This is a genomic window from Cereibacter johrii (assembly GCF_001720585.1).
Taxonomy (GTDB): Bacteria; Pseudomonadota; Alphaproteobacteria; order Rhodobacterales; family Rhodobacteraceae; genus Cereibacter_A; species Cereibacter_A johrii.
Genome location: NZ_MABH01000134.1, coordinates 1 through 49,819, shown reverse-complemented (window position 1 = coordinate 49,819; position 49,819 = coordinate 1). Strand labels below are relative to the sequence as shown.

Sequence of the window (49,819 nt, the reverse complement as noted above, 5' to 3'; positions counted from 1 at the left end):
GGCGGCCGGCGCGGTGCGGCTGGACGATGGCACGGTGCTCGCGGCCAAGGGCCGGCAGCATGTGCCCCCGGAGCGGCGGCTGGTGCTGGAGCTGCCGGGCGGCGGCGGCTACGGGCCGGTGGCGGAGCGCAGCGCCGAGGCTCGGGAAGAGGATCGGCACTACGGCTACTGACCCGCCGTTCCCCTCTCCGGAGCGGGGCACGGGCCGGCCGCTCCGGGGAGGCAGTTGCCGCCCGCCGTTCCCCCCTGTACATGCGGGCTCATCAGTCGTCTGATGACCGCGCAATACAGGGGACCTTCATGAGAAAACGCCGTGACAGCCTGGCATCCGTCGTCGCCCGGGATCTGGCCGAGCGCATCGAGCGTGGCGACTATGCCGTGGGCGACAAGATCCCCATCGAGGCGCAGCTGTGCGAGATGTACAACGTGAGCCGGACGGTGGTGCGCGAGGCCATCGCGACCCTGCGCTCCGAGGGGCTGGTGACATCGCGCCACGGCGTCGGCGTGTTCGTCGAGGAGCGCGGCAACCCGGCGCTGTCGATCACCAAGGAGGCGGCGGGCGAGCTCTCGGAGGTGCTCGAACTGCTCGAGCTCCGGCTCGGGGTCGAGGTCGAGGCCGCGGGTCTTGCGGCCCGGAGGGCCACCGCGGAAGACCTGCGCCAGATCCGCGAGGTTCTCGAGAAGACGAGCGATCTCGACGCCTTCGGCGAGCACCGGCGCGAGCTGGACTATGCCTTCCATCTGGCGATCGCGCGGGCGAGCGGGAACAGCTGGATGCCCAAGTTCATGGATTTCATAGGCCCCGTCATCATTCCCCGCAGCCAGCTTCTGCACGATCCGCAGTCCGGAATCACCCGCGACTACCTGCGCCAGATGGTCGAGGAACACCGGCAGATCGTCGAGGCCATCGCCGCGGGCGACGCGGCCGCGGCGCAGGAGGCGATGCGGATGCACCTGTCCACCTCGCTGGAGCGCTACCGGCGCCGGCTGACGGACGCTTAACTCATAATTCAACAGTCATCATTTGACAGACATCATACAATTGGCTATCGAAGGTCTCAGGGAGGTTGCCGCGTCGAGTTTGCGCGCAGATCCCGGACAGACGTCGGGCTAGGGCACTCAGCACCGAAGCCCGGGCGTCTTCCGGGCACCAAGCCTCTTTGCAACGAGAACGGTGAGCCGGGCACCGACCGCGTTCACACTCAACAGGGGGCTCTATGTCTTACCTAAGGGAAGTCTACCTGCGCGGCCTGCGCGGGGCAGTGGTCCTGTGCCTTGGCGGCATCCTGGCCATGGTCTTTCTCAATGTCGTGCTGCGCTACCTCTTCAACAGCGGCATCTTCCTGACCGAGGGCCTGTCCGGCCTGCTCTTCGTCTGGATGACCTTCGCGGGCGCGCTGCTCGTGCTCTACGACGGCGGTCACATCGGGGTCGATGCGCTGGTGCGGCGGGTGCCCATCGCGGCGCAGCGGGGGCTGTTCCTGCTGGCGCATGCGGTGATGCTCTATGTCACCTATCAGATGCTGCTGGGCAGCTGGCAGCAGATGGTGATCAATCTGAAGGTGATCGCGCCGGCGACCCGACTGCCGGTGGCCCTGCTCTATGCGGCCGGGGTCTTCTTCGCGGCGATGAGCGGCCTTTTCCTTCTGCATCAACTGTTTCTCCTTCTGACCGGGCGCCTGCCGCAGAGCGCGTTGCGCCCCGGCACCTCCGAGGAGGAAAGCGATGTCGAGCGCCATGTGGGCGCGCTGGCGTCGGAGGGCCGGAAATGACCATCGGGCTCTTTCTCGGAACCCTGATCGCCATGATCGGCATCGGCGCCCCCATCGCCTATGCCCTGATCGTGACCGGCGCGGCGCTGATGTGGCAGATGGGGCTCTTCGACGGGCAGATCATCGCGCAGAACCTGCTGAACGCGGTCGACAGCTTCCCGATGGTGGCGATCCCGCTCTTCATCCTGGCCGGAGAGGTGATGAACGCGGGCGGCCTGTCGCGCCGCATCGTCGATCTGGCGCGGGCGCTCGTCGGCCACCATCGTGGCGGCCTCGGCTATGTGACCATCTTTGCCGGTGTCCTGCTCTCGAGTCTCTCGGGCTCGGCCCTTGCGGATGCGGCCTCGCTCTCGGCGCTGCTGCTGCCGATGATGGTGGCCGCGGGCCATGCGCGCGAACGCTCGGGCGGTCTCATCGCCGCCTCGGCGATCATCGGCCCGATCATTCCGCCGAGCATCGGCTTCATCGTCTTCGGCGTGGCCACGAACCTCTCGATCAGCAAGCTCTTCATGGCCGGCATCGCGCCGGGCCTGATGATCGGTCTCGCGCTCTGCATCGCCTGGTTCTTCGTCTCGCGCCGGGACGATGTGGCGACCGCGCCCAAGGTCGACATGCGCGAGCGGCTGCGGGCCTTCGGGCGCAGCCTCTGGGCGCTGATGCTGCCGGTGATCATCATCGTCGGGCTGCGCTTCGGCATCGTGACCCCGACCGAGGCTGCCGCCGTCGCCGCCGTCTATGCGCTCTTCGTGGCGCTGGTCGTCTACCGCGAGCTGAACTGGCGCGACCTGCCGGACCTCGTGCTCGACGCCGGCAAGACCGCGGCGGGCGTGATGTTCCTCGTGGCCGCGGCCGCGATCCCGGCCTGGATGATCTCGGTGGCCGACATTCCGGGCCAGCTCGTCGACCTGATCGAGCCGCTGATGGGCAACCAGACGCTGCTGATCCTGGTGCTGATGCTGCTGATCCTGATGGTGGGGACGGCGATGGATCTCACGCCGACGATCCTCCTGCTCGGCCCCATTCTGGTGCCGGTGGTGATCGAGGCGGGCATCGATCCGATCTATTTCGGCGTGCTCTTCATGATCAACTGCTCGATCGGCCTCATCACGCCGCCGGTGGGCACGGTGCTGAACGTGGTCTGCGCCGTGGGCCGTCTCGATTACGAGGCGCTGGTGCGCGGGACGCTGCCCTTCCTCCTCGCGCAGGTGGCCGTGCTCTTCCTGCTGATCCTCTTCCCCGCCCTCGTGACCCAGCCGCTGCAGTGGTTGCTGCACTGACATTCCACAGGAGCCCCAGAAGCTCCGGAATATCCCGACCAACCGAAACTCCAACAAGGACAGACCCATGAAACTGATCCACGGCCTTCTGGCCGCCGCCCTTCTGGCGACCGGCGCACAGGCGCAGGACTACAGCAGCCGCACCATCAAGTTCGCCGCCACCGGTCAGGAAGGCACGCCGCCGGTGCAGGGCATGCATATCTTCGCGCAGAAGCTCGAGGAGCAGAGCGGCGGCAAGCTGAAGGCTCGCGTCTTCGCCAATGGCGTGCTGGGCGGCGATGTGCAGGTGCTGTCGTCGCTGCAGGGCGGCGTGGTCGAGATGATGGTCTGGAACGCCGGCAACATGATGACGCAGGCGCAGGATTTCGGCATCCTCGATCTGCCCTTCATCTATCAGGACGAAGAGGTGATGGACGCGCTGCTCGACGGCGAGGTCGGCAGGAGGCTCACCGATCAGCTGCCCGAACATGGCGTGATCGGCCTGTCCTTCTGGGAACAGGGCTTCCGCCAGCTGACCAACAACAGCCGCGAGGTGCACAGGCTCGAGGATATCGCAGGCCTGAAGGTCCGCGTGCAGCAGAACCCGCTGCTGGTCGACATGTGGCGGGCGCTCGGCGCCAATCCCACGCCAATGGCGGTGACCGAACTCTACACCGCGCTCGAGACCGGCGCCGTGGACGGGCAGGAATGCACGGCGCCCTTCGCTCTCACCGCGAAATATACCGAGGTGCAGAAATATCTCTCGGTCACCCGCCACAACTACAACCCGCAGATCGTGCTGATCGGCAAGCCCTTCTGGGACAAGCTCAACGACGATGAAAAGGCCCTGATCCAGAAGGTCGCGCAGGAGACCGCGGTCGAGCAGCGCCGCATTTCGCGCGCGGCGCAGGACAGCGCGCTGGAAGAGATCCGCGCCGCGGGCAATGTCGTGACCGAGATCGCCCCCGAAGAGCTTGCCCGCATGCAGGAGGCCGTGGCCCCGGTCATCCGCACCTATGCGCAGACCTTCGATCCCGAGCTCGTGCGCACCGTCTTCGACGCGGTGGGCTTCTCGCTGGATTGAGCCCCGGCCGGGACCCGCGCCGCGGGTCCCGCTCCCGCAGAATGGAGTGGACATGAAAATCGCATTCGCCCAGCTGTCGCCCGTGCATGGCGACACCCCTGCCACCATCGCGCTCGTTGCCGAGGCCGCCCGCGCCGCGGCGACCGACGGGGCACGGCTCATCGTCTTTCCCGAGTGCTTCCTCACCGGCGGCGCCTTCGAAGATCGCGCCGCGCTGCTGCAGGCGGCCGTCGACATCGAGCGGGGCGATCTCGCGCCCGTTCTTCTGGCGGCGCGCGAGGCGGACATCCATGTCGTCGTGGGTTTCTACCAGAAGTCCGGCCCGCAGGCCCTGAACACGGCGGCCCTGATCGGGCCCGAGGGCATCATCGGCCTGCATCACAAGATGCACCTGCCGTTCATGATCGGCGACCGTTTCGCCGATATCCCCCAGATCGAGGGCCCCTCGGTCTTCGACACGGCGATCGGCCGCATCGGCCTCGCGATCTGCTACGAGATCCGCTTCCCCGAGGTGATCCGCACGCTGGCGCTCGAAGGCGCCGAGCTCGTGGTGCTGCCCGCCGCCTGGCCCGAGGCCGCCCGCATCCTGCCCGACCTCTTCAGCCGCGTGCGCGCCGCCGAGAACTTCGTCTATTTCCTGTCCTCGAACCGCATCGACGTCGATGACGGCATGGCCTTCATGGGCAGCAGCCACGTCATCGGCCCGGACGGCAACGAGATCTTCAACGCCGGCATGGAGGAAGGCATCTTCACCGTCGATGTCGACCTGTCGCGTGCGCGCACCAAGTCGATCATCCGCGATCCCGGCGTCTACGAGGTGCATCCCTTCCGCGACCGCCGCCCGCAGGATTACCGCATCTGCGCCGCCCCCGCCGCACTCGGGCTCGAGGCATGAGCCGCGGGTGGCGCGACAGGCTCGCGTCGGGCGGGCCGGTCTTCGGCATGAACGTCTATTCGGGCAGTCCCGCCGCGGTCGAGATCGCGGGCGCCTGGGGGCTCGACTTCGTGTTCATCGACGCCGAACACAGCGTGCTGGGCCTCGATCTGCCGATGGAGCGCATGATCCTCGCCGCGCGGCTGGCCGGGGTGGCGCCGCTCTTGCGGGTGCCTGACAGCGCGCCCACCGGACTGCGCAAGGCGCTCGAGCTCGGCGCGGCGGGCGTGATCGTGCCGCAGGTGCATGATGCGGGCCAGATGCGCGCGATCATCGCGGCCACGAAGTTCCCGCCCTTGGGACGGCGCGGCGGGGACAGCTCGGTCCGCTCGGCCGGCTGGGCGGGGCCGGGGTTCGACTGGGCGGACTATGCCCGGCGCAGCAACCGCGACACGTTCATCGTCCCGATGGCCGAAAGCCCGGAGTTTTTCGAGAACATCGACGAGATCCTCGCCGTGCCTGGCATCGATGCCGTGCATTTCGGCCCGGCGGACTTCGCCCTCTCGAGCGGCCTCGACGTGGATTATTCCATGCGCGAGCCGACGGTCCGCCGGGCCATGCGGCTGCTCGTCGCGAAATGCCGCGAGAAGGGCATCCACGTCATGCTCCCCTGCGCGCCCGCAACGCCCGAACAGGCCGCGGACCTGCTTGCGGAGGGCGGCGACATGCTGCTGGTCGGCAATGACATCGGCTTCCTGAACCAAGGCTGCCGCACGGCGGCAGGGATCGCCGCGGCCCTGCGGGAGCCCCGCGCATGATCCGGCATCCTCGACGGCCCGCGGCCGCGCTCGAGCCCGGCCTGATCGAGCGGTTGCGGGCGCTGCAGCCCGCCTCGCTCGGGCACCATCTGACGGCGGGGTTCCTCTCGCCGCAGATCCGCGCGCTGGTGCCGGGGCGCATGCTCGGCCGGGCGATCACCGTGCGCCAGCCGCTGCCCGATGCGGAACCAGTGCACCGCGTGCTCGAGGCAATCCGGCCGGGGCATGTGCTGGTCATCGACCGGTGCGGAGACGACCGGATCGCCTGCGTCGGCGAGATGGTGGCGCTGGCCGCGCGGACCGCGGGCGCGGCCGGGATCGTGGTGGATGGCATGGTGACCGATATAGCCGAGATCGCGGCCCTGCGCCTTCCGCTCTTCGCGCGCGGCACGAGTGTCGTCACCACGCGTCCGCTGCGGGTGCCGGGGGGCGAGCTCTTCGGCACCGTCTGTCCCGGCGGCGTTCCGGTGCGGGATGGCGACCTGATCTTCGGAGACGAGAACGGCCTGCTCTGTCTCGATCCGGGTCGCCCGGATCTTGCGGCGCTGATCGCGCGCGCCGAGGCGGACGAGGCGCGCGAGATAGACTGGCGCCGGCGCCTCGCCGCCGGCGAAAGCCTGGCCGTGCTCAACGGCTATGACACCCAGACCTGACCGCCAGCGGTCGGACGACATCTCAGACACGGGAGGCCTTCATGCTCGACACATCCGTCTTCACCCCGCACGGCAAGCACCTGATCGCGGGCGAATGGGTGGCTGGCGAGACCAGCTTCATCTCCGATCCCGCCCACGGGCCGAGCCACGCCTTCTCGGTCGGCACGCCCGAGCTTGTCGATCGCGCCTGCCGGGCCGCCGAGGACGCCTTCTGGACCTACGGCCAGACGAGCCGCGAGAGCCGCGCCGCCTTCCTCCGGGCCATCGCCGACGAGATCGAGGCCCGCGCCGAGGCGATCACCGAGATCGGCAGTCAGGAGACCGGCCTGCCCGAGGCGCGGCTGCAGGGCGAGCGCGGCCGCACCACCGGCCAGTTGCGGCTCTTCGCCGAGCACATCCTCGAGGGCGATCATCTCGACCGCCGCCACGACGTGGCGCTGCCCGAGCGCCAGCCGCTGCCGCGCCCCGACATCAGGCTGGTGATGCGCCCCGTAGGCCCGGTCGCGGTCTTCGGCGCCTCGAACTTCCCGCTCGCCTTCTCGACCGCCGGCGGCGACACCGCCGCTGCGCTGGCCGCGGGCTGTCCCGTGGTGGTCAAGGGCCATGGCGCGCACCCGGGCACCGCCGAGATCGTCGCCGAGGCGATCCTCGCCGCGATCAGGAAGACCGCCATGCCGGACGGCGTCTTCTCTCTGGTTCAGGGCGGCAGGCGCGACGTGGGTCAGGCGCTGGTGCAGCATCCGCTGATCGCCGCGGTGGGCTTCACCGGCTCGCTCGGCGGCGGGCGGGCGCTCTTCGACCTCTGCGCGCAGCGCGAGGTGCCGATCCCCTTCTTCGGCGAACTGGGCTCGGTCAATCCGATGTTCCTGCTGCCCGCGGCCGTGAAGGCGCGCGGCGCCGCCATCGGTGCCGGCTGGGCGGCCTCGCTGACCATGGGCGCGGGCCAGTTCTGCACCAACCCGGGCATTGCCGTGGTCGAGACCGGCCCCGAGGGCGACGCCTTCGTCGCCGCCGCAGCCGAGGCGCTGAGGGGCGTGCCTGCCCAATGCATGCTCACCCGGGACATCGCACAGGCCTACAGGAAGGGCAGATCCCGCTTCGACGGGCGCGCCCACGTGCGGCCGGTGCTCACCGCCGACAGCGAAGGCCGCAATGCCCTGCCCAACCTCTTCGAGACCGATGCGGCGAGCTACCTGCGGGATCCTGCGCTTGGCGAAGAGGTCTTCGGCCCCCTCGGCCTCGTGGTGCGCGTCTCGGGCGCGGAGGAGATGGACGCGCTCGCCCGCGACCTCGAGGGCCAGCTCACGGCCACCATCCACATGGACGAGGGCGACACGGCGCTTGCGCAGCGCCTGATGCCGGTGCTCGAGCGCAAGGCCGGCAGGCTGCTTGTCAACGGCTTCCCGACGGGTGTCGAGGTTTCTCACGCCATGGTGCATGGCGGGCCTTACCCCGCTTCGACCAACTTCGGCGCGACCTCGGTCGGGACGCTCTCGATCCGCCGCTTCCTGCGCCCGGTGAGCTATCAGAACCTGCCCCATGCGCTGCTGCCGAGCGATCTGACCTGAGCCAAGCCGCCCGGCCCCGAGGGCGTTGTCGCCGGCGGCGCGCGCCTTCGGGCAAGCAGCCTGTTCCGCATGGCCGCAACCCTGCCCAACCCTCTCTGCACCTATCGAAAGGACATTCTCATGGACCCGCAACAGATCAAGGCGGCCCTCGGCTCCGGCCTGCTCTCCTTCCCCGTCACGCCGTTCGACGCCGACAACAGGTTCGCCGCCGGCCCGTACCAGAAGCACGTCGAGTGGCTGTCGGGCTTCGACGCGCCGGTGCTCTTTGCCGCGGGCGGCACCGGAGAGTTCTTCTCGCTGACCCCCGACGAGATCCCCGCCATCGTCAGGGCCGCCAAGGAGAGTGCCGGCAAGACCGCCATCGTCTCGGGCTGCGGCTACGGGACCGAGATCGCCCGGGGCATCGCGTGCTCGGTCGAGGCGGCGGGCGGCGACGGCATCCTGCTGCTGCCGCACTACCTGATCGACGCGCCGCAGGAGGGGCTCTACGCCCATGTCAAGGCGGTCTGCCAAGCCACCGGCATGGGCGTCATGGTCTACAACCGCGACAATGCCGTGCTGCAGGCCGACACGCTGGCGCGGCTCTGTGACGACTGCCCGAACCTCGTGGGCTTCAAGGACGGCACCGGCGACATCGGCCTCGTGCGCCAGATCACCGCGAAGATGGGTGACCGGCTGACCTATCTCGGCGGCATGCCGACGGCGGAACTCTTTGCCGAGGCCTATCTCGGGGCGCGCTTCACCACCTACAGCTCGGCGGTGTTCAACTTCGTCCCGGCGCTGGCCAGCAAGTTCTATGCCGCGCTGCGGGCCGGCGATCGCGCCACCTGCGAGAGCATCCTCAACAGTTTCTTCTACCCATTCATGGAACTCCGCTCGCGGCGCAAGGGCTACGCGGTCGCGGCGGTCAAGGCGGGCGTGCGTCTGGTGGGCTTCGACGCGGGCCCGGTGCGGGCGCCGCTCTCGGATCTGACCGGCGAGGAGGAAGAGATCCTCAAGGCCCTGATCGACGCGCATCGGGAATGAGACCCAAGGTGGGCCCCGCGTCCGCGGGGCTCACCGACCGCGTGACAATCACCGGCGGCGGCGGGGACGTGGGTCCCGTCTCCGCGGGGCTCACCGCCTTGAGGCGGTGCTGCCTCGCCTCGGCTGTCGTCCACCCCGCCAGCGGGCTCTTCCATCTCCGGGGGCCTGCCGGGCGCGAAGATGGGGGACAGCTGCAAGTGGAAGGACGGGGCCCCGGTAGAGCCCGCCTCCTGCGCCCTCGCCGGACGGGCAAGACCGTCCACAGGTTTGTTCCAGCGTCCGCTTCGGCCGGGTCGCGAACAGCGCCTGTTACGGGGTAATGTCCCCCGGGCGCTCGTCGTGGACGGACAGCAGGTCTCGTCGGGCGAGGTGCTGACGGAGGAGGAGGTCGCCAGGCTGCTTCGCGCGACGCCCGCCGATCCTGCCAGCGCGACATCGGCAGCCTGGCCGGCCGTCACAAAAGCTTCGCTTGACGCGCGGCCAGATGATTCCATAAATCGAGAACTATGGAACATGAAGCCGCCGTCCGCCATTTCGCCGCCCTTGGCCACCCGGGTCGCCTCGCCGTCGTCCGGCTGCTGACGCGGCACGCGCCACAGGGGGTGCGGCCGACGGAGATCGCGGCGTCGCTCGGGATGAAGCCGAACACACTCTCGCACCATCTGGCCGAGCTGGAGGGGGTGGGCCTGATCGGTTCGGCACGCGAGGGACGCTCGCTCTTCTACAGTGTGCGGCTGCCCGCGCTGGCAGCCCTCATCTGCTACCTCGGTCACGACTGCGGCCGGGGACGCCCCGACCTCTTGCCCACGTTTCCACCGGAGATCGACATGGACCGCCCCTTCAACGTGCTTTTCATCTGCTCGGGCAATTCCGCCCGCTCGATCTTTGCCGAGGCAATCCTGCGCAGCCTCAGCGACACCCGCTTCCGCGCCTTTTCGGCCGGGACGCGGCCGAACAGTGCGCTCAACCCCTTCGCGCTCGAGGTGCTGGAGCGCAACGGTCTCGACACGTCGGGCCTGCGCTCGAAGCATGTCGCCGAGTTCGAGGGGCCAGAGGCGCCGCGGATGGATTTCGTCTTCACCGTCTGCGACCAGGCGGCGTCGGACGAATGTGCGCCCTGGCCGGGCCAGCCCCTGACCGCGCATTGGGGGATGCCGGACCCGGCGAAGGCCGAGGGGACGGATGCCGAAAAGGGCCTCGCCTTCGCCAAGGCCTTCGGCGAGCTTCATCGCCGGATCTCGGCCTTCACCCAGCTGCCCTTCGACCAGCTGGAGCGGCTTGCCCTTCAGCAGCATCTCGACCGGCTGGGAGAGTCCTGATGGCGCGGATCGCGATCAACGGCCTCGGCCGGATGGGCAAACTGCTGCTGCGCGAGCTGATCGACCGCGGCATGGGCGGCGGGATCGTGCTTTTGAACGACGCCGAGGGCGATCCGGCACAGCACGCGCTGCTGATGGAGTTCGACAGCGTCCACGGCCGCTGGTCGACCCCGGTCGCCCATGATGGCGAGAGCCTGACGCTCGGCGGCCACCGCATGCCGCTGATGCGCGAACGGCGGATCGAGGATTTGCCGCTGCGCGATCTGGGCGTCGATCTGGTGGTTGACTGCACCGGGGTCTTCAAGACCGCCGCGAAGCTCGCGCCCTATTTCGAAGCGGTGGGCAAGGTGGTGGTCTCGGCCCCGGTGAAGGATGGCGGGGCGCTGAACCTCGTCTACGGCATCAACCACCAGCTCTATGATGGCAGCCAGCGGCTGGTGACGGCGGCCTCCTGCACGACGAACTGCCTTGCACCGATGGTGAAGGTGATCCACGAGGGGCTGGGCATCCGGCACGGGTCGATCACCACGATCCATGACGTGACCAATACGCAGACCATCGTGGACCGCCCGGCAAAGGACATGCGCCGCGCTCGCTCGGCGCTGGCGAACCTGATCCCGACCTCGACCGGCTCGGCCACCGCGATCGGGCTGATCTACCCGGAGCTGAAGGGGCGGCTGAACGGCCATGCCGTGCGGGTGCCGCTGCTGAACGCCTCGCTGACCGATTGCGTCTTCGAGGTCGAGCGCCCGACCACGGCCGAGGAGGTCAACGCCCTCTTCGCCGAAGCCGCGCGCGGGCCGCTGAAGGGCATCCTCGGCTATGAGGAGCGGCCGCTGGTCTCGTCGGATTTCCTGAACGATCCCCGGTCGGCGGTGCTGGATGCGGCCTCGACGATGGTCGTGGGCGGCACGCAGGTGAAGCTCTACGCCTGGTACGACAACGAATGGGGCTATGTCTGCCGGCTGGCCGACATCACCCGGATGGTGGCGGAGAGCGTGGCATGAGCACCTTCCCCATCAGAGGCACCGCCACGGGCGCCGAACCGGCCGGTCGGCCCATCATGCCGGCAGCTGAATCATGAGCCTCGCCGCCACCTCGGGCCTGCGCGCCTATGCCGCCGTCACCGCCGCCTACTGGGCCTTCATGCTCAGCGACGGCGCGCTGCGGATGCTGGTGCTGCTGCATTTCAACGGGCTGGGCTTTTCGCCGGTGCAGCTCGCATGGCTTTTCCTGCTCTACGAGCTGGCGGGTATCGTGACCAACCTCTCGGCCGGCTGGCTCGCCGCGCGCTTCGGGCTCACCTCGACGCTGTACGCAGGCCTCGGGTTGCAGATCGGGGCGCTGGGCGCGCTGGCGTTGCTGGACCCGGCGTGGAGCATCCCGGCCTCGGTCGCCTTCGTCATGGCGGTGCAGGGCGTCTCGGGCGTGGCCAAGGATCTGGCGAAAATGTCCTCGAAGAGCGCGGTGAAGATCCTCGCGCCCGGGGGCGACGGCCTCTTCCGCTGGGTGGCGCTGCTCACCGGGTCGAAGAATGCGGTGAAGGGGGCGGGCTTCTTCCTCGGTGCGGCGCTTCTCGCGCTGGCGGGGTTTCAGGCCGCGGTGCTGGGGATGGCCGCGGTGCTGGTGGCGATCCTGCTCGCGGTGGTGCTCTGGATGCCCGAGGGCCTGCCGCGCGGAGTGAAGGGCACGAGGATCGCGGGCGTCTGGTCGCGCGACCCGAGCATCAACCGGCTGTCGCTGGCGCGGATGTTCCTGTTCGGGGCGCGGGACGTGTGGTTCGTGGTGGGCCTCCCGGTCTATTTCCAGTCGGTCCTGTCGGACGGCACCGCCGAGGGCCGGCGCGAGGCCTTCTTCCTCATCGGCGGCTTCATGGCGCTCTGGATCATCGGCTACGGCGCGGTTCAGGGCATGGCGCCCCGGCTGATCCGCGGAGATGCCGCAGCCCAGGCTCGCCGCTGGGCCGGGTTCCTGACGCCCATCCCCTTCGCGCTGGCGGCGCTGGCACTGGCGGCAGGGGAGCCGGCGACGTGGCTGACGCTGACGCTGGTGGCGGGGCTTCTGCTCTTCGGCTTCGTCTTCGCGGTGAACTCGTCGCTGCATTCCTACCTGATCCTCGCCTTCTCCAAGGCCGAGCGGGTGACGATGGACGTGGGCTTCTATTACATGGCGAATGCCGCGGGGCGCCTGCTCGGCACGCTGCTTTCGGGCCTCAGCTACCAGTGGGGCGGCCTGCCGCTCTGCCTCGCCACCGCGGGCGCCATGGCCGCCGCAAGCTGGCTCGCGGCGCGACGGATCGGGGGGATGGGCGCCGCCTGACCGTTTCCCCTCCGCCTCCCGGCGGCAGAGCGTCACGGGCTGCGCATCTGGGCGGACCCTTCGCTCGCGGGGAGGCGGAGAATGGTCGTGAAGGATTTGTCGGGTCGTTCAAGGCCTCGACGATCCGATGGAACGGCGGACGGGCCAGGAGAAGCTCCGGATCGTGATGGAGAGCTCTGTGGCGGGGAAGCAAGATCCGCTGCCTCCTGTCCTTCCGCGAGCCCATCGCCGCGACAGACCCTGAACGCCAGCCCGCCGAATTCCACATCCGCGTCCCCCTCAGGAACCGCTTCACCGTCTTCGGCACCGCCGGGATCGTCCGCGTCGCCGGACCCCTGAGGGTCGGGGCCGAGGCCGCCTTTCTGCACCAACGCCCATCCGGGAGAACCCCTGCCCGGGGAGCGAACCACCGGACGTCGCTTCGGCCTCGGACTGCTGAACATCGCTCAGGTTCGGTTCGGCCAGACCCGTGCCTGCGGCACTCTTCTCGCACCATGCGGCCTCGGGGCCGACCCGTCCTTCACCCCTTGAGAGATTCTCCCGTCCGATCGTTTCCGCCCGGTCCGAGCCGCCCCGCGGTGCGCCTGCATGCGCGATCTGAGCGGTTTGTTGCCACCGGCCCCGCCCGGGGCGGATGGCGCAGATCGGCCGCTGCCGCCCTCCAACTGCTTTCACTCAAAAGGATAAAGAATGGCGGAGGGGGACGCAATCCTGGCGCGAACGGCTAGTGCCAATACACCCTGAGGTAATTATTTTGCTTGAACTCTAGGCGATCATCGAAGAGGCACGCGCCGCCGCTGCCGCGGAACCAGCCGTCTGATCTAGGCACCGACAACGGAGATCCCACTCGCCATGCCACTGCCCAGAGTCTTCATATCCACCGACCTCAGGCTCTCCGCCGAGGAGAAGGACGACTCCCAGTCGCTCATCCACGCGCTGCTCTACCAGGACAAGATGAACATCGTGGGCATCGCCGCCACGCCGTCCAAGTGGAACGCCCAGGACGGCCTCGTGGGCGACATCGACCGCATCATCGACACCTATGGCCTCGACTACGCCAAGCTCGCCGCGCGCAGCGGCGCCTTCAAGACCGCCGAGCAGCTGAAGGCCGTCAGCTGGCAAGGCGCGCTCGACACCGCGCCGAGCCAGGGCTGGTCGAGCCCCACCGACTCCTCCCGGGCCATCATCGTCGAAGCCAAGAAGGCCGCGGCCGCAGGGGAGGTGCTCAACGTGCTGACCTGGGGTGGCGAGACCGACCTCGCGCAGGCCCTCCACGACGACCCCTCCATCGCGCCGCACATCCGCTTCTTCAGCATCGACGATCAGGACGAGGCCGCCTACGCCTACATCAAGGCGAACTTCAAGGGCGCCTTCGACATGTGGGTCGACAACCTGTCGACCTTCAGGGGCACCTACGCCAGCCCGGCCGGGGGCGAATGGACGCAGGACATCATCAAGGGCTGGCACGAGACGAACGCGCGCGACCATGGCGCGCTCGGAGACCTCTTCGCGCAGCTGTCGGGCGACATCTTCAACGTCTCGGGCGTGAAGATGGGCGACAGCCCCACGGTGTTCCGCTTCCTCAATGGCGATCAGAACGACCCCACGAAGGAAAGCTGGGGCGGCGAGTTCGTCCAGCAGCCATCGGGCGGCCCGGGGCGCTACTACACCGACAACCCCGATGACGCGCTCGACTTCAACCGGCCCGACACCGACGGCGCCATGACGGTCTACGAGGACCGCTCGGCCTGGCTGGCGGACTTCGCCGCGCGCCTGGACTGGCTGAAGGGCGACGCGCCCGCGCCGACGCCGACCCCCACGCCGACTCCGACCCCCACGCCCACGCCGACCCCAACGCCCACCCCCAAGCCGACGCCCACGCCCACCCCCACGCCGCCGGCAGGCGGCAACCTCCTGAAGGACGCGTCCTTCGAGGGGCCGTCGGTCGCGACCGGGCAGTGGGCCGAGCTCGGCTCGACCGCCGGCTGGAAGGCCATCGCGGGCGGGCGCATCGAGGTGTGGGATGCCCACCGCGGCGTGACCGCCACGGACGGCTCGCAGTTCGTCGAGCTCGACTTCCATGGCGCGCGCGACGGCTTCTTTCAGGACGTCGACGCCGCCGCGGGCGAGGCCTACACTCTGAGCTTCGACCTGCGCGCGCGTCCCGGCGCGCCCGTCTCGAGCCAGGGCGTCGAGGTGGTCTGGAACGACCGTGTCGTGGCCACGGCCACGCCCGGGGCGGATTGGGGGACCTTCACGACCACCGTCACCGGCGCGGCCGGGACGGACCGGCTCATCATCCGCGAAGTGGCCTCGCAGGGCGGCGACGGCCTCGGCGCCCTCGTGGACGACTTCGTGCTCGTCCGGTCCGACGCCCCGACGGGCGGCACCGCCCCCGATGCGGAGGACACGCCCGCTCCCACGCCCGCGCCCAAGCCCACGCCGCCGGCAGGCGGCAACCTCCTGAAGGACGCGTCCTTCGAGGAGCCTTCGGTCGCGACCGGGCAATGGGCCGAGCTCGGCTCCACCGCCGGCTGGAAGGCCATCGCGGGCGGGCGCATCGAGGTGTGGGATGCCCACCGCGGCGTGACCGCCACGGACGGCTCGCAGTTCGTCGAGCTCGATTTCCACGGCGCGCGCGACGGCTTCTTCCAAGACGTCGACGCCGCCACGGGCGAGGCCCATACGCTGAGCTTCGACCTGCGCGCGCGCCCCGGCGCGCCCGTCTCGAGCCAGGGCGTCGAGGTGGTGTGGAACGACCGCGTCGTGGCCACGGCCACGCCCGGGGCGGATTGGGGCACCTTCACGACCACCGTCACCGGCGCGGCCGGCACGGACCGGCTCATCATCCGCGAAGTGGCCTCGCAGGGCGGCGACGGCCTCGGCGCCCTCGTGGACGACTTCGTGCTCGTCCGGTCCGAAGCCCCGACGGACGCCACCGCCCCCGACACCCTGTCGGTCCGGGTGAGCGGCGACGCGTGGCAGGGCGATCCTGCGTTCGCCCTCCTCGTCAACGGCGTGATGGTCGCCCCGTCGACGGTCGTCACGGCGGACCGCGCGGCGGGGGAGTGGCAGACGCTCACCTTCACGGGCGACTGGGACCTCGACGGCAGCGACCAGGTCAGCGTCAGGTTCCTCGAGGACAGCTATGCCGGCCCCGGCCGCGACCGCAACCTGTATGTGGACGAGGTCAGGCTGAACGGCGAGGTCAACGGCGCGGACAGGACGTTCCTCCAGACCGGGACCGAGACCTGGGATTTCTGACGCGCCGTTCACAAGCGACAGTCCGGGGAGCGGCGGCCCGGTGCAGCTCCTCTCCTTGAGCCGGATCGGGCAGGCTCAAGGACCGTCGCACGGGGGTCCGCATTCGGCGGACCCTCATCGGATCAGTGCAGCCGTCAGGCCCGGATCATGCGTCGGCACGCCCGCGCGTGGTCCGGGCGCATGGTCGTGGCGCGGACAAGAAGCCTCGCGCGGCACGGGGCGCGGTCCGAGCGTCGGAAGAAGATCGGCGCAAGCCGTGCGCGTGCCTTCCCTTCGGCACGGCCGCTCCAGCATGAAACGGACCGGGTCAACTTGATCCATCTCAGGTCGGAATGCGCCATACGTCGCCATACTTCGCGAAACCCACTTTCCCGAGGTGACAGTGTCGTGCCGCATGAGCAGTATCAGACCGTCCGCGAAGTCGCCGACCGGCTGAAGGTCGCCGAGGCCACAGTGCGTCACTGGATCAGGGCGCGCGACCTGCGCGCCATCGACATCGGCAAGGGCTGGCGCATCGCAGACACGGATCTGGAAGCCTTCCTGATGCGCCACGAGACGGCGCCGCGCATGCCGGAAGCGGACACGGCGAGCCTCCGATGACGGGCGAGACCTCCTTCGCCGAGGTCGCGCCGCTTCTGGTGATGGCGGCTGGCCTTGAGCTTCCGCAAGCGCTGCTGCGTCAGCCGGGGATCGTCAGCTTCATCGCCCGAGGAGCCGGGCCGTCGGCGCAAGACGCCGGCGCCGCCGCCCTCGAGCCGTTCGAGGACGTGGCCGACCGCGCCGTCAAGATCCTCGGCGGGGCTGCCGCCCAACGCATCGGGATCCCCGAGATAGCCACGGAGGGTCATCCGGCCGCCTGATCGGGCGGCCCCACTGTTAACCGTCAAGGAGTACGATCATGGACCGCTTGTATGGAAAGACCGTCATCGTGACCGGAGGCGCCGTCGGCATCGGTCGCGCCTGTGTCGAGCGCATGGCCGGCGAGGGCGCGAAAGTCGCCATCTTCGACCTGCTGGAGCCCGAGGGCCGGGCGCTGGCAGACGAGCTGGCGGCCAGCGGGCGCGAGGTCGCCTTCTGGCGTGTCGATGTGGCCGACGAGGCTGCGATGCGCACAGCCATCGAGGCCGCCGCGGATCGCTTCGGCGGGCTGCATGTCATGATCAACAACGCCGGCATCTCGGGCTCTCCCAAGGCGACCGACGCGGTCAGCGAAGAGGAATGGGACCGCGTTCAGGCGGTCAACGTCAAGGGCGTCCTCTTCGGCACCAAGCACGCGATCCCGCATCTGCGCGCGGCGGGGGGCGGGTCGATCGTCAACCTGTCCTCCATCGCGGGGCTGGTCGGCGTGGGCGGTCTCGCCGCCTACCACGCCTCGAAGGGTGCGGTGCGGCTGATGACGAAGAACGACGCGATCACCTATGCGCCCGAGCGGATCCGCGTGAACTCGATCCACCCCGGCTACATCTGGACGCCGATGGTCGAGAAGCACCTCGCCGCCAGCTCGGACGATCCCGTGGCCGCAAGGGCCGCCGCGGGGGCGGTCCATCCGCTGGGACATATGGGCGAACCCGACGACATTGCTTGGGCTGCGGTCTATCTCGCCTCGGACGAGGCGAAGTTCGTGACCGGGGCCGAACTGGTCGTGGACGGCGGCTACACCGCGCGATGAGCCGGCCGATGTTCCTGACGGACCCGCACAGCCGCCCCGCCGAAGCCTGCCTCACGGCCCTCGACGCCCGCCCCGAAGGCCTGACCGACGCCGAGGCCGCCGCCCGACTGGCACGCCACGGGCCGAACCGCCTGCCCGAGGCGCGCACGCGCGGCCCGATCCGGCGCTTCCTCGCGCAGTTCAACAATGTGCTGATCTATGTGTTGCTCGTGGCCTCGGTCGTGACGGCGGCGCTGCAGCACTGGATCGACACCGGCGTGATCCTGGCGGTCGTTCTGGCCAATGCGGTCATCGGCTTCATCCAGGAGGGCAAGGCGGAATCCGCCATGGCGGCAATCCGCGGGATGCTGGCCCCCCGCGCCGCCGTCCTGCGCAACGGACGGCGCGTCTCGATCGACGGCGCTCATCTCGTGCCCGGCGACATCGTCCTGCTGGAGGCCGGCGACAAGGTCCCGGCCGACCTGCGCCTGATCGAGGCGCGCGGCCTCGCGGCGCAGGAGGCGATCCTGACGGGCGAGTCCGTCCCGGTCGAGAAGGCGACATCGCCCGTCGCGGCCGATGCCGCGCTGGGCGACCGCCGCTCGATGCTCTGGTCGGGCACGCTGGTGACGCAAGGCGCGGCCCGCGGGGTCGTCACCGCCACTGGCCCTGCGACCGAGATCGGGCGCATCGGCAGCCTCCTGGCGGGGGTGGAGCAGCTGACCACTCCGCTGGTCGCGCAGATGGACCATTTCGCGCGCTGGCTGTCCTTCCTCATCCTGCTCGTTGCGGCGCTCCTCCTGCTCTGGGGCTATTTCGTCGGCCACATGGTGTTCGTCGACCTGTTCATGACGGTCGTGGCCATAGCCGTGGCCGCCATCCCCGAGGGTCTGCCGGCGGTGATGACGATCACGCTGGCGATTGGCGTTCAGGCCATGGCACGGCGCAACGCCATCGTGCGCCGCTTGCCGGCGATCGAATCCATCGGCTCGGTCTCTGTCATCTGCACCGACAAGACCGGCACGCTCACGCGCAACGAGATGGTGGTGGTCGCCGCGGAAACGCCCGATGGCGCCTTCCGCATCGGCGGCGAGGGCTATGCCCCGACCGGCGAGATCACCCCTCCGGGCGACCTGACGCGGCTGGCCCGCGCGGCCGCGCTGTGCAACGACGCGGCCCTGCACGACCGGAGCGGCGTCTGGTCGGCCGAGGGCGACCCGATGGAAGGTGCGCTGCTGGCCTTCGCGGGCAAGGCCGCCGGCGGCCTTGCCGCGACCCGGTTGGATGCCATTCCTTTCGACAGCCGCCATCGCTTCATGGCGGTGCTGACGGAAGGCCCCGAGGGCCGGATGATCCATGTGAAAGGCGCGCCCGAACGTGTCCTGAGCATGTGCGGCGATGCCGACCGGGCCCGTTGGCACGACCGGGCCGAGGCGATGGCGCGGCGCGGCCTGCGTGTGCTGGCGCTGGCGGAGAAGCCCGAGACGAGCGCCCGCATCGACGCGGCCGCGCTGGAAACCGGCCTCTCCTTTCTCGGTCTCGTCGGGCTGATCGACCCTCCGCGCCCCGAGGCGGTGGCCGCCGTGGCCGAGTGCCGCGCCGCCGGCATCCGGGTCAAGATGATCACGGGCGACCATGCGGGGACCGCCGCTGCCATCGCCGCGCAGATCGGGCTGGAGAACCCGCAGCGCGTGCTGACCGGGGCCGACCTCGACCGGCTGGACGAGGCGCAACTGGCGCTGGAGGTGCAGGGCGTCGACGTCTTTGCCCGCACCAGCCCCGAGGACAAGCTGCGCCTCGTCACCGCGCTGCAGGCAAACGGCCTGTCGGTCGCCATGACCGGCGACGGGGTGAACGACGCGCCCGCCCTGAAACGCGCCGATGCCGGCATTGCCATGGGCCTCAAGGGATCCGAGGCAGCGAAGGAGGCGGCCGACCTGGTGCTGGCCGACGACAACTTCGCCACCATCGCGGCAGCGGTGCGCGAGGGGCGCACCGTCTACGACAACCTCAAGAAGGTCATCAGCTGGACCCTTCCCACGAATGCGGGCGAGGCGCTGGTGGTGATCACGGCGCTGGTGGCGGGCATGGCCCTGCCCATGTCCGCGGTGCAGATCCTCTGGATCAACCTGATCACCGGCATCACCCTGGGCCTTGCCCTTGCGTTCGAGCCGACCGAGAGGGGCACCATGGCCCGCCCGCCCCGCCCACGCGAGGCGCCGATCCTCTCGGGCGAGCTGGTGTGGCATGTGGTTCTGGTGGCGCTGCTGTTCCTCGCCGCGGTCTTCGGCATGTTCACCTACGCGCTGGACAGGGGCTATCCGCTTCCGCTCGCCCAGACCATCGCGTTGAACACGCTGGTTGTGCTGGAGATCTGCCACCTCTTCTTCATCCGCAACATTCACGGCACCTCGCTGACCTGGGCCGCCGTGCGGGGGACGAAGGTGGTCTGGATCGTGGTGATCGCCATCACCTCGGCGCAGTTCGCGGTCACCTATGTGCCGTTCCTGCAGCGCATTCTCGGGACCGAGGCGGTTCCGGTGGCGGACGGCCTGATTGTCGTTGCCGTGGGCGCGATCTTTCTGGCCATCGTCGAGATCGAGAAGCAGATCCGGCTCGGTCTCAGGCGGAGGGCAGGAACGCAGGGATGATATCGCCACAGGGTCGATCGCCCGGGCACGCCGAACCGCGCGCAGAGCTTGGTCAGCGGCACCGTGATCCTTGAAGGCTGCGCTGCATGGCTTGCCGCGCTGGCAGATCGTGAGTCACAAATCCGTCTGGTCGGTCGCAGAGGTCCGGCGTCTCTTGTTTCTGTCCGCGCGAAGGTGGAGAAAGCGGCGCGAAGACAGTAGCTCTTGGAACGGACGATGCCTCTCGACACAGCCAACCCGGACCTGCCGCGCATCGTGTTGATCACTGACGACAGGATGCTGAAGCCCACGCTGTTCACGGCCTGGACCATGCTGCGCCGTTTCAGGGGCAATGCCGAACTGCACTTCTGGGGAAACGCGCTAGACGACTGGCACTGGAGCATGGTTGAGCAGGTAGCTTCCTGCAATGCCAATGTCGTCCTGCGCCCGCTAAGACTGGAGGGGGCAGACCTCGCAGGAGCCAAGCCCGTGGGAACCTATATCTCCGAGGCCACGATGGGGCGGCTTCTCATTCCTAAAAAGCTCACCGGCCGCGTTCTCTATCTGGATGGGGACGTGCGAGTAGTGGATGATTTATCGCCACTCTTCTCGCTCGATATGCAAGGATTTCCCTTGGCGGGAGTGCGGGACTATGTGGTTTCGAAAAGGCTGGCAAGGGGTACGCCTGCTAACGATCGAAATCGTGCGCGACTCGAAGAGGAGGCGAGGTGTATGTCAGGCGCGGACGCGTCGACATATTTCAATGCCGGTGTACTCCTGCTTGACGCCAGTGCCATCGCGGCAGATCACAGTCTGTGCTCGGCCATGCAGGATCTGGATCGCGCGTCCAAATGGACCTTGGGAGATCAAGACCATTTGAATAACGTGTTTGCAGGGCGCGTCCGACTTATCGATCCAGCCTATAATTCGTCCTGGTCGCGCACGTCCCGCCAGAGGCGCTATGCCGAGAAGCTCGGCCCTGCACCTGCAGAGCTGACATATGCTCGCGACGCGATCATTCACTTTCACGGCCCTGCGAAGCCATGGAAAAAGGCGCAGTACGATTTCTGGTCGCCACGCGCGAGGGCGGTCTTTTCTTATAGACGAGAGCTTGCTGCTTTTGCGGAAAGATACCCAGAGCTTGCGTTCTAGCTTGCCCGCCATCGATCGTTGCAAGCGCTTGAGGAGATGCGGTCACGCAAATCTGTGAGGAAGTAGGTCAGAGGCTCGCAAAGAGGAGCGCAGATATGAGGACAGGTTTATCCGACAGGCCGCTGAAGCGCAGGGCAATCAAGTTGGGATACTCCATCTTCGCCGGCCGAGATCGGGCTCATTGGCAGGAAACGGCCTTCGGTTTGCATATCGACCGGGCCCACGGCAAGATCACATACCTCGGGGGGAATGTCGGGCGATTGGTGCCCGCCTGCTTTCAGGATACTGACGAGATCGTGATTGTGGGATCCGGCCCCTCCCTGCGCGATCAGGACGTATCGCAGCTGCCGACACGCAGTGCCATCCTGTTGAATGGAGCTGCAGGGCTCGCTCCTCATGTCGCTCCGCTCTTCGTCGCCGTGGAAGACGAGAGATTCATCTGGCGTCACTTTTCGATGCTTCGTGATGTCGGCCCTGACTGCGGTCTTTTGCTGTCGCCCGGTGCCATACGGGCGATCTTGGAACAGGACAGGGAGTTCCTCAAGGATCGCAAGGTATCACTGATCGATAACCTGCTTAAGCCGGTTCATGAGGTGCGCCGAAGGGAAACGGATCCGAGCCTGATCTCGATCCTTGACACCACGCGCCGTCTCTCCCTTGCACCGGAGGTCGGTGTCGTCCCTGCCGGCACGGTCGCCCTCTCCGCGATGCAGTTCGCCCTGGCAGCAAAGCCGGCAAGGATATCGCTTGCCGGGATCGACCTGAAGAACGCGTCCGGTCCCCGGTTCTACGAGACCGCAAGGGAAATGGCCCCGTCAGGCATTGTTCGGGGCATGGATAGAATTCTGAGCGGCTTCGTTGCAGCGCAGCAGGTCGCCGCTTCGCGCGGCATCGCCCTGGGCTGCCTGTCGCCGGTGTCGGCTTTGCTCGATATCGGATATCCATTCGATCCCCGGATCTCCCGATCCCATCCGTAGCTTTTGCCCGCGGAAATTTGATTGGGTTGACAAAATTTGAGATCTCCGCGCCAGATCATTTACCAGTGCAGGACATCAATTGGAAAGATGCTCTGGAGCGGCGCAGGGCGATCCTGCGCCAATGCGAGCAGCATGGATACTCACCCATCTTGATCGATGCCGAGGTTGGGCGTGAGGACTTGCCGGGCTTCGATCAGGAGTGGCGGATTGTTCCGTGTCGGCAGAGCAAGGGCTTGCTCGCCGGAGGCGTCCGATCATTCCAAAGCACATTAGGGTCAGTCGCCTACCACCGTCTCGTCCTGCATCGCGATCTCGCGGGAATAGATCTCGGCGCCCGCGTTGGTCATGCTGATCCGCACCTTGGCGGCCGAGATCTCGAAGCCCGCGACGCCGGCGATGGCCATCCGCGCAGCACCAGCGCCGACGCGATCTCCGCCACGCGGGCCGCCGGCGTGGAGCCGGACAGGCGGATCGTCACGCCGCCCGCTTCGATCTCGATCCGCTCGTCCTGCGAAGGGCGGCTCGTGCGCGGCTCGGCCTCCACCTTCAGCGGTACGAACTCGCCGGCATCCGGGCTCCCCGGCGCCTCCTCCGGAAGGCCGAACCGCCCCTCCCGAGCCATCCGCCGCCAGGTCGTGAGTTGCGACGGCAGGAGCCGATACTTCCGCGCCACATCCCCGACACGCGTCCCCGGCACGTAGCTCTCCATCACGATCCGGAGCTTCTCCTCGTCCGGCCACGTCCGCGTCTCATCGGCTCGTCCAGGATCCGGAACGACCCGACAAATCATTCACCCATGACCATTCTCCGCGCTCTTTCGCGCGAAGGATCCGCCAACGAGCGTCAAGCCGGAACCAACGACATCAATGGGGAAGACCACCGCTTGCACCCGGCGCCACGGGCGGTGCAATGGTCGGCTTGCCACCCCCACCCGCTACGCAGGCCACCTCGACCGTGGCGACAAAACCCGTCATGCGCTCAGATCGGAACCGGACCACCTCAAGGGGGCAGGCCACCGCCGCCGCTGGACGACCGCCGAGAAGCTTCGGGATCGTCAAGGAGACACAGGCGGATCGGTCCGCATTTCGGTCATGAACCGCCGCAACGGCGTGGCGCCTGAGTGCTCTATCGTTGGCGACGGCTCATGCTTCAAGGCAGAAGCGTCGCCGTGACGGAGGAACGATGGCGTCCACCAGCAACAAGGTCGCCCTCTGGATGTGGCATGATCAGAGGTCACGCACCATCACGGCGAAGTCGGTCACGGCCGCGCCCATGCCCTCAGCGGCGGCGTCCATCGTCTCCATCTCGGCCGTCAGCCCCTTTGCGGTGGCGGCCGCATCGGTCGAGGCCTCCTCGACGCCGGCAATTCCTTGATCGACGCGGGCCACGCGCTCTGCGGTGTCGGCCATTCGCGAGGCGATTTCGGCCGCGACGGCGCCCTGCTGCCCGGCCGCGACGGAAATCAGCCGCGCCTGCGCCTGCACCTGCCCGACCGCCTCGACGATACCGCGCACGGCCGCGCCATTGGCCTCGACCGCGCCCGTCACCGCCCCCACCTCGGCGGCGATCTCGCCGGTGGAACTGGTGGTCAGCGCGGCAAGCTTGCGCACCTCTTCGGCCACCACCGCGAAGCCGCGGCCCGCCTCGCCTGCCCGTGCCGCCTCGACCGCGGCATTCAATGCCAGAAGGTCGGTCTTTCGCGCGATCCCCTCGATGAAGGAGACCACGCCCCGGATGCGGCCGGTGGCGCTCTCCAACGCCTCGAGCGAGGTTTGCGCCGCGCCGGTTCGCGCCGTCGTCTCCTCGATCAGGCGGCTGGTGCGGATCACGCCCTGCACCACCTCCTGCGCCGAGGCCGACATCTCCTCGACCGCCGAGGCAACGGTCGCGACATTGGTGGCGGCAAGCCGCGAGTTCTCCCGCACCTCCCGGCTCTGCCGGCCGGCTTCCTCGGCGGTCACCACCATCTTCTCGGCCGCCGTTGCCACCCGCGTCGAGGCGGTTCCCAGTGCTTCGACCGCACGGCCGGCCTCCTCCTCGATGTGGCGCGACAGCCGGCGGATCGGCCGGATCAGCCAGGCCGATAGCAGAAGCCCCGCGATCAGGATCAACCCCGCCAAAGCCGCCGCCGTCACCCTCGCCGTCCGAAGCGCCGCGCGCGCCTCGGCGAAGGCTTCCTCGGCCGTGATCTCGGACACCATCCCCCAGGTCATCCCGCCGATCCGGGCGGGCCGTACCGCGGCCACCATCGGCTCGCCGCCGTAATTGGCGCCTTCGAGGCTTTCTGCCTTGCCGGCCCGCGCGGCCGCGGCCACCGGCCCCGCCACCGGCGTCCCGACCTCGATGCCGGCCGCCCGCCGCGGCACCGAGCGAAGGCGCCCGTCCGCCCCCACCAGATAGCCGTCCGACGTCTCGAACCGGCCGAGCTTGCGGCGCATGATCTCGTTCAGAGGCTCGATCGGGATCTGGAAGGCGAGGATGCCGACGAGGGTGCCATCCTTCTGCAACGGCAGCAGGATGAAGCCCGCATGCGCGTTGTAGGAGGGCGCATAGGGCTCGAAATCGGCGATCAGAAACGGATCGCGCCCGCCTTCCTTCGCCATCCTCTGCGCGGTCCGGGCGAAGGCGCTGTCGCGGTAGGGGCCGGAAAAGAGCGAGGTGCCGAAATCGGTCTCCTTGAAGACCGTATAAAGGATGGTGCCGTTCTCGGGCTCGATCAGAAACAGGTCGTACAAGCCGAAGCGTTCGAGATAGCCGCGCAGGAACGGATGATGCCGGCGGTGGGCGGCCGAATAGGCGCTGCCGTCGCCGGCATCATCGAGCCGGTGCTTCTCGCCCACGGGCTTCGGGTTGGCCGAGACATAGAGATGCTGGAGCCGCCGAGCCCCCTCGTCGAGTGCCATCCATTCCTTCTGCGCGCCGGGAGCCGCGCCGCGCGTCGCCTGCAACTGCAGGTCGTAACGCTCGGTCAGTCGCGCCTCGCCGACCCGGAAGGGGGGATCGGCCAGAAGCCCGGCCCGGCCACGGGCTAACTCGTCGAGGGCTTCAAGCGTGGCAGGATTGTCGGCGAGTCTTTGACCGACACGCACCAGCGTGGCGAACCACGTCTGGACCTGCGCCTCCTTCATGTCGGCGGCGAGGTTCAGCTCCGCTTCGACCGAGGCCTGCGCGGCCTCCCGGAGGCGCGAGGTGTCGAGCGTCAGGATGGCCGCGGCCGGCAGAAGGCCCGCCAGCAGCAGCGCGAGCGTGATCTTGACGCGAAACCGGAGGATCCAGAGCAGAGCACGCATGTGATATTCCCGACCGCTTGCCACCAATGAAAGCCACACTGATACAGCGGAAAACCAGCGCGGCAACTGCACCGCTAAAATGTATGTGGTTCTGCAGCGCATAAGGCTTAAAGCTCGGGCGCCCCACCCGACTGGGCAGGCCGGCAATAACACCTTTGACGGGAACATCTCTCTTGCGCTGAGACTGCAGCGGCCCCCATGCCGCTGCTCTTGCATCGTCCGATCACAACGACAAGGCTGGCGCATTGGGACAGAAAGGGATTTCTTTCGCACCGTCTTGTTGCTTCGCCGCGGCCAAGTTGGCCTGCGTAGCGGGAGCGGGTGGCGAAGCCGGCCATTGCACTTCCCGTGGCGCCGGGGGACGGTAGCCCTGCGATGAATGCCGCCGCCAAGCTTGGATCATGGTCCAGGCTTCGGCGAGGCTGTATGCGATCTCGCCGTTCAGCAGCCAGGGTCAGCACCCAATGATCTTGCTTCTGGGGCGGGATTCAGCCTCTGAATGATGCCGCGCGGCGTAGCTGCGGGCCAAGGCGCGCTATCGGCTCGAGAAGATCGAGGAGGCGATCTTCCATCGCCTTCGGGCGCAGCTCGACCGCCCGGACTATCTGAAGGAGTTCGTCCGGGTCTATGCCGAGGAGCGCCGCCGCCTGACGGACGGCGCGCCGCGACCGGGCACGGCTGGAACGGGCCGCGGCGGACAGCCGGGCCCGCTACATGCGGCTGGTCGACATGATGGCGCGCGGGCTCATCGAAGGCGAGGAATCCGACGCCCAGGTGCTGCAGGCCAAGCAGGCCGCAGAAATCGCGCGGAGCGAGCTCGAGATCGCCTCGAGCGAGGACAGTGTGGTGGAGCTGCACCCGCAGGCGACGGCCGCCTATACCCGCGCCATTGCCGATCTTTCGGCCGCGCTGCAGCGGGGCGACGGCACGTTCGACGCGACCTCGGTCGAGGCCCTGCGCCGGATCATCACCGAGATCACCCTCCATCCCAAGGATGAGACCGGCGACGTCCTGGTCGAGGTCCGCGGCAATATGGAGCGGCTGCTCGGCATCGACCAACAGATTGTGGGAAGCCGCTGATGGCGAGGGGGGACTTGAACCCCCGACCCCACGATTATGAGGCAGGGCCAAGTGCCTGCAAACGCAGGCTGCACCCTGGAAAGCGCAGCTGAGCCCGACCCTGGAAAATCAACAGGTTGCGGTTCGATTGTAAAACGCTGGCACAGGCGCCAAGGCCGATTCTTCGTAGGGCTGGGGGGTGCCCAGGAGGCACCCCGGCCTGGCAACATCTGGCGTGCGGTGGCCTATGTCGGGGCAAGGCCGCCTCTAGCAGGACCGGCAGGTTAGGAGGCGGGCGCCTGTTATCCTGACGGTGGACCGGCTCCTGCGAGAGGAGGGACCGGTCCTCATTTTCCGAGGCCAAACCGGGAGCCTTCGCGCAGACCTGCGGTCATTTCCGGCCGGATTTGCGGACCGGCTTTGGCGCCGGAGGCAGGGCCGCAAGCGCTGCATCGCGTTCGAGCCGTGCCGCCTTCAGGCGCGCGACCTGCGCCCTCCGCGCGTCGGTTTCGGCGGCGATGATCGCCTTCGCTGCGGCATCGGCGCGCTGAGCGGCCTGGCCGTGGCTGGACCGCGGTGGGTCAGACTTGGGAGATCGCATTCCTGTTCCTTGTTCTGCTGGCGAGATCGGTCATCTCGCGCGTATTCCGGCCGCTCGGGACGTCGGGCGAACGTGCGCTGCGTCGCGATTTGCGCGGCACCCGGTTCGAGGCTTCTTTGCGGTGCCGGAACCGGACGACGGGAAGGGCCGAATGTCGCCCGGACAGCGCCGGCCGACGGATCATGGCCCGGACGGCAGGCAACGGCTCTGATGCCTCGGTAATATCTTCATATGGGAACGAGGCGCCCCCCGAACAAGGGTTGATCGAGAGCCGACCGGCAGGGCGACCTGCCAGGCGGCGCACCACTCCCCGCATCATGATCTCGCGATGCCTTCGACATCCCGTCAGGCAGCGCCGAGCGGCAAGTCATGAGGAGAGATGCTGGGGAAGCGCGCGCCATCCCCTGGGGCTTTTCTTCCGGAGTACGTTCCGCCTCGGCGGCAACCTCTTCGCGTCGGGGACATGCGAGATCTGCGCCGAGCTCAATGGCGCCCCGCCGCCAAGGGATGTTTGCTGGCAGCGGATCCAGTTCTACATTACGGTCGAGCACTGGACCGGGCGCAAGCGTCGTCGTACTGGTCTGCGCACCGTCGATGACGCCCTGCGGCGGGAACGCGTTGGGGGCGCGACGGCCCATGCGACTGTCGTGCCGGATGAGTGAGGCCCGGTCGCGCACGGGCGACGGCTCCGGACCATCGTCGGGTATGGCTCGGACCCGCAAACGAACCCAGGACAGGAGGACCACCATGGCCGACCGCATCGTCCGATCCACCGCGGTGTTCCTGCGACCGTTCCGTCTGCCCGGCTTTGACGCGGAACTTCCGGCCGGCCGATACCAGCTCGATACCGAGATTCGGCCTCCTGCGGGCATGCCGGATCCGGCGGCCTGGCGGGCGTCGGTGGTGATCCACCTCCATCCCACGCCAGAGATGCCCAACCTCGCCCGGTCCCTGACCGTGCGGCTGGCCGACATCGACTCGGCGATCGCGCGCGACGAAGCGTCAGGCCAGTCGCTCGATCAGTTCTTCCTGCAGGCGATGCTGGACGATCCCATGATCCGGATGGTCATGGAGTCTGACGGAGTCACCGAGGCGGAGCTGCGCCGCCTCTACGAGCGTTGACCCGTCCGAGGTGCCCGGAGGCCTCGCCGTCCGGCCCCTCAGGGGGCGTCCTGCCATCGGAAGATGCACCTCGCAATCCCGTCCCGCCGTGCTACATGATGGTCCTGACCTCGGATATCCTCTTTCCGGGCGTTCCCTCTGACTCCCTGATGCGGCGATCTGGATGCCCCTGGAAGTCGGGCCTTCATGATCATCAACTGGCAGGAAGGACACGACCATGAGCAACCGCCGGCCACCCAGTCCATCGCCTCGTCAGCGCCGAGGCCTCGTCTTTGGCTTTCCCGGGCCGACAGTCGTGGACAATATCAACAGCCTGCCGGTGCGCCATGTGCCCCTCTCGCTCGCCACCCGGAAGTGGCGCTCAGGGCTGGGCTGGCGCGAGTTCCTTGCGCTGCAGGGCGGGCGCCCTCCCTTTCGGACTCGCCGGAAATTCTGGCAAGTCTGGTTCTAAAGCTGCAAGGCTCGGAGCGACGCCATGCGCGGTCCCGGCAGGCGTAGACCATCACCGATCCCGACCCTAATCCGGCCGCTCGAGCTCCGTCGGCCTCTCTCGCCTCTCTGCGGGTGCACGCGGCCTTACGCCTGGCGTGGCGACTGATCTCGCATGGAGCGGGAACCGTTGCGCCGGCCGGGCAGGGACGCCTGATGCCCCGGTCTGCCTGAGTTCGCCGAGGCAGCCCCGCAGTGACCATGCTGATTGGGCAGGGCAGGGGACTTCCTCCGGTCACCGCCGCCGCCAACGCACAGGCGGTTGAGGCACGGAGCTTCCGATGCTACGCCGGTGGGCTTTCGCGAACTGGCAGGAGGCCCTCATGAAACGAGTCATGATCGTCGGACAGCCCGGCTCGGGCAAATCCACCTTGGCCCGGGAGATCGGCAGGCGCACTGGGCTGCCGGTGGTTCACATCGACCATATCCACTGGGCGGCCGGATGGGTCGAGCGGTCGCGCGAGGAGAAGACCCGCCTGTGCCAGGAGGTGCATGCGCGCGACGAGTGGATCTTCGAGGGCGGACACTCCGCGACATGGCCGGAGAGGCTCGCGCGCTGCGACACGCTGATCTGGCTGGATGTACCGATCCATGTCCGGCTCTGGCGCGTGTTCCTGCGCTCGCTCAAGTATCGTGGGCGCACGCGCCCCGATCTGCCGGACGGCTGCCCCGAGCAGTTCGACTGGTCTTTCTACCGCTGGATCTGGAACACGCGGATCGCCAGCCGGGCGCAGATCGAACGGCTGGTGGCGGGTGCGCCCGGCGACAAGCGCATCCTCCGGCTGCGGAGCGGGAGGGAGGTCAGGATGTTCTTGGCGGGACTTCCGGAGAGCTCAGGTACGCTGTCGTCCCGCCCGGCGCAGCCCCTCGTCCCGAGGCGTTGAAAGTCTGTGGCCGGCCGTATTGCTGTCGGTCGTTCGAGGCACAACTGCCATTGGCGCCGCCGTAAAGTGCGGCTTGCCAGAAGTCGCAGCCGCCAAGCCTCCCTTCTTCTCGCTACCAAGCGTCTGGAAGCCCAAGACTTAGAAAACCGATGGTGGCGAGGGGGCGCCGTCGGCAACGGGCAGCCATACGTGGGTTTGAGGACGCTTGACGGCGGCGGCGAACGGCGGGAAGCTAACCATATGCAGGGCGACGGCCACGCCTGTGGCGATCTTCGGGGTAGGATCGAGGTGCGCAATGAGCCGCAAGATCTCCTTCAGCTATTCTGCCATTTCCGAAACGCAGGCTGGGTTGGGACGCTCGTCGAGCGGGCAGGTGGTTATCGCCGACCGACCGTCCGGCTCGGCCGGGGGAAGCGGCTTGGGCTTCAATGGCGCCGAACTTTTGGCGGCGTCTTTGGGGGCCTGCTTCTGGAACGACCTGCACTATGCGGCGCAAGCCTTGAGTGCGAAGGTTCGGGTTCACCGGGTGCAAGCGTGGGTCGACCTGGCCGGGGAACCGCCGCGCGTGGTGCGGGCGCATGTTGCCGCCTTGGTGACCGGCGAGGGTGCTGCCCAGGTTCTGGAGGTGGCACGCGAGCGCAGCACCATTGCTCACTCGCTTATGGGGCCTTCCCAATCTCCTTCGAGCGCCTGTCAGATTGATCCGGCAAAGGGACACCAAACGGGCCCACTCGTTGCGCGGATCGACGATTCAATAGGAATACCCTGAGGGCTCCGCTGCGGTAGCGGAGCGCCGAGCTATGGAAGCGTTTGACGCTGCGGTGGTTGTCTAACGCGACAAGATCGCTCCCTCGGCAGGAGAGGACCGCAAATGAAGAACGGGCTTGGATTACTCCACGCCCGTTCGTGTTTTCACCACGGCAGCGATCAGAACCGGAAGCCGACCTTCGCCTGCAGTGTCGTCGCGTCCGCATCGGTGCCCGCGTCGTCGAAAGAGTCCCAGGTGTGGCGCAGCAGTTCGGCGCCGATCGACCAGCGGTCGTTCAGCATGTGGTCATATCCGATGCCGTAGAGATAGCCGTCGTCCGGATCGCCTGCATCCGAAGACACGTCGGCCCAGGTTCCGCCGACGGTCGCATAGAGCAGACCGCGCCCGACCTTGCCGCCTGCCATCAGCTTCAGCGTCGCCAGGTTATCCAGCTCGTCATCCGCATCGCCGATCTCGATATTGCTGATGTCGTAGGCCAGTTCTGCACCGACGACAGCGCGACCGAAATCATAGCGATAACCGGCATGCACGCCGCCGATCGCGCCGTTGCCGTCGTAGCCGTCGATGTCCGTGTTGATGTCGCCGTAGCCAAGCTGGCCACCGACGTAGAATCCGCTCCAGTCGGTCACAGGAGCGACCATGACCGGGACGGGCGCCGGCTCGATGGCCGGTTCAGCGGTCACGGTGAGGGGGCCTCCGGCAAAGGCGGGAGCTGCAAGCAGGCCACCGAGCGCAAGTACTGCAATGCGTTTCATCTCTGACCTCCAGTCGAACCTCCGGCCTCCGCACTCCTACTCTGGCGGGATGCCGGCCATTGCTTATGCGTCAGGCCGCGTCGACAGGAAGAAGACGAAGCCTTCCTCGTCAGTCCAGCATACTCGCTTGCCGATGCTAAGGAAGGATTTCCAAGGCCGTGTCTTCCAGCGGCGCTGCGTGTTGCCCGCTTGCCGCACGCCTCCCTGGCTCTGAATCCGCGCCCGGACCCGTCGCGTCGCGACGCCTCCGCCTGGGCACGCCAAGGGAAATGTCGATGCTTCAGGCCTCTCGCGGGCCGTGGAAGCCGCCATGTCGTCGCGCGGGGCGGTCTGTTTGATCAAGGCGACCAGCTTATCCCACGTCTGTGAAGTGCCGGGAGCCCGGCTGCCCCGACAGCGGTGCCTCATCCTCGCGAGGCCTGGCCAAGCCAGTTCTTTGAACGCGACAGATCCTCAGGCGCAATGATGTCCAGATCGATCATCGGAGCACGATTCGCCTGTCCGCTGACCATGTATTCCGCCGCAGGCGCGGGGGAATGCACGATGGCCGCAAGGCTCCCCTATCCGCTGAAACCGTCCAGCGTCCGCGGCGCCCCATCGGGCCGCCTCACCCAAGATCTGCCGCCCTTCCACGCGTTCTCTTCGACATCCTTTCCTGCACCTCCGCCTCGATCTGCGAGAGGCGCAGGGTGGCGAACTTCTCCAGGATCGCTGCAGTAGCCGTCTCCGTGCTCTCCGCGATCGTGGCGTTCACGGACTGCTCGACGAGGCAGGAAGGCTGCGGGTTCGAGAAGCCGAAGGCGAAGAGGTCGGGCGAGCCCAAGGAGCGGTAGACGTCCAGCACCGTGATCTCCTCCGTGCGCCGGATGATCCGCCAGCCGCCGCCATGGCCGCGCTCGGCCTCGACATAGCCGCCCTCGCGCAGCCCCGCCATGATGCGCCGTACCACCACCGCGTTCGAGCCGAGCATCTCCGCGATGTGCTGCGAGGTCATCGGCGCGTCGGTCTGCGCCATGTGCAGCAGCACATGCAGCAGGCGGGAAAGGCGGGTGTCCTGGCGCATCCATACCTCCAGTCTTGTAATTTCATACATCACATGAGGCGGACGACTCGTGCTATCAAGATACAAATGCAGTTACATGATTCGCCCGATATGGACATCCGCCCTGCACCTGCCGCCGCGCGAGGCTTCGTTCCGCTGCTCATCGGCATGGCCATGACCATCGTCGCCGTGCCGATGATGGCGATCGCCATGCCGGGGATCGGCGTGGATCTTGATCCCGGCACCGGGCCGCTGACGCTGATCGCAGGGGCCTATCCGCTGGTGGTCGCGATGCTGCTGCTGCCGGCGGGCCGAGCCGGCGACCGCTTCGGGCGGCGGCGCCTCTTCCATGCCGGCGGCGCGCTATTCCTGATCGGCGCGCTTCTGTCCGCTCTGGCGCCGGGGCCGTTGCTTCTGGCGGGCGCGCGGATGCTGCAGGGGGTGGGCGCGGCCGCGGTGGCGCCTCAGGCGCTGACGATGATCCCGCAGCTCTTCGCGCCTGTCGCTCAATCGGGCGCATTCGCACGGCTGGCGATGACAGGCTCCTTCGCCTCGGTCTGCGGACCGCTGCTGGCGGGGGCGCTGCTGGTGGCCGCGCCGGACTGGCTGGGCTGGCGCGCGATCCTTCTGGCCGAGGCGGCGCTCGCCTTGACCGTGATACTCTTGGCCCGATGGCAGCCGTCTCCGGAAGAACCCTCCAAGGGCGGCAGCAGCCGCCCGGTCGAAACCGCGAGCTTCGCGGCCCTCATCCTCTGCCTCGTCGCACCCCTGTCCCTCGGTCCCGCCTTCGGCTGGCCGGCCTCCGTCTTCCTCATGCTGGCCGCGGCCATGCCCTGTGCCGCCCTCTTTGTCTTGCTGACGGCACAGGGCGGACCCGCGGCACTGATCCCGCCCGCCCTCCTGCGCGAGCCGGGCTTCCGCTGGAGCCTCGTCTTCCTTCTTCTGGCGGTCTCCGCGCCACCCGGCTTCTTCATGGTCCTGTCGCTGGCCCTGCAGAGCGATCTGGGCCTCAGCCCGCTGCAGACGGGGCTGGTGACAGCCGGCTTTCCCGCCGGCGTGGTGGCGGGCTCCTGGATGGCCGGGCGCCTTGCGCTGCAGCCGCTGGCGCGGGTGGCGCTCGGGATCGCGCTGCTCTGCGGCAGCTTCCTGCTGATCCACGCGATCCTGCCGGGGATGACGCCGGGGCGCCTCTGGCCGCTGCGGGCGGGGATGCTGATGGCGGGGGCGGCCATGGGAATGACGGTGACCTCGGTCATGCAGCTTGGCATGTCGGGCCTGCCGAAGTCGCTCGCCGGTGCGGGCGCTGGCGCCATCCAGACCATGCAGCAGGTCGCCATGGCCGCCTCCATCGCGCTGAGCTTTGCCGTCTACGGGCAGGCGCTTGAGACGCGGCCGGGGCTCGAGGCGGCCTCCACGATGATGTGGCTGCAGATCACCACGACCGGGGCCGCGGCGCTGCTGGCACTGGCTCTGCTGCGCCTGCGCAATTTCCATCACCGAAAGGCAGAAGCGTGACCATCGACCCGCAAGAAGATCCCATGGCTTTCTGGGAAGACTTCTATCTGACCAAGCGCACCTCATCGAGCGGCCGCGCCACCGCGGCACTTCTACGGATTGCGGCCGGATTGCAGCCGGGCCGGGCCCTGGACCTCGGCGCCTCCCATGGCGATGACGTCATCTGGCTGGCCACGCAGGGCTGGCAGGTCCGCGGCTGCGACATCTCCGAGACCGCCGTCACCCGGGCCCGTGTCCGCGCGGCCGCGCTCGGTCTGGAGCAGCAGGCGCAGTTCGAGCGGTGCGACCTGTCTGTCGCCCTCCCGGAGGGCGAGTTCGATCTGATCACCGCGCTCTACCTGCAGTCGCCCGTCGCCCTGGCGCGCGAGGCGATCCTCCGTCGAGCGGCCCGGCGGCTGCGCCCGGGCGGTCATCTCCTGATCCTCTCGCACGCGGCGGCGCCACCGTGGAGCCGAGAGGCAACGTCCTCGACCATCTTTCCCACGCTGGCCGAGGAACTGGCCGCCACCGGCGCGCCGACCTCCGAGCTCGAGGTCGTCGCCGCAGAGGTCGTCAGGCGCCCCGGGCGCGGCCCGGACGGCACAGAGGCGATGCTGGAGGACAACCTGGTGCTGGTCCGGAGGCACGCGGCCTAGAGCCCATGATCGGGCTCTGACCTGAGCGGGTGGGCGGACTCTCCCGCGGCGTTCGCCATTCGAGAGGTGCGCCGGATCGACAGCGATCCGACGCACCCGCGGCCTGGCATCTGCAGCCCTGCGAGACCGGCGGCTCCCACCGATGATACGACCGCGTGCGATGCGACATGGCGCTCTGGTGGACGAGCATTGCGTGACCAATGCCGCCGGCCCATTGCCGGCGTGGCTCCGCGTGGCAACCCTTTGCCATGAGACACTACGCAATTAAGCCCTTCTGCTCTGTGGCACGGCAAAAACCGCCCCGGCGAGGATCCATCATGACCGGCGCGAGGTAGAAAGCATTGTCGCTTCGGCCAGCGGCAGAAGGCGGATCGTTGCGAAGGAAGTGAACCTCGCACAGGCGCCCAACAGGCAGCGGGCAATATGGCCTAGGCTCCAGACCTATTCTCATGACCGCACTCCCCCCGCCTGCCGCCCCTGCAGCCGCCCCACGCCCGCTTCGTTCCGGGCCGGGGTCATTCCTGCCAGTCGCAGAGCGGAAAGGGCGCGCGGGAGCGTTTGGAGAGGGCCGCCGTGGCGGCAGCGCCGCGCCGCTCGACCGCGCCGAGGTCGGCCTCCTGCGCGATCTGACTCCGCGCCGCCTCGAGGACCAGGTCGACATGGGCGCGCATCGCCTCGACCTGGGCCGGCAACGCCGCATGCAACGCCAGCCGCTCGAGCGCCTCCAGAAGATGGATCGCTACCACCGGCTTGTCGGCGCCGTTCTGGCGGATCTGGTCCAGGGCCGCGCCCAGCACGCTCGCATGCGTCGGCCGCGGACAGACGACGCGCAGGATGCCGCGGGAATCGCGATGCAGCCCCGGCGGCAGTTCGTGGTTCAGCATCAGCGACAGCGAGTCCGACAGCTGGTCGATCACCGTGATCGCGGTGAAGGGGTCGTTCAGCGATGGCGACATCGCCCGCAGCGCGATCTCGACCAGATGGCGGATCGAGAATTCCACGTCCTGGACCGGGGTCCGGCGGATGCCGACGACGATCGCCTGCCGCACCTCGCGGCAAAGGGCGTCGGACGCACGGCCAGCGGGGTGGATCGCGATGCCGTTGCCGTCGCGCACCACATAGTCGCCGGCACGGGAGTGCAGCCCCACGAGGCAATCGGCGCGCTCGGCGGCGGCGGAGAGGCTGCGGAAATCGATCGCCTGGATGTAGCCCGCCCGCGCCGGACCGAGATGCGCCGCCTCTTCCTCGAAGCGCTCGGGCAGGGCACGCTCGGGGTGCTCATCCGGCGGCGCCTCCAGCCGGGGCAGCGCCAGCACCAGCCCGTTCAGCTCCTCGCCGACGCGGGTGATGATTGTCTCGGCCATGATCGAGCGCGCAAGCTCATGCTGGAACAGGCCGAGAAGCCCCACCAGCGCCACTGCGATGGCGAGGGCGGGCTGGGCTTCCGCCTCGGGGCTGCTGCGCGAGCCCATCATGCTCAGGGTGAGCAGGCCGTAGACGATCGTCATCACGAAGGTGCCGAGGATTAGCTGCGTCTGCCGGCTGGCCATGAAGTTGCGGACAAGCCGCGGCCCGAACTGGCTCGCCGCCAGCGTCAGCACCACCATGCTGATCGAAAAGATCAGGCTGGTCGCCGTGACCATGGACGTGACCAGCGTCGACATCAGGTCCCGCGCATCCGAGGACGCGCTGACCGGGATGAACCACGGCGCATCCGCGCCCGTCCCCTTCATCCGCCGTTCGAGCGCCGCGCCAGCCAGCGCCAGCAGGCCGCCCATCCCGATCATCAGCGAGGGCACGAACCAGAAGCTGGTCCGCACGTCGTCCCAGACGGTCTTGATGTTCTCGACGTTCAAGCGAGGGACCTGCAGTCATTTAAACCACGAACAGCGCCGGCAACCGCCTGTTCCAGATCTGGCCTCCAGACCTGACGCCATGGGGATCGTGTGCTAGCGAGAACGTGAGGGCGACCTTCCGGTTCCTCCTCTCGCCTTGCAAGCCACAGCTGCAGTCCCGGACGGCGCTGCCAGGTGCCGATGCCCGAGGACACACGTTCTGCCCGACATGCGCGGACAGGCCATTGTTACCAGGGCAAGAACCACGTGCTTATCCGTCCCACCCCCGAGCGGTTCGTCGCGTTCCGTCAGACCGGCATGGCAGTGACGCTGGACGAACACGGCCAACCTCCCTGTCGAGGCCACGGAGCAGTCCGAGCACGTGGCGCAACGTGATCCGCCTGGTGGGGCTCCTGCCGATATCGCGGATCTGCCAACCAGTTGCAGGACTTTGCGCCTTCCCGTGCGAAGCGGCTTTCGCTCCGAAATCCAGCGGCTTCCATCGTGAGAACTTTGAGGGTGCTTCTGCTCGTCGGCGGAGTTGGAAGCGACCTGCTGCTCTAGGCTTGCGCTGCGGCTTGTGTCGGCACATCGATGCGGGGGCCGGAGAATAAGCTCAAAGCTGGAGGATCTTGACATTGAAATCCGACATCGAGCGCATGCCAACGGGAATTCCGGGGCTGGATGTTGTTCTGAATGGGGGCCTGCTCCGAGGGGCTGCCTACATAGTTCAGGGCCCGCCGGGAGCCGGCAAGACAATCCTCTCCAACCAGATCTGCTTCAAGCACACCAGAAATGGCGGAACGGCGCTGTATGTCAGCCTGCTGGCCGAGTCGCACGACCACATGATCCACTACATGAAGCAGATGGGTTTTTACGCGGACGACAGCGTGCCGCGGCTTTTGACCTACCTCTCTGCCTACGTCACCCTGGAAAAGGAGGGCCTTCGCGGCGTCATCCGTCTTCTGGGTCAGGAAGCACGGCGAAACGGCGCTTCTCTCGTGATCCTCGACGGCCTCTTCGTCATCCACGACGTGGCCGGCAGCGAGCACGAATTCCGGACCTTCGTTCATGAACTCCAGGGACAGGCCGCCCTTCTGGGCATGACCCTCGTGATTCTGACCAACCAGCAGCGTGAGCCCTCCTCACCGGAATTCACGATGGTGGACGGCTGGATCGAGCTGCGCGACGTGAGCCAGGGCCTCCGGTCCGTACGCTCGCTCAGCGTGCACAAACAGCGCGGCGGCAACTTCGTCCGGGGAGAGCATCTCTTCCGGATCACGGATGACGGGATCAAGGTCTTTCCGCGCCTGGAGGCGCGTGGGACGAGCGTGGAGGATGAGGACGAGCAGACGGGTCGGGTGGCATCAGGCATCGCTGGGCTCGATACCATGCTCCACGGCGGGTATCCGGCGGCCTCGGCCACCCTGGTGCTCGGACCGACCGGCTCGGGCAAGACGACGCTCGGGCTGCAATTCCTCTCGAAATGTACGTCACAGGAGCCGGGTGTCCTGCTCGGCTTCTACGAGCGGCCGAAGCGTCTGCAGATTAAGGGGAAATCGATCGGCCTCGACATGCCTGGACTGGTCGCGTCGGGTGCTGTCACCCTCATGTGGCACAGCCCGGCCGAAAACCTCGTGGACGAACTTGCCTACGAGTTGATCGAATGCGTCGAGAGGACCGGAGCTCGTCGCGTGGTGGTGGACGGGCTGGCGATCTTTCGCGATTCGCTTCTGCATCCGCAGCGCCTGCAGTCTTTCGTCAACGCTCTCAATCAGCGGCTTCGCGCCCGGGGCGTAGCCGTGCTCTGGACGTTGGAGAGCAAGGAACTCTTCCTGCCGGAGGAGCTGCAATCGGACGAGCTGTCCGCGGTGGCGGACAATGTGATCCTTCTCCACTACGCGCTGCGAAAGGGTGTCCTGCGGCGCAACCTCTCCATCCTGAAGATCCGGGACAGCGACTTCGACCCCATCTCGGAGGAGTTCTTCATCGACGGGACAGGCGTCCAGTTCGGCGACAAGGATCTTGGCTTGCTCCGGCCCGAGGGTGCCCCGGCCGATCCTGCTGAAGGAGGCACGCATACGGCACTTGCACGGCGGACCGGCAAGAAGAGGCACTGATCGATGGCGCGCATCCTGCTGGTCGAGGACGAGGTTCTCATATCGATGTCTACGAGCATGCTCCTGGAGGATGAGGGGCATATGGTCGACATCGCATACGACGGCGCGCGCGGGCTGGAGATAGCCCTGTCTTCGCCGCCCGACCTGATCATCACGGACTACATGATGCCGCGGATGAACGGGCTTGCCATGATTGCGGAACTGCGCGCCCGAGGCCAAGGCGTGCCGATCATCCTGGCCACGTCGGTCCCGGAGAGTCAGCTGCCCGAGACCTACCCCGGCGGGCACGATCTGCACCTCGACAAGCCCTACCGCGTGACCCAGATCCTGGACATGATCTCCAGATTGATCGATTGATCCGGGGCTGCCTCGCCCCGTTCCGCGCACAGTTCGCGCCGCACGACCACGTGCAGCCTCCGTTGGATGTTAGCGGGCATATTGGTGAAACCGCGACGCGGCACGCCTAGGTGTTTGATCCCATGGTTTGATGGTGAGATCCTTCCTGGCAGCCTGCAACTTTGCCCGCCGGCTGAAGACACTCGGCGGCCTCACGCCCTGCGAATACATCTGCAAAATCTGGACATCAGACCCGGATCGATTCATCCTTGATCCAATCTGCCATATGCCGGGACTGAACACCTAGGCCGGAAGACCTCAGAGCGACCGCGGATCGCTCCTCGGAGATGCTACCCCGAGGTTCGGGTTCGCCATCTTCCAGAAGCGGGCGCCGGACAGAGCGCAGTCCCACGGGGGCTCCGCACTCTTCAGTGTCCCGCGGATCTTCCTCTGCAGCACTCCCACGTTGCAGCACCCCTCCTGCTGGAGCGTGTCGCTGCCGCACCGGGCCTCTCCTGACGGACCAGGCTGCCCGTCAGCGATCGCCCGACGCAGGGCCCTGGAAGCCCGGCGGCGGCACGGCGTCCTCGGCGTCGGGATCGCGTCCCTGAACCCGGTCGAGCTTGCGCATGATGGGAGTGACCGACAACCCGTGCATGAAGATCGACAGGAGCACAACCAGCCCTACGATCGCCCAGAGCCGCGGCGCGAGCGACGCATCCTCGATATGGTTCAGGCCGTAGGCGAGATAGTAGAACGAGCCAATGCCGCGGATGCCGAAGAACGAGATCGTCAGCCGTTCATGCCACGACGAATGGGATCCCGCGAGGGCGATGAGGCCGGTCAGCGGCCGGATCACCAGAAGGATGAGGACAGCCGCGACGACATCGGCCAGCTGGAGCGGCGCGAGAAGACCATGCATCAGCGCGCCTCCGAACAGCAGCAGCAGCACCATCATCGAGATCCGCTCGATCTGCTCGGTCAGGTCATGCATCGACTTGTGGAATTCGTGGCTGTGGCTGGCCCGCCGGAAGGTCAATGCCGTCACGAAGACCGAGAGGAAGCCGTAGCAGTGCATCGTCTCTGTCACCCCGTAGGAGACGAAGGTCGCCGACAGCGCGATGAGCCCGTCGCCGGTTTTGACAAGCTTGGTCTCCGCCGGGATTCGGAACGTGATCCATCCGAACAGCCTGCCGATCAGGTATCCGACAAGAATGCCCGCGCCGATCTCCCATAGTACGTTGTGGGCCAGCCATTCGCCCAGCCAGGGCTCTCCCGTCATCGCAGAAGCCGCGAGCGCGATGGCCAGATGCACGAAGGGAAAGGCGGCACCGTCGTTGACTCCGGCCTCGGAGGTCAGGGCGAAGCGCACCTCGTCTTCTTCGCCGGTCTTGGGCGGACCGACCTGCACATCCGAGGCGAGCACCGGATCCGTGGGCGCCAAGGCCGCGCCCAGCAGCAGCGCAATCGCCCAAGGCAAAGCCAACCAAGTGCCGGCGAGCAGCGCGATCAGGGCGATGCCCAGCGGCAAAGTCAGGAAGATCAGCCGCCAGGTGGTCATCCAGGAGCGGAAGCCGAAGGCCCTGTCGATCTTCAGCCCCGCCCCCATCAGGGCGATGATGACCACGAACTCGGCGAAACGCTCGGTGAACTCGGGATGGTCGAGCGGTGACGGCGCGAAGTCGAACCAGGGCATCGCCCCCAGGATCACGCCGAGCCCGATGCAGACGATCGGCAGCGACAGGGGAAGCCGACGCAGCGCCAGCGGCAGCCACGCGACGAGCGCGATCAGCACGCCGAAGCTCATGAGCACGAGGATGTAGGGATCCGGCGCCTCGGTCAGTTTTTCGAACATGCTGAAACTCTCGGCGCCGCGCCGGGCGACTTCAATGGAGGGGAAGGTGTGGGGAGGACGGGTCAGACTGCCGCGCCGGTTCAACCTCGATATCCGCCGTTGGTTCCTGCGCTCCTTTGCCGTATGTGTCGCGTGATCCTGACGCGGCATCCAGTCTAACCTGTCTGGCAGGGCCGGCGGGCTTTTCGCGCTTCCTGTTCGGGCTTTCAATGGTCCCGCATAGGCTGTCTAGGGATCATCAGGCAGCGAGGGTCTTCTTGACCAACTCCGGGGCCGCCTAGATCAGCCGCGCGATCCCCGCTGCATCGGCGATCGGACTGGGAGCGCCGAGGTGGCGGTCCTCGTGTCTGATCTGTGCCACGCGGAGCGGGGGCTCCCGGCCGACTCGCGTCTGTCGAGGACCAACTGGAGCAGATCGGGGTTCGGGTCGATCCACGCCCCCGCGTGAGGGGCGACCAGGCTCGCCGTTGCGGGCAACAGCGCGGTTGAGGCGCGGAAGGCCTGCGACAGGTCTACAGAGATCGAGCCGCAGCCCATGCAGACCGTGCCCTACTCCCGGAACTCGACGGCCAAGGACCCGCAGGTCTTGTTGGAAAAGCTCCCCAAGGCGGTCTCCATCTTCTTCTCGCCAAAGCGGTCCCGCATCCAGAAGGCCATGACCATGATGTTCCTGCCCTCCTCGTCCACTTCAAGCACGCGCGTCTCGAGGTGCTCGAAGCTGTCAGGGTTGCGCAGCCGGGCCTTGACCGCGCTCACGAACTCCGGGTGCGATCCGTCCTGGGGGTTCAGGCAGTGCGGGGCAAAACGGCGTTCTGCGGCCTCTTTCGCCTCCGCCTTCTCCCGCTCGGCCTCCGCGGCCTCTGCCTGCTCCCGCTCTGCCGCGATCCGCTCTGGATCCTCGGAGGCGGTGGCAGTCTCGGCCTGCGCGCGCTTCTGCTTCCACGCCTGTGGGTCGGTGATGCCGGCGGCCGCAGCGGCCTGCCGGTCTGACCAGTTCTCGAAACCGGCCGCCTGCGCATCGCGCTCGACCTTGAAAAGAGCGGCGGCGGCGATCAGGGCAATCGTGGCCGCGAAGATGCCGATGAGCGCGACATTGCCGCCGAACCTGCGCTTGGTCTTCAGAAAGGCGAGGGCGGAGATGCCGACAACGAGCGTCACGCCAAACGCCATCATGATCGGACTGAAGACCGGCTCCATACGCACCTCACCGCACCTGCACCGCCCCGTTGTAGCACGCGAACGAGCCGTCCCGTTGTGTCGAGGCGTCGCGCTCCTCCCATGCCGGGCCGACACGGATCTGGCGGCACGGAGGGAAGCGGGAGGGCAGGGGGCATGACGCGATCCGTATTCCGTCAGGTCGATCTGACCCGCGCGATCCGCGCGGCGAAGAATGCCGGCATGGATGTCGGGGCCTGCGAGATCATGCCGGACGGGCGCATCGTGATCCGCGAGAGCACGAAGGCACCGCCGGTCGACGACGCATTCGGAGCATGGAAGGCAAAACGTGAAGGTCGAGTTGAAGGGCGTTCATAAGGTCCGCCGCAAGCTGGCGAGCGGCAAGATCGCCGTCTACCACTATGCGTGGCGCGGCGGCCCGAGGATCGACGCGGCCCCCGGAAGCCCCGAGTTCGTGGCGGCCTACAACGCCGCCCACGCGACGCGGGACCGGCCCGTGCATCACGACGGCACGCTGCAAGCGCTGATCACGGCCTACCAGAAGACGCCGGCCTTCACCGATCTCGCCGAGGCGACCTGGAAGGGTTACGTTCGCCATATCCGCCAGATCGAGGCGGACTTCGGCGACATGCCGGTGCAGGCTCTGGCCGATCCGCGCGTCCGGGGCGAGTTCCTCGACTGGCGCGACCGGCTGGCGCAGAAGAGCAAGCGCAGCGCCGACTATGCCTTCAGCGTCCTCGCCCGGATCCTGTCCTGGGCGCACGACCGGCGAAAGATCCCGGTGAACCCCTGCGAGAAGCCCGGCCGGCTCTATGCCGGCTCACGCGCCGACGCGATCTGGACCGAGGCGCAGATCGCGGCCTTCCTCGCCGCGGCGCCGGGGCCGGTGCGCCTGCCGTTCCTGCTGGCGATCTGGACCGGGCAGCGTCAGGTCGACATCCTCCAGCTCACCTGGACGGCCTACGATGGGAAGGCGATTCGGCTGCGCCAGAGCAAGACGGGCCGGCACATGCTGATCCCGGTGGCTCAGCCGTTGCGCGAGGCGATTGAGGGGGCGAGGGGGCGGCGGAGGACCCTGACCATCTGCGAGACCTCGCGTGGCCAGCCCTGGACCAGCGACGGCTTCAAGACGAGCTTCGGCAAGGCGCAGGCCTCGGCCGGCATCGAGGGCGTGACGTTTCACGATCTTCGGGGGACGGCCGTCACCTTCCTCGCCCTCGCCGGCTGCAGCGTCCCCGAGATCGCGGCGCTCACCGGGCACAGCCTGAAAGATGCCGAGGGGATCCTGTCGAAGCACTATCTCGGGCGGGATCGGCGCCTCGGGGAATCCGCCGTGGCGAAGCTCGAAAAGCACGGAGTCGGAACGCCCGCTGTAAAACGCGCTGTAAAACGGCGCGGGCCCGAGGGCGGCGATTCTGTCTAAGTGCTTGGAAACCGATGGTGGCGAGGGGGCGCCATGAGCAAGGCCCCCATTTGGTCGCGACCTTGCGATTATGAGCCAGGTCAATCAATGCAGCGGTGCTCCACGATTCGGCCGACTGCGCTTTAGCAGGATCAATGAGTTAGGAGCGGGGTGATCGATGCCGACCGCGGCCGTGCGGCCCTTGGCCGCTGGCTGGGGCAGGTTGGCTTATAGGCCGATCGAGACCGCTTTTCGCATCGGCTTAGTGCTCGGCTAGCATCTTCAGACTTGAGGCATGCCGCCACCGAGCAGGCGCTCGGGTGGTAACCCCGGCGGGACCTGTGAAAGCGCTGATTTTGCTTAGGAATTTCTGTAAATGGGTCTTCCCTAGGCCAGTAAGAAATCAATGACCTAAAGGGCCGGCTGTAAAACGTCGAAACTGGCTCCAGAGGCGCTGCGGCTGTTCCCTGTACGCGCGTTCGCGACGTATGCCGGTCATTCACATCGACCATATTCGCTGTACTGCCGAATGGATCGAGCGGTCGCGAGGGGGGAAACACGCCTGTGCCAGTCCTCTTCCGACTGCGAAGCGCGAACGAGGTGAGGATGTTCTTGGCGGGCGTTGCGGAGAGCTAAGGTATGCCCTCGTCCTGAACCGAGCGGCCGCTCGCGCTGAGGCGGAGGCGGCTTGGGCCCAGCCCCTCTCAGACTCGCGAACTTAGCCCCAAGCTGCCTTGCATGCCGAGCGCGCGGCCGCGTTCGCAATGGGCGGTGAGCGGACACGCGCCTCCGCTGCTTGGCGGACGCAGCATGCCATAGAAGCGGACTTTCCAAACAATAGACTGCGGCACGCTCGCTGGCAGTTACGCAGCACAGTCAAAGCTGACTGATGCCGGTGTGGAGAAACTCCAAGAGAACATGGAGGCGGTCGGTCGTGGTAGGTGACGATACTCGATGAAAAGCGCAGCAGCGGACGACGATCCAGCTGGAGTACTTCCGACGCAGAAGCCACCGCACCAGTTAGGGCCCCGCTAACGCCTGCAGCCAGCGAGCATGTTCCATGAAGTAACGGGCCAAGGGGCAGGCTAAGAGGCTCAGGGTTAGCCGCCTCATCAGGGCGGCTAACCACCGCATGGTGCCTTGCTTGCTGACAGGGGAACAGTATGATCGTCGTACCTAGCCATAAGAGGTAAGTCCATTGGAAGAAGTTCAGCTGAGAAACTTCTCTGTCTCCGAGCTTTTTGGTGAATACAACTACGAAATCCCGATAAACCTCGAAAAGAGGGTTACGGCGATCATAGCGCCTAATGGCTCGGGGAAGACCCTATGCCTTCGTCTAATTGCAGCGTTCTTTTCCCGAAAGTGGACCCTGATGCTTGGCGTGCAGTTCACCAAGCTGACATACACGTTCTCAGACGAATGTAAAATTACAATATCCAAGCGCCATACAGATAATGCCGAACCGGCCCGGGCGGAGAATAGAAAGTCACTCGAGATTCGCCTGCACGATGCATCGGGAAAGGTAAAAGCAAAGTGGATCCCGAAGGTGATCACAGATAGAAGGCAGGCGTCGATCGAAAGATACTTGCCGTTTCTAAGTCGAGTTGGTGACGCGCGGTGGCGGCATGATCGCACCGGTGATATCTATGACCTCCAAGAGGCAGTAGAAGCCTTTGGGGATAGCTTGCCGGAGAGCATAAGGACGGGTCTTTGGGGTGATATCCATCCTGACATTCTTGCATATTCAAAAGCGATAGATTGTCGGCTTATCGAGACGCAGAGACTGCTGGTTATATCGGACGAGATCGAAGAGCGATACTATAAGCCGCGTCATGAGCAGCGCTCCAAACTTGCAATCAATGAGAAGGCTAAGTCTCTTAAGAACATTATATCATCTGAAATAAACTCTTATGCCGCATTTTCTCAGACGCTAGATAGATCATTCCCGAGGCGGGTGATTTTGGAGGGGGGGCAGAGCAATCACGTTGATTTAACATCGAAGCTTATAGAGTTGGATGCAAAGCGCAAAGAGCTTATGTCGGCAGGAATTCTCAATAGTGAGGTGGATGACCCAGTTGCCCTGCCAACCGGCACGCTCGATCCGGCGGTCGCGAGGGTCTTGCAGATGTATGCCGTGGATACACAGAAGAAGCTAGAAACACTTGATCCGCTTCTCTCTCGAATTAATCTATTCAAAAAGCTGATATCGCAAAGATTCTCGACGAAGACGGTTTCGGTAGACAGAGATCACGGCATTTTTGTAAAGGCGCAATCCGGAGAAATTCCAGTTGATAAGTTGTCTTCCGGCGAGCAGCATCAGCTTGTTTTGTTCTTTGAGCTTCTTTTTGAGATACAGAAGAACTCGCTCATACTTATAGATGAACCTGAGTTGTCTCTTCACGTGGCATGGCAGAAGAAGTTTGTCGCAGATCTAATAAATATTATTGAGCTGAATTCCTTCGACGTGGTTCTGGCGACGCACTCGCCTCAGCTAATTAGTCACTGGGAAGACATCGTCGTTGAGCTGGGAGACGTTTTCGGCGTGGGAGATCGTTCCGAGTGATTTCGATTACTGCCTTCATGGACGAGCGCGACATTGCTCAAGAAGTAATAATGGAGAGAATGGTTCACAAAGGGGCAACCTTGCTTCTGGAGGGTAAAACAGACATAAAAAGGTTTAAAAATTTCATTGATGAAAGTGCTTGCTCATTGGTCAACTGCCAGTCGGTCAGAAAAGCAGAGGGGGCAATAAAAATCCTAATCCAACGGGGCGCCAAGGGGGTGCTTGCTATACTGGATCGAGACTTTAGAAGCGTCTTGGGCTTGCAGGAAAAAAATGTAAATATTGTCAGATCCTTTGGGCATGACCTAGATTCAGATTGGCTTCATACTGGTGCAACAGTACGATATCTCGATGAGGTTGCGGATGAAGCCAAAGTTGCTGCGCTGGGGGGGGCTAACCAAATTCTGAACATGATCCATACAGCTCTGCGTCCGATATCAACCGCCCGGCTTCTCGGCGTAAAGCGCGTTTTTCAATTCCGAACCTCTGGGGTGGATGTATCTGAGTTTTTTGACAGTGGGAGGGATTTATTGCGTGACTACCTAAATTCCCTAACTGCAAATGGTTCCGTCGACGCCTCGAGGCACGATTGGATGGAAATAGAAATTTGCAAGGAGATGGAGACGCCGAAGCCTGACCTGCAAATGACGAATGGTCACGACTTATGCTGCGCACTTGGAAAGATGCTGATGGCAGAGATTGGTTCACGTAAAAGGCCTCAGACGTGGGGAAGTGAGATAGAGTCTCACATAAGGATGAGCTTCGACGACAGGGACTTTCGATCACTGGCCATATATTCAAAAGTTCTGGAGTGGGAGGGGAATAATGCCGGCTATAGAGTTTTGGACAAGAGGTTGAGCTGATCGCCTTTTGAAGGATGAGCTGCCGTGGCGCTATCCTTAGGCTGACGAACACGCATGGCGATAAGACAAGATGCTCCAGGGAATGAGTCTGGAGCTGGAGCACGTGGCCGAAAGGCGCGGCCGGTTGCCGCGCCCCGGGCGGACGGGATGCTCAGCGCTCGGCGATCTCGAGGAGCTTAGAGCGGACAAGCGCGTCGAGCGTCTCAACCGAGGGGGACAGGCGCTTCAGTGCCACGGGCACTGAGGCGCGGACGTAAGAGGAGACAAACTCGGTCGCGACCTCGCGAGGCAGACCACGCGCCACGGCGACCCGTGCAGCGGTCATGATCGCGGAGTGCAGCGCCTCCCGGTGCCGCGCCTCGATCTGGATCCCGGTCCAGCGCTGGAAGCGGACGGTCGCGAACCCGATCAGCGCAGTCAGCGCCACGCCCGCGAGTTCGAGGAGGCTTGGCGTCAGCGCGGTCAGAAGATCGCTGCCTGTCGAGGCGGCGGCGGGCGCGGCGAGTGTGACAAAGATAGCGGACGAGATCAGCAAAGCGGCCACCCGGGCGAGTGCAGCGACCAGCGGCCAGCCGACGAGCAGGATGAAGGCGAGCGAGCAGGGGGCGAGGGCGAGGACGATGATCGAGGACATGGGCTCTCTCCTTCAGAGGCGGGCGAACTGGAAGTGCATCCAGTCGCGGTTGCAGGCGCGGCCGAGGCTCGTGGCGCCGGCGGCTTCGACGATGGTCCAGAAGGGCTCATAGGCGGGCGCGGCGAAGCTCGCCCGGTCGCGGCCCCAGCGGAGCGGGTTGCGCTCGGGGTCGAGGTCGACCGCGATCCCCCAGGAGTGCATGGAGAGGGCCGAGCCGCCGCGCATGGGCCGGTGGTTGAAGCAGCCGCCGAAGAGGTGCAGCCGCAGCCGCTCGAACTGGGCGGCGCCGTAGTGGGCGACCGCCTCGCGGAAGATCCGCGTCATCGGCGCCGCGACCAGCCTGTGGCAGCGAAAGCTCGTGATGCTCGTGTCGAGATCCCAGGCGAGGCGGAACGGGATCGGCAGATCGACGATCCCGGCGGTGCAGTCGGGACCGCCCGCGACGCCATAGAAGGTCGCGACCGACTCCTGCCGCGGATAGGCGCCCTGGGCATCGGCCACAGCATGGCCCGGCAGCGGCAGCCGGTCGACGGCGGTCCGCACCGGCCCCGAGGCCCAGGCGGTCAGCGCCTCGTGGGTGTTGGGCCCGAGGAGCCCGTCGATCCGGCCCGGCGCATGGCCGAGCCGCGCCAGCACCGCCGGATGCGCCACCACGGCCTGCTCGCGAGCTTCCTCGGCCTCGTGCTGGCCCCGACCCTCGCCTCCGGCCTCTATCTCTTCGCCATCGCCGAGGACCAATATACCTCGACCGTGGGCTTCTCGGTCCGCACCGAGGATATGGGCTCGGCGCTCGACCTTCTGGGCGGGCTGAGCAGCTTCGGCCTCACCGGCGGCGGCTCGGCCTCGGATTCCGACATCCTCTACCAGTTCATCCAGAGCCAGGAGCTGGTGCAGCGGATCAACGAGCGGATCGACCTGCGCGCGATCTATTCGAAGCCCGGCTTCGATCCGGTCTTCAGCTTCGACCCCGACGGCGGGATCGAGGATCTGGTGGATTACTGGCAGGGCATGGTGCGGGTCAGCTACGACAGCACCACCGGGCTGATCGAGCTGCGCGTCCATGCCTTCACGCCCGAGGACGCGCAGGCGGTGGCCCAGGCGATCCTCGACGAATCCACCCGGACGATCAACGACCTGTCGGCCATCGCCCGGGCCGATGCCACGCGCTATGCGCGCGAGGAGCTCGACAATGCGGTCGAGCGGCTGCGCGTGCAGCGGGTGGCCATGACCGAGTTCCGCTCGCGCACCCAGATCGTCGATCCCTCGGCCGACATCCAGGCCCAGATGGGCCTTTTGAACACGCTCCAGCAGCAGCTCGCGGCGGCCAGCATCGATCTCAACCTGCTGCGCCAGACCACCCAGCCGAGCGACCCGCGCATTGCCCAGAACGAGCGGCGCATCGGGGTGATCGAGGAGCTGATCCAGCGCGAGCGCGAGAAGTTCGGCCTGGGCGGCGGCACCGGCACCGGAGCCAGCAACTATTCCACCATGATCGCCGAATTCGAGCGGCTGACCGTCGATCTCGAGTTCGCCGAGAAGGCCTATATCGCGGCGCTCACCAACCACGATGCGGCCATCGCCGAGGCGCAGCGGATGAGCCGCTATCTCGCGACCTATGTCCGGCCGACCCTCGCCGAGCGGTCGCTCTATCCGCAGCGCGGCCTGCTCACGCTGATGATCGGCGGGTTCGCTCTCATGCTCTGGGCGATCGGGATGCTGATCTATTACAGCGTGCGCGACCGGCGCTGAGCGCGAAGGGCCGCCCATGATCGAGCTGCGCAACGTCTCGAAGAGCTACGTCCTGAACGGGACGCGCAAGGTGGTGGCGCGCGACCTGAACTTCACCTTCCCCACGGGCGAGAGCGTGGGGCTTCTGGGGCGCAACGGGGCGGGCAAGTCGAGCCTCCTGCGGATGCTTGCGGGCACCATGCTGCCCGACACGGGCGAGATCCTCTCGAGCGGCACGATCTCCTGGCCGGTGGGCTTCTCGGGCAGCTTCCACCCCGAGCTCACCGGAGCGCAGAACGTGCGTTTCGTGGCCCGCCTCTACGGCGTCGATACCGAGGCGATGATCGCCTTCGTGCGCGACTTCGCCGAGATCGGCCAGCATTTCCACCTGCCGGTGCGCAGCTATTCCTCGGGGATGCGCTCGCGGCTGGCCTTCGGCATCTCGATGGCGGTGCCCTTCGACACCTATCTCATCGACGAGGTGACGGCGGTGGGGGATGCGGCCTTCAGCGCCAAGAGCAATGCGATCCTGCGCGCGCGGCTGGAGGAGAGCGGGGCGGTGATCGTCTCGCACTCCATGCAGCTTCTGAAGAAGCTCTGCCGCTCGGGGGCGGTGCTCCACGACGGGCAGCTCTTCTATTACGAGCGCATCGATCAGGCGATCCGCCACCACGAGAGCATGATGCGCGGCGCCCTGCCGCCCTGGATGCGGGGCGTCGAGGGGGAGGGCGAGGGGGAAGAGGCGGGCGCCGCACCCCCCGGCCCCCGGGCCCTCGCGCGGGCCCG

Annotated in this window: 43 protein-coding genes and 3 pseudogenes; 34 read left to right on the top strand and 12 right to left on the bottom strand. The window is 66.7% G+C overall.

Going from position 1 to position 49,819, the window contains the following annotated elements; genetic code table 11:
* Positions 1–300 precede the first annotated feature (300 nt).
* The 19 genes from A9O63_RS11010 to A9O63_RS10925 all read left to right on the top strand — a co-directional run bounded on the left by A9O63_RS11010 (position 301) and on the right by A9O63_RS10925 (position 22,360).
* Complete coding sequence (locus tag A9O63_RS11010; protein ID WP_069331973.1) at positions 301–1,002, top strand: FadR/GntR family transcriptional regulator; 702 nt, start codon at positions 301–303, stop codon at positions 1,000–1,002.
* Positions 1,003–1,217: 215 nt separating this feature from the next.
* The gene (locus A9O63_RS11005) at positions 1,218–1,772 is read left to right on the top strand and encodes a TRAP transporter small permease (RefSeq protein ID WP_069331972.1); all 555 of its coding nucleotides are present in this window, start codon (positions 1,218–1,220) and stop codon (positions 1,770–1,772) included.
* Positions 1,769–3,049: a TRAP transporter large permease subunit gene (locus tag A9O63_RS11000; protein ID WP_069331971.1), complete on the top strand. Its 1,281-nt coding sequence runs from the start codon at positions 1,769–1,771 to the stop codon at positions 3,047–3,049. Before A9O63_RS11005 ends, A9O63_RS11000 begins: the two co-directional genes overlap by 4 nt.
* A 67-nt stretch (positions 3,050–3,116) precedes the next feature.
* A complete protein-coding gene (locus A9O63_RS10995; RefSeq protein ID WP_069331970.1) occupies positions 3,117–4,112 on the top strand; it encodes a DctP family TRAP transporter solute-binding subunit in 996 nt (331 codons plus the stop codon).
* 52 nt (positions 4,113–4,164) lie between these two features.
* Positions 4,165–5,007 (top strand): carbon-nitrogen hydrolase family protein, encoded by an 843-nt coding sequence (locus A9O63_RS10990; protein ID WP_069331969.1) that lies wholly within the window; start codon positions 4,165–4,167, stop codon positions 5,005–5,007.
* Complete coding sequence (locus A9O63_RS10985; RefSeq protein WP_069331968.1) at positions 5,004–5,804, top strand: HpcH/HpaI aldolase family protein; 801 nt, start codon at positions 5,004–5,006, stop codon at positions 5,802–5,804. The genes A9O63_RS10990 and A9O63_RS10985 overlap by 4 nt, the downstream gene beginning before the upstream one ends.
* The gene (locus A9O63_RS10980; protein ID WP_069331967.1) at positions 5,801–6,457 is read left to right on the top strand and encodes an RraA family protein; all 657 of its coding nucleotides are present in this window, start codon (positions 5,801–5,803) and stop codon (positions 6,455–6,457) included. Before A9O63_RS10985 ends, A9O63_RS10980 begins: the two co-directional genes overlap by 4 nt.
* Positions 6,458–6,498: 41 nt before the next feature.
* Positions 6,499–8,025, top strand: a complete 1,527-nt coding sequence (locus A9O63_RS10975; protein ID WP_069331966.1) for an aldehyde dehydrogenase (NADP(+)) — start codon at positions 6,499–6,501, stop codon at positions 8,023–8,025.
* Between the two features lie 120 nt (positions 8,026–8,145).
* Positions 8,146–9,051, top strand: coding sequence for a 5-dehydro-4-deoxyglucarate dehydratase (gene kdgD, locus A9O63_RS10970; RefSeq protein WP_069331965.1), 906 nt, complete (start codon positions 8,146–8,148; stop codon positions 9,049–9,051).
* 506 nt (positions 9,052–9,557) lie between these two features.
* Positions 9,558–10,370 carry a metalloregulator ArsR/SmtB family transcription factor gene (locus A9O63_RS10965; RefSeq protein ID WP_069331964.1) on the top strand — a complete coding sequence of 271 codons (813 nt, stop codon included), beginning with the start codon at positions 9,558–9,560 and terminating at the stop codon, positions 10,368–10,370.
* On the top strand, positions 10,370–11,377 hold the full coding sequence (locus A9O63_RS10960) for an ArsJ-associated glyceraldehyde-3-phosphate dehydrogenase (RefSeq protein WP_069331963.1): 1,008 nt from the start codon (positions 10,370–10,372) through the stop codon (positions 11,375–11,377). Before A9O63_RS10965 ends, A9O63_RS10960 begins: the two co-directional genes overlap by 1 nt.
* Positions 11,378–11,450: 73 nt before the next feature.
* Positions 11,451–12,689 carry an organoarsenical effux MFS transporter ArsJ gene (gene arsJ / locus A9O63_RS10955; protein ID WP_069331962.1) on the top strand — a complete coding sequence of 413 codons (1,239 nt, stop codon included), beginning with the start codon at positions 11,451–11,453 and terminating at the stop codon, positions 12,687–12,689.
* A gap of 852 nt (positions 12,690–13,541) precedes the next feature.
* Positions 13,542–15,953 (top strand): nucleoside hydrolase-like domain-containing protein, encoded by a 2,412-nt coding sequence (locus A9O63_RS10950; protein ID WP_069331961.1) that lies wholly within the window; start codon positions 13,542–13,544, stop codon positions 15,951–15,953.
* Between the two features lie 387 nt (positions 15,954–16,340).
* Positions 16,341–16,553 (top strand): helix-turn-helix domain-containing protein, encoded by a 213-nt coding sequence (locus A9O63_RS10945; protein WP_069331960.1) that lies wholly within the window; start codon positions 16,341–16,343, stop codon positions 16,551–16,553.
* Complete coding sequence (locus A9O63_RS10940; protein ID WP_069331959.1) at positions 16,550–16,813, top strand: carbonic anhydrase; 264 nt, start codon at positions 16,550–16,552, stop codon at positions 16,811–16,813. Before A9O63_RS10945 ends, A9O63_RS10940 begins: the two co-directional genes overlap by 4 nt.
* Positions 16,814–16,851: 38 nt before the next feature.
* Positions 16,852–17,622, top strand: a complete 771-nt coding sequence (locus A9O63_RS10935) for an SDR family NAD(P)-dependent oxidoreductase (protein ID WP_069331958.1) — start codon at positions 16,852–16,854, stop codon at positions 17,620–17,622.
* An 8-nt stretch (positions 17,623–17,630) separates the two neighbouring features.
* Positions 17,631–20,252, top strand: a complete 2,622-nt coding sequence (locus tag A9O63_RS10930) for a cation-transporting P-type ATPase (RefSeq protein WP_069331957.1) — start codon at positions 17,631–17,633, stop codon at positions 20,250–20,252.
* Between the two features lie 216 nt (positions 20,253–20,468).
* Positions 20,469–21,383 carry a glycosyltransferase family 8 protein gene (locus tag A9O63_RS22060; RefSeq protein ID WP_108223505.1) on the top strand — a complete coding sequence of 305 codons (915 nt, stop codon included), beginning with the start codon at positions 20,469–20,471 and terminating at the stop codon, positions 21,381–21,383.
* Between the two features lie 143 nt (positions 21,384–21,526).
* Complete coding sequence (locus A9O63_RS10925; RefSeq protein WP_235836962.1) at positions 21,527–22,360, top strand: glycosyl transferase; 834 nt, start codon at positions 21,527–21,529, stop codon at positions 22,358–22,360.
* 275 nt (positions 22,361–22,635) lie between these two features.
* On the opposite strand, the gene A9O63_RS23545 is transcribed toward A9O63_RS10925, so the two are convergent.
* The 4 genes and pseudogenes from A9O63_RS23545 to A9O63_RS23355 all read right to left on the bottom strand — a co-directional run.
* Positions 22,636–22,764 (bottom strand): hypothetical protein, encoded by a 129-nt coding sequence (locus A9O63_RS23545; RefSeq protein ID WP_268874926.1) that lies wholly within the window; start codon positions 22,762–22,764, stop codon positions 22,636–22,638.
* Positions 22,704–23,069 (bottom strand): transposase, encoded by a 366-nt coding sequence (locus A9O63_RS22055; RefSeq protein ID WP_235836961.1) that lies wholly within the window; start codon positions 23,067–23,069, stop codon positions 22,704–22,706. Before A9O63_RS22055 ends, A9O63_RS23545 begins: the two co-directional genes overlap by 61 nt.
* Before the next feature lie 517 nt (positions 23,070–23,586).
* The gene (locus A9O63_RS10920) at positions 23,587–25,650 is read right to left on the bottom strand and encodes a methyl-accepting chemotaxis protein (protein WP_069331955.1); all 2,064 of its coding nucleotides are present in this window, start codon (positions 25,648–25,650) and stop codon (positions 23,587–23,589) included.
* Between the two features lie 223 nt (positions 25,651–25,873).
* Positions 25,874–26,098: pseudogene (locus A9O63_RS23355) on the bottom strand (integrase core domain-containing protein); the annotation flags it as partial.
* 266 nt (positions 26,099–26,364) lie between these two features.
* Here A9O63_RS23355 and A9O63_RS23350 point away from each other — a divergent pair.
* Positions 26,365–26,730 carry a hypothetical protein gene (locus tag A9O63_RS23350; protein WP_235836960.1) on the top strand — a complete coding sequence of 122 codons (366 nt, stop codon included), beginning with the start codon at positions 26,365–26,367 and terminating at the stop codon, positions 26,728–26,730.
* A gap of 370 nt (positions 26,731–27,100) precedes the next feature.
* Here the strand turns inward: A9O63_RS23350 and A9O63_RS23095 are convergent, their stop codons facing one another.
* Positions 27,101–27,310, bottom strand: a complete 210-nt coding sequence (locus A9O63_RS23095; protein ID WP_167354618.1) for a hypothetical protein — start codon at positions 27,308–27,310, stop codon at positions 27,101–27,103.
* A gap of 747 nt (positions 27,311–28,057) precedes the next feature.
* Between A9O63_RS23095 and A9O63_RS10910 the strand changes: the two genes are divergently transcribed.
* The 3 genes from A9O63_RS10910 (at position 28,058) to A9O63_RS22035 (ending at position 30,574) form a co-directional block, all read left to right on the top strand.
* A complete protein-coding gene (locus A9O63_RS10910; protein ID WP_011339500.1) occupies positions 28,058–28,432 on the top strand; it encodes a hypothetical protein in 375 nt (124 codons plus the stop codon).
* Between the two features lie 812 nt (positions 28,433–29,244).
* Positions 29,245–29,805, top strand: a complete 561-nt coding sequence (locus tag A9O63_RS10905) for an AAA family ATPase (protein WP_069331977.1) — start codon at positions 29,245–29,247, stop codon at positions 29,803–29,805.
* Between the two features lie 295 nt (positions 29,806–30,100).
* On the top strand, positions 30,101–30,574 hold the full coding sequence (locus A9O63_RS22035; protein WP_235836959.1) for an OsmC family protein: 474 nt from the start codon (positions 30,101–30,103) through the stop codon (positions 30,572–30,574).
* Positions 30,575–30,732: 158 nt separating this feature from the next.
* Here A9O63_RS22035 and A9O63_RS10900 read toward each other — a convergent pair whose 3' ends face one another.
* Together A9O63_RS10900 and A9O63_RS10895 are read right to left on the bottom strand one after the other, a co-directional pair.
* Positions 30,733–31,329: a porin family protein gene (locus A9O63_RS10900; RefSeq protein ID WP_069331954.1), complete on the bottom strand. Its 597-nt coding sequence runs from the start codon at positions 31,327–31,329 to the stop codon at positions 30,733–30,735.
* A 607-nt stretch (positions 31,330–31,936) separates the two neighbouring features.
* The gene (locus A9O63_RS10895; protein WP_069331953.1) at positions 31,937–32,392 is read right to left on the bottom strand and encodes an Rrf2 family transcriptional regulator; all 456 of its coding nucleotides are present in this window, start codon (positions 32,390–32,392) and stop codon (positions 31,937–31,939) included.
* A 90-nt stretch (positions 32,393–32,482) separates the two neighbouring features.
* Between A9O63_RS10895 and A9O63_RS10890 the strand changes: the two genes are divergently transcribed.
* Both A9O63_RS10890 and A9O63_RS10885 read left to right on the top strand, forming a co-directional pair.
* Positions 32,483–33,886, top strand: coding sequence for an MFS transporter (locus A9O63_RS10890; protein ID WP_205631837.1), 1,404 nt, complete (start codon positions 32,483–32,485; stop codon positions 33,884–33,886).
* The gene (locus A9O63_RS10885) at positions 33,883–34,521 is read left to right on the top strand and encodes a class I SAM-dependent methyltransferase (protein ID WP_069331952.1); all 639 of its coding nucleotides are present in this window, start codon (positions 33,883–33,885) and stop codon (positions 34,519–34,521) included. Before A9O63_RS10890 ends, A9O63_RS10885 begins: the two co-directional genes overlap by 4 nt.
* Before the next feature lie 515 nt (positions 34,522–35,036).
* Here A9O63_RS10885 and A9O63_RS10880 read toward each other — a convergent pair.
* The gene (locus tag A9O63_RS10880; RefSeq protein ID WP_084295791.1) at positions 35,037–36,377 is read right to left on the bottom strand and encodes a DUF2254 domain-containing protein; all 1,341 of its coding nucleotides are present in this window, start codon (positions 36,375–36,377) and stop codon (positions 35,037–35,039) included.
* Between the two features lie 617 nt (positions 36,378–36,994).
* On the opposite strand from A9O63_RS10880, the gene A9O63_RS10875 reads away from it, so the two are divergent.
* From A9O63_RS10875 to A9O63_RS22770, 3 genes and pseudogenes are all read left to right on the top strand, one after another.
* A complete protein-coding gene (locus A9O63_RS10875; protein ID WP_069331951.1) occupies positions 36,995–38,476 on the top strand; it encodes an RAD55 family ATPase in 1,482 nt (493 codons plus the stop codon).
* A 3-nt stretch (positions 38,477–38,479) separates the two neighbouring features.
* Positions 38,480–38,833 (top strand): response regulator transcription factor, encoded by a 354-nt coding sequence (locus tag A9O63_RS10870; RefSeq protein WP_069331950.1) that lies wholly within the window; start codon positions 38,480–38,482, stop codon positions 38,831–38,833.
* A gap of 142 nt (positions 38,834–38,975) precedes the next feature.
* A pseudogene (locus tag A9O63_RS22770) lies at positions 38,976–39,119 on the top strand (IS481 family transposase); the annotation flags it as partial.
* A 228-nt stretch (positions 39,120–39,347) separates the two neighbouring features.
* On the opposite strand, the gene A9O63_RS10865 reads toward A9O63_RS22770, so the two are convergent.
* Positions 39,348–40,817 carry a cation:proton antiporter gene (locus A9O63_RS10865; RefSeq protein WP_205631836.1) on the bottom strand — a complete coding sequence of 490 codons (1,470 nt, stop codon included), beginning with the start codon at positions 40,815–40,817 and terminating at the stop codon, positions 39,348–39,350.
* Between the two features lie 399 nt (positions 40,818–41,216).
* Entirely contained in the window at positions 41,217–41,864 is a 648-nt protein-coding gene (locus A9O63_RS10860) for a hypothetical protein (protein ID WP_069331948.1), read from the bottom strand.
* A gap of 135 nt (positions 41,865–41,999) precedes the next feature.
* On the opposite strand from A9O63_RS10860, the gene A9O63_RS22030 reads away from it, so the two are divergent.
* The 4 genes from A9O63_RS22030 (at position 42,000) to A9O63_RS22765 (ending at position 46,671) form a co-directional block, all read left to right on the top strand.
* Positions 42,000–42,200 carry a hypothetical protein gene (locus tag A9O63_RS22030; protein WP_023004235.1) on the top strand — a complete coding sequence of 67 codons (201 nt, stop codon included), beginning with the start codon at positions 42,000–42,002 and terminating at the stop codon, positions 42,198–42,200.
* Complete coding sequence (locus tag A9O63_RS10855) at positions 42,172–43,266, top strand: tyrosine-type recombinase/integrase (RefSeq protein WP_084295789.1); 1,095 nt, start codon at positions 42,172–42,174, stop codon at positions 43,264–43,266. Before A9O63_RS22030 ends, A9O63_RS10855 begins: the two co-directional genes overlap by 29 nt.
* Before the next feature lie 1,177 nt (positions 43,267–44,443).
* A complete protein-coding gene (locus A9O63_RS10850) occupies positions 44,444–45,808 on the top strand; it encodes an AAA family ATPase (protein ID WP_069331947.1) in 1,365 nt (454 codons plus the stop codon).
* A complete protein-coding gene (locus A9O63_RS22765) occupies positions 45,805–46,671 on the top strand; it encodes a hypothetical protein (protein WP_141703074.1) in 867 nt (288 codons plus the stop codon). The genes A9O63_RS10850 and A9O63_RS22765 overlap by 4 nt, the downstream gene beginning before the upstream one ends.
* 151 nt (positions 46,672–46,822) lie before the next feature.
* Here the strand turns inward: A9O63_RS22765 and A9O63_RS10845 are convergent, their stop codons facing one another.
* Together A9O63_RS10845 and A9O63_RS23645 are read right to left on the bottom strand one after the other, a co-directional pair.
* Positions 46,823–47,305 carry a hypothetical protein gene (locus A9O63_RS10845; protein ID WP_069331946.1) on the bottom strand — a complete coding sequence of 161 codons (483 nt, stop codon included), beginning with the start codon at positions 47,303–47,305 and terminating at the stop codon, positions 46,823–46,825.
* Positions 47,306–47,317: 12 nt separating this feature from the next.
* Positions 47,318–47,953, bottom strand: a pseudogene (locus A9O63_RS23645) (M15 family metallopeptidase); the annotation flags it as partial.
* Between A9O63_RS23645 and A9O63_RS10835 the strand changes: the two are divergent.
* Positions 47,921–49,054 (top strand): sugar transporter, encoded by a 1,134-nt coding sequence (locus A9O63_RS10835; protein WP_069331945.1) that lies wholly within the window; start codon positions 47,921–47,923, stop codon positions 49,052–49,054. The pseudogene A9O63_RS23645 and the gene A9O63_RS10835 overlap by 33 nt on opposite strands.
* Before the next feature lie 16 nt (positions 49,055–49,070).
* The coding region (locus tag A9O63_RS10830) for an ABC transporter ATP-binding protein (protein WP_069331944.1) at positions 49,071–49,819 on the top strand (749 nt) is incomplete at its 3' end.

What these genes read in the sequence shown, in the direction of transcription:
- A9O63_RS10905 (WP_069331977.1), top strand. Translation starts at nt 29,245, where the DNA reads ATGAAACGAGTCATGATCGTCGGACAGCCCGGCTCGGGCAAATCCACC.
- A9O63_RS10895 (WP_069331953.1), bottom strand. Translation starts at nt 32,392, where the DNA reads ATGCGCCAGGACACCCGCCTTTCCCGCCTGCTGCATGTGCTGCTGCAC.
- A9O63_RS10980 (WP_069331967.1), top strand. Translation starts at nt 5,801, where the DNA reads ATGATCCGGCATCCTCGACGGCCCGCGGCCGCGCTCGAGCCCGGCCTG.
- A9O63_RS10995 (WP_069331970.1), top strand. Translation starts at nt 3,117, where the DNA reads ATGAAACTGATCCACGGCCTTCTGGCCGCCGCCCTTCTGGCGACCGGC.
- A9O63_RS22030 (WP_023004235.1), top strand. Translation starts at nt 42,000, where the DNA reads ATGACGCGATCCGTATTCCGTCAGGTCGATCTGACCCGCGCGATCCGC.
- A9O63_RS10890 (WP_205631837.1), top strand. Translation starts at nt 32,483, where the DNA reads ATGGACATCCGCCCTGCACCTGCCGCCGCGCGAGGCTTCGTTCCGCTG.
- A9O63_RS10950 (WP_069331961.1), top strand. Translation starts at nt 13,542, where the DNA reads ATGCCACTGCCCAGAGTCTTCATATCCACCGACCTCAGGCTCTCCGCC.
- A9O63_RS10940 (WP_069331959.1), top strand. Translation starts at nt 16,550, where the DNA reads ATGACGGGCGAGACCTCCTTCGCCGAGGTCGCGCCGCTTCTGGTGATG.
- A9O63_RS22060 (WP_108223505.1), top strand. Translation starts at nt 20,469, where the DNA reads ATGCCTCTCGACACAGCCAACCCGGACCTGCCGCGCATCGTGTTGATC.
- A9O63_RS10920 (WP_069331955.1), bottom strand. Translation starts at nt 25,650, where the DNA reads ATGCGTGCTCTGCTCTGGATCCTCCGGTTTCGCGTCAAGATCACGCTC.
- arsJ (WP_069331962.1), top strand. Translation starts at nt 11,451, where the DNA reads ATGAGCCTCGCCGCCACCTCGGGCCTGCGCGCCTATGCCGCCGTCACC.
- A9O63_RS11010 (WP_069331973.1), top strand. Translation starts at nt 301, where the DNA reads ATGAGAAAACGCCGTGACAGCCTGGCATCCGTCGTCGCCCGGGATCTG.
- A9O63_RS23095 (WP_167354618.1), bottom strand. Translation starts at nt 27,310, where the DNA reads ATGCGATCTCCCAAGTCTGACCCACCGCGGTCCAGCCACGGCCAGGCC.
- A9O63_RS23350 (WP_235836960.1), top strand. Translation starts at nt 26,365, where the DNA reads ATGCGGCTGGTCGACATGATGGCGCGCGGGCTCATCGAAGGCGAGGAA.
- A9O63_RS23545 (WP_268874926.1), bottom strand. Translation starts at nt 22,764, where the DNA reads ATGGCCATCGCCGGCGTCGCGGGCTTCGAGATCTCGGCCGCCAAGGTG.
- A9O63_RS10990 (WP_069331969.1), top strand. Translation starts at nt 4,165, where the DNA reads ATGAAAATCGCATTCGCCCAGCTGTCGCCCGTGCATGGCGACACCCCT.
- A9O63_RS10870 (WP_069331950.1), top strand. Translation starts at nt 38,480, where the DNA reads ATGGCGCGCATCCTGCTGGTCGAGGACGAGGTTCTCATATCGATGTCT.
- A9O63_RS10835 (WP_069331945.1), top strand. Translation starts at nt 47,921, where the DNA reads ATGGCCGAGCCGCGCCAGCACCGCCGGATGCGCCACCACGGCCTGCTC.
- A9O63_RS10935 (WP_069331958.1), top strand. Translation starts at nt 16,852, where the DNA reads ATGGACCGCTTGTATGGAAAGACCGTCATCGTGACCGGAGGCGCCGTC.
- A9O63_RS11000 (WP_069331971.1), top strand. Translation starts at nt 1,769, where the DNA reads ATGACCATCGGGCTCTTTCTCGGAACCCTGATCGCCATGATCGGCATC.
- A9O63_RS10975 (WP_069331966.1), top strand. Translation starts at nt 6,499, where the DNA reads ATGCTCGACACATCCGTCTTCACCCCGCACGGCAAGCACCTGATCGCG.
- A9O63_RS11005 (WP_069331972.1), top strand. Translation starts at nt 1,218, where the DNA reads ATGTCTTACCTAAGGGAAGTCTACCTGCGCGGCCTGCGCGGGGCAGTG.
- kdgD (WP_069331965.1), top strand. Translation starts at nt 8,146, where the DNA reads ATGGACCCGCAACAGATCAAGGCGGCCCTCGGCTCCGGCCTGCTCTCC.
- A9O63_RS22035 (WP_235836959.1), top strand. Translation starts at nt 30,101, where the DNA reads ATGAGCCGCAAGATCTCCTTCAGCTATTCTGCCATTTCCGAAACGCAG.
- A9O63_RS10930 (WP_069331957.1), top strand. Translation starts at nt 17,631, where the DNA reads ATGTTCCTGACGGACCCGCACAGCCGCCCCGCCGAAGCCTGCCTCACG.
- A9O63_RS10845 (WP_069331946.1), bottom strand. Translation starts at nt 47,305, where the DNA reads ATGTCCTCGATCATCGTCCTCGCCCTCGCCCCCTGCTCGCTCGCCTTC.
- A9O63_RS10985 (WP_069331968.1), top strand. Translation starts at nt 5,004, where the DNA reads ATGAGCCGCGGGTGGCGCGACAGGCTCGCGTCGGGCGGGCCGGTCTTC.
- A9O63_RS10860 (WP_069331948.1), bottom strand. Translation starts at nt 41,864, where the DNA reads ATGGAGCCGGTCTTCAGTCCGATCATGATGGCGTTTGGCGTGACGCTC.
- A9O63_RS10900 (WP_069331954.1), bottom strand. Translation starts at nt 31,329, where the DNA reads ATGAAACGCATTGCAGTACTTGCGCTCGGTGGCCTGCTTGCAGCTCCC.
- A9O63_RS10965 (WP_069331964.1), top strand. Translation starts at nt 9,558, where the DNA reads ATGGAACATGAAGCCGCCGTCCGCCATTTCGCCGCCCTTGGCCACCCG.
- A9O63_RS10960 (WP_069331963.1), top strand. Translation starts at nt 10,370, where the DNA reads ATGGCGCGGATCGCGATCAACGGCCTCGGCCGGATGGGCAAACTGCTG.
- A9O63_RS10910 (WP_011339500.1), top strand. Translation starts at nt 28,058, where the DNA reads ATGGCCGACCGCATCGTCCGATCCACCGCGGTGTTCCTGCGACCGTTC.
- A9O63_RS22055 (WP_235836961.1), bottom strand. Translation starts at nt 23,069, where the DNA reads ATGGAGAGCTACGTGCCGGGGACGCGTGTCGGGGATGTGGCGCGGAAG.
- A9O63_RS10865 (WP_205631836.1), bottom strand. Translation starts at nt 40,817, where the DNA reads ATGCCGCGTCAGGATCACGCGACACATACGGCAAAGGAGCGCAGGAAC.